This is a genomic window from Actinosynnema sp. ALI-1.44, from assembly GCF_001984155.1.
In the GTDB taxonomy this organism is placed as follows: domain Bacteria; phylum Actinomycetota; class Actinomycetes; order Mycobacteriales; family Pseudonocardiaceae; genus Kibdelosporangium.
Map to the genome: position 1 here is coordinate 171,891 of NZ_MTQO01000034.1, position 43,810 is coordinate 215,700.

The 43,810-nt window shown below is 69.6% G+C and carries 15 protein-coding genes (1 of these 15 running past the window's edge); 9 read left to right on the forward strand and 6 right to left on the reverse strand.

Annotation, left to right across the window (positions count from 1 at the left end; genetic code table 11):
* From ALI144C_RS08340 to ALI144C_RS08360, 5 genes are all read right to left on the reverse strand, one after another.
* Positions 1 to 293 carry the beginning of a GMC family oxidoreductase gene (locus ALI144C_RS08340; RefSeq protein ID WP_076986426.1) on the reverse strand. It extends 1,336 nt beyond the left edge of the window, so only the first 293 of its 1,629 coding nucleotides appear in the window; it begins with the start codon at positions 291 to 293; the stop codon falls past the left edge of the window.
* 205 nt (positions 294 to 498) lie between these two features.
* Entirely contained in the window at positions 499 to 1,383 is an 885-nt protein-coding gene (locus tag ALI144C_RS08345) for a serine hydrolase (RefSeq protein WP_076986427.1), read from the reverse strand.
* Between the two features lie 278 nt (positions 1,384 to 1,661).
* Positions 1,662 to 2,018, reverse strand: coding sequence for an HPF/RaiA family ribosome-associated protein (locus ALI144C_RS08350; RefSeq protein ID WP_076986458.1), 357 nt, complete (start codon positions 2,016 to 2,018; stop codon positions 1,662 to 1,664).
* Positions 2,019 to 2,055: 37 nt separating this feature from the next.
* Entirely contained in the window at positions 2,056 to 2,994 is a 939-nt protein-coding gene (locus ALI144C_RS08355) for a helix-turn-helix domain-containing protein (protein WP_076986428.1), read from the reverse strand.
* Between the two features lie 47 nt (positions 2,995 to 3,041).
* Positions 3,042 to 3,641, reverse strand: coding sequence for a TetR/AcrR family transcriptional regulator (locus ALI144C_RS08360; protein WP_076986429.1), 600 nt, complete (start codon positions 3,639 to 3,641; stop codon positions 3,042 to 3,044).
* A 103-nt stretch (positions 3,642 to 3,744) separates the two neighbouring features.
* On the opposite strand from ALI144C_RS08360, the gene ALI144C_RS08365 reads away from it, so the two are divergent.
* On the forward strand, positions 3,745 to 4,725 hold the full coding sequence (locus ALI144C_RS08365; protein ID WP_076986430.1) for an ATP-binding cassette domain-containing protein: 981 nt from the start codon (positions 3,745 to 3,747) through the stop codon (positions 4,723 to 4,725).
* On the forward strand, positions 4,722 to 5,543 hold the full coding sequence (locus tag ALI144C_RS08370; RefSeq protein WP_076986431.1) for an ABC transporter permease: 822 nt from the start codon (positions 4,722 to 4,724) through the stop codon (positions 5,541 to 5,543). The genes ALI144C_RS08365 and ALI144C_RS08370 overlap by 4 nt, the downstream gene beginning before the upstream one ends.
* An 84-nt stretch (positions 5,544 to 5,627) precedes the next feature.
* On the opposite strand, the gene ALI144C_RS08375 is transcribed toward ALI144C_RS08370, so the two are convergent.
* On the reverse strand, positions 5,628 to 7,190 hold the full coding sequence (locus ALI144C_RS08375; protein ID WP_076986432.1) for a PucR family transcriptional regulator: 1,563 nt from the start codon (positions 7,188 to 7,190) through the stop codon (positions 5,628 to 5,630).
* A gap of 950 nt (positions 7,191 to 8,140) precedes the next feature.
* Between ALI144C_RS08375 and ALI144C_RS08380 the strand changes: the two genes are divergently transcribed.
* The 7 genes from ALI144C_RS08380 to ALI144C_RS08410 form a co-directional block, all read left to right on the forward strand.
* Positions 8,141 to 9,181 (forward strand): transcriptional regulator, encoded by a 1,041-nt coding sequence (locus ALI144C_RS08380; protein WP_237774043.1) that lies wholly within the window; start codon positions 8,141 to 8,143, stop codon positions 9,179 to 9,181.
* Positions 9,182 to 9,533: 352 nt separating this feature from the next.
* A complete protein-coding gene (locus ALI144C_RS08385; protein WP_076986434.1) occupies positions 9,534 to 9,848 on the forward strand; it encodes a hypothetical protein in 315 nt (104 codons plus the stop codon).
* A 181-nt stretch (positions 9,849 to 10,029) separates the two neighbouring features.
* A complete protein-coding gene (locus ALI144C_RS08390) occupies positions 10,030 to 10,254 on the forward strand; it encodes a DUF5988 family protein (RefSeq protein ID WP_083752851.1) in 225 nt (74 codons plus the stop codon).
* A gap of 123 nt (positions 10,255 to 10,377) precedes the next feature.
* Positions 10,378 to 24,120, forward strand: coding sequence for a type I polyketide synthase (locus ALI144C_RS08395; protein ID WP_076986435.1), 13,743 nt, complete (start codon positions 10,378 to 10,380; stop codon positions 24,118 to 24,120).
* A 106-nt stretch (positions 24,121 to 24,226) separates the two neighbouring features.
* Entirely contained in the window at positions 24,227 to 33,466 is a 9,240-nt protein-coding gene (locus ALI144C_RS08400; protein WP_076986436.1) for a type I polyketide synthase, read from the forward strand.
* A complete protein-coding gene (locus tag ALI144C_RS08405; protein ID WP_076986437.1) occupies positions 33,466 to 42,714 on the forward strand; it encodes a type I polyketide synthase in 9,249 nt (3,082 codons plus the stop codon). The genes ALI144C_RS08400 and ALI144C_RS08405 overlap by 1 nt, the downstream gene beginning before the upstream one ends.
* Before the next feature lie 9 nt (positions 42,715 to 42,723).
* Positions 42,724 to 43,810, forward strand: a 1,087-nt coding sequence (locus ALI144C_RS08410; RefSeq protein WP_441297543.1) for a beta-ketoacyl synthase N-terminal-like domain-containing protein, incomplete at its 3' end; no start/stop codon positions are given.

Genomic DNA, 43,810 nt, shown 5'->3' on the forward strand with positions numbered 1-43,810 from the left:
CTGGAACCGCCGACCACCTTGCCACGCGGCACCGGCATCCTGCGGTCGAGCAGGTGTTTCTGCGGCACCGAGTAGTAGCCCCAGTCGAAAAGCTTCTTCAGCTGGGGCACCGCGTGCATCGGACCGACCAGCCCCGGTTTGCGGATCAGCAGCTTCTCGTCGGTCTTGCCCGCGTCGAGCACGATCACGCTCGCGCCCGACTGCGCCAGCCTGCCCGCGATCGCGGCCCCCGAGCTGCCCGACCCTACGACCACGTAGTCGGCCTGGTCGCTCCGCGCCGCCCTTTTCGCCACTGTCCGCTCCTCGGTCCGGCCCGCCGCCCGAAACTGCAACCTGTTCTACTTCGGTGCCACGGTATAGCGTTCCCACCCGGTTTCGCAACGGTGGTGCCTGGTCGAGGCAGCGGGGCCTACGGCAAGAACGAGTTACAACCCGCAGGAGGAGCGGGTCGCGGCCAGCGAGTGCGGGCGCGGAGTGGGGTGACCGGCTGAGCATCGGTCAGCCGCCGCTGGCGGCGAGGGTACCCTTCAGCGCGCTGGTGGCGGTCGTGAGCGCCTCGGTCGCGGTGGTCCAGTCGACGGTTTCGTCCCAGGAGCCCATCACCGCGATGGCGAAGGCCCGGGACGCGGTTCGGACCAGGCCTGTCGTGTTGAGCACCCGTCGGCCGTCGGACCGGCCCCAGCCCTGCTTCACCGCCCAGTTCGCGCCGGGGAACGCGCGTGGGATCCCGAAGTGCTGGCCGAAACCGTCGGCGGCGGTGGCCGGGGCGCCGTGCATCGCCTCGGTGAGGAAGGCGCGTTCCTCCTCGGGCAGGCTTGCGGTGATGTGCCGGTAGACCGAGATGACGTCGGTGGGCGACATCCGGGTGGAGCCCCACTGGCCGGCGTCGGTGGGAGGCGAGGTGTGCTCGAGACCCAGCTTCTTGGCCTGCCTGCGGACGATCGCAGGCCCGCCGTGCTGCTGCCACAGTCGGCTGGCGACACGGTCGTCGCTGACCATGAGCATGTCACGGACGGCATCCGCTTCGCTGCCAGAGGGCAACCCGGACCTGTCGATCAGGTCGAGCGCGATGAGCAGCTTCACCACGGAGGCGGTGGGCTGCGCCTGATCGGCCTTCCAGCTCAGTTCCACCGCGCACGTGCCGAGATCGACGACCTCGATCCCGAGCTGAGGGTCTTTCCCGTTGCTCAGTAACGCTTTCCGGGCGTCGGCGATGACGCTCGTGTGCCTGCCCGCAGCCTTGGCCGGAGCCGAGCCGCACGCGGTGTGCCAGTCGTCGCTTCCGGAGTCGCTGTTCACGGCGATCGCGGTGGCCAGACCTCCCGCCACGACGAGCACGGCGATCCCGACGAGCACCTTGACCTGTCCGACCTGCTTGAGCACGGCCCACCTCCGGCTGGAAACGCGAACACCCGAAAGCTATGCAGATCGGGAATCGCGGGCCTCGTCCGAAGAGCCGGTCCATTCGGGCCAACCGGTGGACAACCCAGCCGCGACCTGGCGCGCGGATCGGCCGAATGGCCGATGTGCCCGTGCCGGGTCTGATGTTCGGGAACGCCTCTTGACCAGCGAAGTCGACGACCTCGTCACCGCCGCCGAGGTGGTGTCAGCCAGCGATCTGTTCGTTCACCGGCAGCTCAAGGCGAGTCCTTGCCAGACGGTCAGTCCGCGTCGTCGACGGGCTCCATGTGGCGGATCGTGTCGCCGCCTTTGTGGTCGTGCGCACGGGAGTACTTGGTGTCCAACACTTTTTCCAGCTTCTGCGCGGCCCCGGTGTACGCGTCGTCCACCGAGCCCGCGTGGTGGGTGACGGCGACGGGCTGGGCACCGGCGGGCCTGGCTTCGATCACGCAGCGCTTGTCGTCGATTCGCCCCGCGGCGTCCACAGTGAGATGCACCTCCACGCGGGTCAACCACCGGTCGAACCGCGACAGGCTGGCGGCCAGTTCGGTTGTCACGTAGGTGGCCAGCTTCTCGCCACCGTCGATGTTGTGGTCGGTGTTGACCTGGATCTGCACGTGCACCCTCCTGATGAACTACGACATGCGGATCACGTCACACTAAGGGACCGTGGGCCACCTTGCAGATTGGCGAGGACGGCGTCGGCGAGGGCATGTGGTCGCCACGTCGGCGGAACGCGCCGGGGCTCAGCGACGTCTCACGTCGGAAGAAGCGGCAGAAGTACGCGGGGTCGGCGAAGCCGGTTCGCCGCGCGACCTGCCGGACGGACAGGCTGGTACGGGCGAGCAACCGTTTGGCCTCGATCACCCGTGCCTCGCGGATGACCTCCGCCGGACTCCGGCCGGTCGCGGCGCGGACCGCCGCCGCCAGGTGCTGCGGGGTCACACCGATCCGCCGGGCGTAGTCCCGGACAGTCCACAGTGCCAGGTCGGCGCGATTCGTCAGCGCAGCGAACTCGTTCGCCACGTCCTTGCTCCGAGCGGGAGCGCTTGACCGCGTGGTCCCGGCTGTGCGGGCGAGCCGCACGATCAACACGTGCAGCAGTGCTCGCAGCGTTGTCTCGCAACCGGATCGGAACTCGTACTCCAGTTCGTCGATGATTCCGGCGAGCATCGCGTGATCCTCGCCGCGCGGGGTGAGCCATGGCCGGTTTCCCATGTCGCGCAGCAGGTCGCGGTCATCGCGGTGGTCGATCAGGAAGTCCTCGGTGAACAGGACGAGTGTTCCTTCGAGGCCCGTCACGTCGTCCCAGTGGTGCAGTTGGCCGGAGCGCACGACTGCCAGGTTCGGCGGGTCCAGACCGTAGGCGGTCATGTCCACCACGTGTGCCCCTGTGCCGCCGGTGATGTGGATGATCTCGTGGTACGTGTGCCGGTGGGCGAAGGAGGCACGGGCGTCGGGCCCGAAGAAGTCGAATCCGCCGATCACGAACGGTGCCGCGGCCGGGCCGGGAACCACGAGCGGGTGCATCGGTGGCTCGCCGCGGCGCGTCACTGGATCGGGGGTTCCCGGCAGCACGGTGGTTCGGCGCATGCGGACCACCGTGGCACAGCGCCGCCGCAGGCAAAAGATCCCGGACGTCAGGGGGTGGCGGGGACGACGGCCTGGTAGATGCCGTCGACCGCTCGCAGGACGCGGTCGACCGCCTCGTCCTCGTCGGGGCGGCCCGCGTCGAGCCACGCCATGATCGCCTCGATCACCGTGGTGGTGGCGAGGTTCGCCGCCCAGGCGGCCCATTGCTCGCTGACGGCGACCTTTTCCATGTGGGGCAGCAACGCGGCGACCATGGCTTCGCGGACACCGTCGACGTCGTCGCGGAAGTCGGCTTCCCGTGCCGCGTGGTGGAACAGCAGCCGGAAGGCGTCCGGGTCGTCCGATGCCCACCGCAGCATGCCTGCCACGCTGTGGTCGCCCAGTTCGCCACCGCTGGTCGCCGCCGCGTGCAGCCGCAGCGCCGCGCGATCGAGAACCGCTCGGTAGAGATCGGTCTTCGAGTCGAAGTGGCGGTACAGGATCATCCGCGTCACGCCGGACTCGGCCGCGACGTCGTCGAGGTTGGTCGGGGTGAAGCCACCTGCCTTGGCGAAGGCGCGAGTGGCCGCGTCGAGGATCTGCTCCCGGCGTTCCTGGCGGCGCAGCCGACGCGGGCGCGCCTCGGTGCCTTCCGGGTTCGAAGACATGGACAGCGGCTCCCACCGATCGACTGCCCCAGGAGTGTACTCATGTGCAAGTATACGGTGATGAGTATATTCAGACGTATACTTAATGAGGGAGGGGAGCTGGATGACCACATCAACCGAGTTCGCGATCCGCACCAGAGGCCTGGTCAAGGTGTACGGCGACACCCGCGCGCTGGACGGGTTCGATCTCGCTGTGCGGCCAGGCACCGTCTGCGGGCTGCTGGGACCCAACGGCGCGGGCAAATCCACCGCGGTGCGGATCCTGTGCTCGTTACTGCGGCCAACGGCGGGCCACGCGGAGGTCGCGGGGTTCGACGTGGTGCGCCGCCCGTGGGAAGTCCGCTACCGCATCGGGCTGACCGGGCAGAACGCGGCGGTCGACGACGTGCTCACCGGCCGGGGCAACCTCGAGATGTTCGGCAAGCTCTACCACCTCAGCGCCAAGCAGGCCCGGCGCCGGGCCGACGAACTGCTGGAGCAGTTCGGCCTCGCGGACGCGGCGAACAAGCAGCCGAAGAAGTACTCGGGTGGCATGCGCAGGCGGCTGGACCTGGCGATCAGCTTCATCATGGCGCCACCGGTGCTGTTCTTGGACGAACCGACCACAGGCATGGATCCCCGGCACCGCATGGAAGTGTGGCGCGCAGTCCGGCAGCTCGTCAGTCAGGGCACCACGGTCCTGCTCACCACGCACTACCTCGACGAGGCGGACCAGTTGGCGGACAGCATCTCCGTGGTCGACCACGGCACGGTGATCGCGGCGGGGACTCCGGTCGAGCTGAAGTCCGAGATCGGCAGCGACCAGCTCGACGTCGTGCTGGCGAACCCCGGGGACATCGCCAGGGCGACGGCGGTCCTGACCGCGATCACCGGGGCGGCGGCGTCGGCGCACGAGGACGTCCCACGGGTCAGCGTGCCCGCGGCCGACCGGGTGGGGACGTTGACCGAGGTGATCCGGATCTTCGATGCCGAGGAGATCGTGGTGAGCGACATCGGTATCCGGAAGTCCACTTTGGATGAGGTGTTCGTCCGGCTGACCGGCCGCCCGGCGGAGTCCGCTGAGCCACTGGAGGAACTGGCATGACGACCGTTCCGGTCCCGCGCGGCCCCGCCGCGCGGTTGAAGTGGGCGATCCACGACGGACTGACTGTCTCCCGGCGGGATCTGACGCACTGGATCCGTTCGCCGGAGGAGGTCTTCGGGGGCCTGCTGTTCCCTGTCCTGTCGGTGCTGCTGTTCGGCTACGTCTTCGGCAGCGCGGTGGTGGTGCCCGGTGGCGGGGACTACCGGGAGTTCCTGCTTCCCGGGTTGTTCGGGATGACGATGGTCTTCGGGCTCGTGATCACCGCGAGCGCGGTCGTCACGGACACCTCCCGCGGTGTCACCGACCGGTTCCGGTCGATGCCCATGGCCGGTTCGGCCGTGGTCGCCGGGCGGAGCGTCGCCGACATGGTGCGCGCGGCACTCGACCTCGCCGCGCTGATCCTGTGCGGGCTCGCGGTCGGCTGGAGTCCGAACGGGAGCTTCGGGGCGACACTCGCCGCGATCGGGCTGTTGTTGCTGTTGCGGTTCGCGCTGATCTGGGTCGGGATCTACATCGGGCTGCTGCTGCGGACGCCGGAGAGCGCGACCGCGCTGTTCCCGTTGGTCCTGCCGTTCGCGATGATCGCGAACACGTTCGTCGCGCCCGGTTTGATGCCGACTTGGCTGGGTCACGCTGCCGAGTGGAATCCGATGTCGGCGACGGTGGCGGCCACGAGGGACCTGTTCGGCAACCCGGGGGTCGGTGGTTCGACGTGGGCGGCCGACAATCCACTGGTGATGGCCATCCTGTGGCCGACCGTGCTGATCCTGGTCTTCTTCCCGCTCGCGGTCAGGCGGTTCCAGACCATGAGCCGCTGAGGCGCGGGGATCACTCCGTTCTGTACCACGTTTGTCGCGGCCCTGTGCGGCGCGTCGAGATGCACGTGACGCACCAGAAAACGGTCAGTCGTCACTGAGTCTGGCCACCTGGGTGGCCAGGTGGGTGGCGAGCCGTTCGTCCGGCCGGGACAGGTCGACGTCCAGCAGTGCCTTGATCCGCTCGAGCCGGTGCAGCACGGTGTTGCGGTGCACACCCAGCACGATCGCGGTCGTGGTTGCCGAGGACTCATGGTCGAGGTAGCAGCCGAGGGTTCGTACCAGTTCTCCGCTGGGGTCCGCCGTGGTCAACGGTTCGAGCAGTCCGGTCGCTGCCTCGCGGAGCGGTCTTGAGCCGTACCACCCGGCCAGCAGGCGTTTCACGCTCATGGCGTCGATGTGCTCCACCGCACCGGCGACGTCTTGGGTACGGGCGAGCACGCATGCCTGCTGTGCTTCGTGCAGCGAGGTCTTCAGGCCGACGGTGCCGATGTAGGGCTGTCCGATTCCCGCGCACAGGCGACGTTCGCCGCGTTCCTCTGCCAGAAGCGCCCGGCGGATGGTGCGGGTGAGGGCAGGGCCGTCGGCCGGGTCGGGTTCCGTGTCGGACGTGTGCCAGAATGCCCATCCTTCTGGTCGTTCGACCAGGTTCGCGTGGATTCCGTGGTGCGCGAGCGCCTGTTCGATCCGCTGCGGCAGGTCGTGGGGATGGGCGCGGCCCGTGGGTTGGATGGATGCGATGTGCACCGCTGTGTGCCAGCCGGACAGACGCCAGCCCGCCGCGGTCGCGCGCTCGACTGTGCGGCGTGGGGGCGCGTCGGCGTGTTCGAGGATCTCGGTGAGCAGCAGTGCGCGCTGACTGCTTGCTCGTTCCGCGGTGAGTGCTTCCGTTGCCAGGTAGGCGGTGAACGCCCACGCTGCTATTCCCAACGCGTTCCGTGTCGAGTCGGTCAGCGGCGATCCGGCAGGCAGCCGGGCCACCAGCCAGAGGTTGGCCGGCCCGTCCGGGGTGAGGACCAACGGCTGCAACAGCAGGCGTTGCCGTTCCGTGGTGTCGAGGTGGAACGGCGTTGGCCTGTGCCGCAGTTGTTCCAGCGACGTGAGCGCTTCGCCGGTCGCCGCGTCGCCGCCGACCACGCGGCCTTCGCCGTCGACCAGCGCCACCGGGCATTTCAGTGTCGCGGCGAGGACACGGACCAGGTCGTCCGGATGCCCGCGGGCGGTGCGCAGGCGGTTCGCCACCTCGTTGAGCTGCCTCGCGCCGGCCACTTCCGGGCGTTGGACGTGGGGGTCCAACGCAGCGATGACCGCCGCGGTGTCGACCCGGTCCAGCAGGATGACCGGTACGCCTAGCTTGTCCGAGAGGCGTTGGGTGGCCGGCGGGACCGGTGTCGGCGGGCGTTGCAGCACCACCCCCGCGATCCCGGCGCGGTGCCCGAACCGGATCGCCAGGTCGGTTCCCGGATCGGCGGCGTCGAGGCGGCCAGGTTCGAAGACCACCAGGGTGCCGCGGCCGAGATCGCCGACCTCGCGGGCCGACGTGCCGGGCAGCACCGCCCGCAGCGGGGTGTCCAGGCCCGCCGCGCCGCCGAGCAGTTCGTGGCCGGGCAGCAGGCCCAGGGCAAGCAACTGCCCGAGACTGATCCACATTCGTCCATTCTGCCCGGTTCAGCGCGGGTTCAGTGCTTGTGCGGGATGTGCCCGGACACCGTCCCAGTGCACCAGGCACCCTCGCTGGAACAGACCACCGGCGCGGGAGCGGTAGTCGGTGGCGGCATTGACTCGCCTCCGATGTGGTGTGAGCGAACCAGCGGCGGGAGGCCGGGGTCATTGGGCGAAACGCCCTGTGACGCCACACCTGTTTGGCGGTTCGCACATTGTCCACGTCACACCGGTCAGCGGGCTGAGGCGACTGTCGCCATGGCAGGGTCTCCGCCGCGCCGCGCACGCCGACTTCACCGACCACGCCACCACGTCACAACCGCCGCGGGCGGCGATCGCGGGCGGCCCCCGGTGGGTCGCTGAACAGTGGATTTTATGTTTTCCCAAACTTTTTTCACAGGTGGCCGGGCATCGTGGTCAGGGGAGCGGCGAACCGCCGTACGGCCTTCCCGCCGCCATTGTCGATCGGCTGTACGGATCATGTCCGTGGGATGAATCAATGACAGGGCGGACGTTTAACTGACGATCCGGTGCGGTTGAACGCCGTCGGATGGCGCCGGAAATCCGGCTGCCGAATGCGGCTCGGCCACCGGTGCCCGCAGGCGGCTGAGCAGGCGGAGCCGACGGTCTGTGACGTGCCGGTTGCGCTGGGAATTCGGTGTACACCGTGTTTGACGTGGGCATCCGACTACGCGAAGGTAACCCTCACCGGGGACGGTTGATCGTCTGTGCAAGGGGGTGTGCGATGACGGCTCGTCAAGCCTGGACGTAGGCGGTAGGCCGGGCGCGGGAGTCGGACTGGGCTCAATGGGGTAGCCCAGCGGTGTGACCGGGCGGGGTGGGTCCGGTTGGACCTTTGCGGATTGCTGTCGACAGGTAGTTTCGTGCGTTATGCCGGCGTGTCGCAGGCATGCACAAGAAAGTAGCTCCGCATCTGGGTGGCGAAAAAACTGCGGGGCGATAAAAACTGGGGGATTACAATGACGGGTGGCTTATACTCCGACGCGATATCGACTGAGGTGAGCGAGTATGGGCTTGGAATCGCAGCTGTTCCGATTATGGAGGTGTTGGTAGGGGAATCACCACGTCTGGAAGGCGAGGACAAGGACCACGTGCTGCGGCTGGCGGCGCTGGAGGGTCCGCTCCCGCCGATCCTGGTCGACCGGACCACCATGCGCGTGATCGACGGGATCCACCGCCTGATGGCCGCGTCGCTCAAGGGGCAGCGCCTGATCGACGTCGAGTTCTTCGACGGCAGCAGTGAGGACGCGTTCCTCAAGGCGGTCGAGTCCAACGTCGAGCACGGCCTCCCGCTCACCCACGCCGACCGCGCCGCGGCGGCGGGGCGGATCCTCAAGTCGCATCCGGCGATGTCGGACCGGGCGATCGCGAAGTCCACCGGCCTCAGTGCCCGTGCGGTCGCTCAACTGCGGCTTTCGTCCCATTCGGTGCCGAAGTCGACTGTCCGGATCGGCCGGGACGGCAAGGTCCGCCCGCTCAACGGTGCGAAGGGACGGCTGCGTGCGGCGGAACTGATGAAGGAGAACCCGGAGGCCTCCGTGCGTCAGGTGGCCCGGATGGCGGGGGTCTCGCCCGCGACGGCGCTCGATGTGCGGCGGCGGCTCGAGCGCGGTGAGGATCCTGTTCGCAACCAAGGGAGCGCGGTCGCCGCGCCGGAGGAGGAAACGCCAAGCGGGTCCCGATCGACCGACGGATCTTCGGTGATCAGGTTACCGGCACTCGCCACACTCGAGAAGCTCATGCGTGATCCTTCGCTGCGGCAAAGCGAACTGGGGCGGCGCTTGCTGAGGTTGTTCAAGGAGAACGAGTTGGGCGCGAAGGATATGGAGGACATTGTCGCGTCGGTGCCACCGCACTGTATCGAGTTGATCGTCGGACTGTCCCGTCGCAACTCTCAGATCTGGACCGAGTTCGCCCAGTTGCTCGACCGGCGGGCCCGGGCCGTGAATCCCGAATAGGTTCTTCTGTCTCGTGTGTCCGAAAACGCCGCGCCACGTCGGGCGGTTTTCACTGGGGTAGAACATTTCTGGGGCATTGTTCTTGATGTGCGAAACGGTTGGGGGCCGTTCGCGGAGTGCATGTGACGGCGGCGTTCAACTGCGGGGGGATCGCAGTTGAACGCCGCTTCGCCGTTCGAGGGTGATTCGGTGATTCGAGGGTCCGGCCGAACACTTCCACCGCTGCTCGAAAAGTGCGTCGAGCCGGTGTTCAGCGACTCTTGAGTGCGTGTCGACGCCGCTGTTAGGGTCGCAATTAAGTCGGCGGATCCTGAGGAACCCCTTTCGTATCCATTCAAGGAGTAGTCAAGCCATGACGTACAGATTCTCGCTTGTCCTGAACCGGGAAGTGACCGACCAGGAAACTGTCACGCTCAAGGAGACGAGCCAGGCGAACATGTCCTTCGTCGGCGACACCCTGCCGACGAACGCGGAAATCGCGGTGACCCGAATCGACTTCGAGAACGATGTCGCGCCGACGCTCGCCGAGGCGATCGAGGCTGGTTTCACGGCCATCAAGGCGATCCCGGACCTGTCCATTCCCGGCCTGAGCGTCCCGGCGCAGCCCGCCACGGCCGACGACAGCGAGGAGGGGCAGACCAAGGACAAGGCCGAAGTCGCGTCGTGACCCCATGGGCGCACGCGAGAGGGCGACCTGCCTTCCGCTGACATGCGGACCAGGGCCGGGTGCGTCCCCCGGCATCCGGCCCTACCTGTGCCGCGGCGAACCGGCGCGAAAACGCACCGGAACCCCGATTCGGGGTTTCGAGCAAGTGATGGAACCGCAAGTCCAGATGGTGAGGATGAACATGGACGACAAACTCGCTCCGAACGTGTTCCTCAGCGGAGGCTCTGCCCAGACGATCGCCGACGCGGACCGGCTGCGTTATGTGCCGGATCTCGACGTGCCGAAGGTCAGCCTCCTGTTCGGCAATCGTTACGAGCACTTCGAGGCCAGTTCCGAGACCACGCTCGTCGATGGTCGTGAAGTCAAAGTCTTTGTGTGGAGTCTCCGCACCTACGTTGCCGAGTGATACCAAAAACGACGTCGTGGTCGTGCTGGTTTCGCCGTGTCGAACGATGTGTTTCCGGGATTGTTGCCCGGCCTGGCCATTCGAATTCGCTTGATGTGTGATTACTGGGGGAACGGGGCCTGAATGGCTGACGAACAGCAGCTTCGCGACTACCTCAAGGTCGTGACTGCGAAATTGCGCAGTGCTCGTGGCGAACTGCACAGGCTCTCGACGCTCAGGCAGGAGCCCGTCGCCGTCGTGGGCATGGGGTGCCAGTACCCCGGTGGTGTGGACGGTCCGGAGGCGCTGTGGCAGCTGGTCGCGGACGGCACCGACGCGGTCGCCGGCTTCCCGGCTGATCGCGGCTGGGACCCGGCCGACGCTCCCGGCCTGTCCGGTTCCATCACTCGCGCGGGCGGGTTCCTGTACGAGGCCGCCGAGTTCGACGCCGACTTCTTCGGCATCAGCCCGCGCGAGGCACTGGCCATGGACCCGCAGCAGCGCCTGCTGCTGGAAACCGCGTGGGAGGCCGTCGAGCGCGCCAGGATCGACCCGGCGGCGCTGCGCGGCTCGCGGACCGGGGTGTTCGCGGGCGTCTACTCCTCCGCCGAGGCGTACGGCAACGATCCCGGCCTGGATTTCGCGGAGGCCGCCAGCCATCTGCTGACCGGCACGGCCAACAGCGTTCTGTCCGGCCGGATCTCCTTCACCCTCGGTCTCGTCGGCCCGGCCGTGACGGTGGACACGGCATGTTCCTCCTCATTGGTCGCGCTCCACCTGGCAGTACAGGCACTGCGCGCGGACGAGTGCGAGCTCGCCCTCGCGGGCGGCGTGACGGTGATGCCGTCGCCCGGTCTGTTCCACGAGTTCTCGCGCCAGCAAGGCCTGGCCGCGGACGGCCGGTGCAAGCCCTTCGCCGCGGACGCGGACGGCACGGGCTGGGGTGAAGGCGCGGGCATGGTGCTCCTCGAGCGCCTGTCGGACGCCCGGCGCAACGGTCATCAGGTGCTGGCGGTGATCCGGGGCAGCGCGGTCAACCAGGACGGCGCCTCCAACGGCCTGACCGCACCGAACGGGCCATCACAGCGCAGCGTCATCCGTGCCGCCTTGGCGAACGCGCGACTCACAGCGGCCGACGTGGACGTGGTCGAGGCACACGGCACCGGCACCACGCTCGGCGACCCGATCGAGGCACGGGCCCTGCTGGACACCTACGGACAGGCCGAGGGACGGACCGCCGACCGGCCGCTGTGGCTGGGGTCGGTGAAGTCCAACATCGGGCACACGCAGGCCGCGGCCGGTGTGGCCGGTGTCATCAAGATGGTGATGGCGCTGCGCAACGGCGTACTGCCGCGCACGCTGCACGCCGGCCAGCCGTCGACGCACGTGGACTGGGCGTCAGGTCACCTGCGGCTGCTACAGGAGCCGGTGGACTGGCCACAGCGGGAAAGGCCGCGCCGGGCGGCCGTGTCCGCGTTCGGCATCAGCGGTACGAACGCGCACCTGGTGCTGGAGGAAGCCCCGCAACCGGAGGCTCCGGAGGCCGGACGCGACCAACAGCCCGTGCTGCCCGCGGCCACGGCATGGGTCCTGTCGGGCCGCACACCGGAGGCGCTGGCCGCCCAGGCGCGCAGACTCGGCGAACACCTTGGCGCACGGCCGGAGCTGCCCGCCGCCGACGTTGCCTGGTCGTTGGCCACCACCAGGTCCGCGTTCGAACACCGCGCGGTGGTCGTGGGCTCCGACGGCCTGGCCGCGCTGGCCGCGGGTGAGCCCACGGCCGAGGTCGTGACCGGCGAGGCACGGGCGGAAGGCACCGGCCGGACCGTGTTCGTGTTCCCGGGTCAGGGCAGCCAGTGGGTCGGTATGGGCCGTGAACTGGCTGAGACATCGCCGGTGTTCGCGGCGAGGTTGGCTGAGTGTGCGGCGGCTCTTGCTCCTCATGTCGAGTGGGACCTGGATGAGGTTTTGGCTGGGCGGCATGGTTTTGAGGCCGCCGATGTGGTGCAGCCCGCGTTGTGGGCGGTGATGGTGTCCTTGGCGGCTGTGTGGCAGGCGGCCGGGGTGCGGCCGGACGCTGTGGTGGGGCACTCGCAGGGCGAGATCGCGGCCGCGGTCGTCGCCGGGAGCCTCTCGCTGGCGGACGGCGCCAAGGTCGTTGCCCTGCGCAGCAAGACATTGACCGCGTTGGCCGGACGCGGCGGGATGATGGCCGTCGAGAGCACGGCCGACACCGTCCGCGGTTGGCTTGAGCCGTTCGGGAACCGCTTGTCGGTGGCGACGGTCAACGGGCCGACAGCAACGGTTGTCGCCGGTGACCCGGACGCGCTGGAGGAGTTGGCGGCGCGACACCCCGCCGTCCGGACCCGGGTGCTCCCGGTGGACTACGCCTCCCATAGCGCCCACGTGGACGAGTTGCGCGACAGCATCATCGCGGCACTGGCCGGAATCGAGCCGGGGGAAGCGCGGATCCCGATGATCTCCGCGATGAGCGGCGAATGGCTCGCCGGACCCGAGCTGACACCGGACTACTGGTACGCCAGCCTGCGCGAGACCGTCGAGTTCGCCAGGGCCGTCCGGACTCTCGGGGACGACGGCCACGACACGTTCATCGAAGTGTCCCCGCATCCCGTGCTGGCCATGGCCATCGGTGAGGAGCTGGCGGACCGGGATCCCGTGGTCGTCGGCACGCTGCGTCGTGACGACGGCGGGACCAGCAGGCTGCTGGCGTCTCTCGGTGAGGCGTACGCGCACGGCGCGTCCGTCGACTGGACCGTTGTGCTTCCCCGCGCCAACCAGGTAGACCTGCCCACGTACGCGTTCCAGCGCAACCGCTACTGGCCCAGCCGGATCGAGTTCGCGCCACGAGCGGCAGCGCCCGTGTTCACCGACGACATCTGGCGCTACCGCACAGCCTGGCAACCCCTCGGCCCCACCGCCGCCACCCTCACCGGGACGTGGCTTGTCGTCACCCGCGACGGCATCGACTCGGACTTCTGCGTGCAGGCCCTGACCGCGCACGGCGCCACCGCCGTGGTGCTGCGTACCGAGGAAGTCGACCGCACCGCCCTCGCCGCACAACTCGTCGCCGCCGTCCCAGACGGGTCCACGGTGCCCGCCGGTGTGCTGTCGTTGCTCGCACTGGACTCCCAGCCGCTCGCCGCCGCACCGGTCATCCCGCACGGCACCGCCGCCACCTTGGCGCTTGTGCAGGCACTCGGCGACGCCGCGATCACCGCACCGCTCTGGACGGTCACTCGCGCCGCCGTGTCCGTCGCCTCCGACGACGTCGCGCCCGAGCCCGCCCAGGCCCAGATCTGGGGCCTTGGCCGGGTGGCAGCGCTGGAGTACCCGAACCGCTGGGGCGGCTTGGTGGACCTGCCCGAGCAGTGCGACGACAAGATCGCTGCCCGCCTGGCCGCTGTCGTCGCAGACGGCACGGAGGACCAGGTCGCGGTGCGCCGCACCGGAGTGTTCGCCCGGCGGCTGGAACGCGCACCCCGCACCGCTCCCGACGCGCCCGGCACTTGGGCCCCGCAAGGCACCGTGCTCGTCACCGGTGGCACCGGCTCGATCGGCCCGCACCTGACCAGATGGTTGGCCGAACGCGGCGCGCCGCGTGTCGTGATCCCTACCCGCTCCGCGCCGAATGCGGCACACGCCGCTTCCCTCGCCACCGCGGGCACTGCGGTCGACGTCATCACCTGTGACATCGCCGACCGCTCAGCCGTGGCCGCGCTCCTCGACCGCGTCGCCGCCACCGGGCCGCGACTGTCCACCGTGATGCACGCGGCCAACTCCTTCCACCTCACCAGCCTGGAGGACACGGACCTCGGCGGCCTGGCCGCGTCGCTGGCCGCCAAGACCGCGGGGGCCGACCACCTTGACGAACTGGTCATCGACGCCGACGAGTTCATCCTGTTCTCGTCGATCGCCGCCGCTTGGGGCAGCGCCGAGCACGGCGCCTACGCCGCGGCCAACGCGCATCTCGACGCGCTCGCCGAGCGCCGCCGGGCCCGTGGTGGCGCCGCGCTCTCGCTCGGCTGGGGTGTGTGGGACACGCGGGACTGGGAGGCACCGGACGCCTTCGGCCCGAACGGGCCCGCCACCATCACCGGGGAAAGCCTGCGGCGTCAGGGAACAAGGTTCCTGGCACCCGGTCCGGCGCTGGACGCGCTCGGCCGTGTCCTCAGCGAGGGGCCCGGTGCGTACCTGGCCCTCGCCGACATCGACTGGGCGGAGTTCGCGCCCGTCTTCACCGCGGCCCGCCGAAGCGCACTGCTGGAACGCATCCCGGAAGCCCGCATCGCCCTGGACGACAGCGCTGCGTCCACCGGGTCGCTCGTGGAGACCGCGAACGCCGCCGACGCCCCGTCGAACGACTTCGCCCGCATACTGACCGCCGCGTCCGCCATAGCCGAACGCGAGCGCCTGGCCACGGATCTGGTACGCAGCCACGCGGCCGCTGTCCTCGGCCATCGCGACGCGGGAGGCGTCGCGGGCAGCCGGGCCTTCCGCGACCTCGGCTTCGACTCGCTGACCGCGGTCGAGCTGCGCAAGCGTTTGGCGGCGGCGACCGGCCTGCGGCTGCGGTCCTCGATCGTCTTCGACCACCCCACCCCCGCCGCGCTCGGCGCACACCTCGCCGCCGCTGTCCTCGGCACCGACACCGCAACGACGTCGACCGCTGGCACGACGTCGACGCCGGTCGCCACTGCGGCTGACCCGGGTGAACCGCTTGCCATCGTCGGCATCGGCTGCCGGTTCCCCGGCGGAGTCGCCACGCCCGAGCAGTACTGGGACCTGCTCGCCGGGGGCGCCGACGTGATCGGCGGCCTGCCGACCGACCGCGGCTGGGATCCCGCACTCCACGACCCGGACCCGGACAAGCAGGGCAAGTCAGTGACCCGCACGGGTGGCTTCCTGCACGACGCCACCGAGTTCGACGCCGCCTTCTTCGGCATCAACCCACGCGAAGCCGTCGCCATGGACCCGCAGCAGCGGCTGCTGCTGGAGACGTCGTGGGAGGCGCTGGAGCGCGCCGGGATCGCCCCGGAGTCGGTGCGCGGCACGCCGGTCGGCGTGTTCGCGGGGGCCACCCTGACCGGTTACGGCGCCGGGCTCGCCGACGGCGACCCTGCGGCAGAGGGCTACCTGGTCACGGGCCACTCCAGCAGCATCATCTCCGGTCGCGTCGCGTACGCCCTCGGCCTGGAAGGGCCCGCGGTCACCATCGACACCGCGTGCTCCTCCGGACTGGTCGCCCTGCACCTGGCCGGACAGGCACTTCGCGCGGGCGAGTGCGAACTCGCACTGGTCGGCGGGGTCATGGTGATGTCCACTCCCAGTCAGCTCGTCGGTTTCTCCCGGCAGCGGGGCCTCGCACCGGACGGCCGCTGCAAGCCGTTCGCGGCAGGCGCTGACGGCATGGGCCTGTCGGAGGGCGCCGCCACCATCGCCGTGGAGCGTCTTTCCGACGCGCGCCGCCTTGGTCATCGTGTGCTGGCGGTCGTGCGGGGGTCGGCGGTCAACCAGGACGGCGCCTCCAACGGGCTCACCGCCCCCAACGGCCTGTCACAGCAGCGAGTCATCCGCGCGGCACTGGACGCGGCCGGTCTGACGCCGGACCAGGTGGACGCCGTCGAGGCGCACGGCACCGGAACACCGCTCGGCGACCCGGTCGAGGCACACGCACTGCTGGCCACGTACGGGCAGGACCGGCAGGCGGACCGGCCGGTGTGGCTCGGCTCGGCCAAGTCCAACATCGGGCACACCCAGATCGCCGCGGGCCTCGCCGGTCTGATCAAGATGGTCCTCGCGATCCGGCACGGCGTGCTCCCGCGCACCTTGCACGCCGACGAGCCGTCCCAGGAGATCGACTGGGAGTCCGGCGGCGTCCGGTTGCTGACCGAACAGCGGCCGTGGACCACCCGGGGCGATGCGCCCCGCCGTGCGGGCGTCTCCGCGTTCGGTATGAGCGGCACCAACGTGCACGTCCTCATCGAGCAGGCCACCGAACAGCAGGACCCGCCGCTCGATGACGCGACCGCGCCCACCGGGCCGTCGTTGCTGGCGCCGCTCACCGACGTCACCGCGTGGCCGGTCACCGCCCGGGGCCGGCAGGCCCTGGCCGCGCAGGCCGGTCGCCTGCGTGAGTTCGCCCTCGCGCCGGATTCGCCGATCCACACCGACACGGCATGGTCGCTCGCCACGACCCGCAGCCACTTCGAGCACCGCGCGGTGGCCGTCGGTGCCGACAACGCCGAACTCGGCCAGGCACTGGCCGCCGTGATGACCGGCCAGTCCACTGAGGACGCCCCAACCGGCGAAAGCGCCGCCCGCGACGACCGGACGGCGTTCGTGTTCCCCGGTCAAGGTAGTCAGTGGGTGGGGATGGGCCGTCGGCTGTTGGCGGAGTCGCCGGTGTTCGCGGCTCGGTTCGCCGAGTGTGTCGAGGCGTTGCGTCCCTTTGTCCAATGGGATCCCTACGCGGTGTTGGCGGGGGACGAGGGCGCTCCTGGTCTGGATGGGGCCGCGGTGATGCAGCCGGTGCTGTGGGCTGTGATGGTGTCGCTTGCCGAGGTCTGGCGTGTGGCTGGTGTTGTGCCGGACGTCGTGGTGGGGCACTCCCAGGGGGAGATCGCCGCGGCGACGGTGGCTGGGATCTTGTCACTGGGTGACGGCGCACGGGTTGTGGCTGTGCGTGCGGAAGCGTTGGCGGGGTTGGGTGTTGAGGGCGGGATGTTGTCGGTCGTCATGCCGGTGGCTCCCGTTCGGGAATTGCTGGAACCGTTCGGTGATCGGTTGTCGGTTGCGGCGGTGAACTCCCCGGCGGCGACCGTGGTGTCGGGTGAACCGGCTGCGATGGTCGAGTTCGAGCGGGTTTTGCGTAAGCGCAAGGTGATGCGTTGGCGGGTTCCGGTGACGGATTTCGTGGCGCACTCGCGGTTGTGTGAGCCGCTTGAGGCGACGTTGCCGGGTTTGCTGGCCGGTATCGAGCCGCGGTCTGGTCAGATTCCGTTCTTCTCGACGGTCCACGGCCGTGTCGTGGACGGTGTGGAGTTGGGCCCCGAGTACTGGTACGCCAACGTGCGCCGCATGGTCCGGTTCGGTGAGGCGGTGGAGGCGCTTGTCCAATCCGGACACCGTGCCTTCGTGGAGGTCTCGGCTCACCCGGTCCTGCTCACCTCGATCGAGGAGGTGCTGGTCGAACGGCCCGACCTGCCCAGGCCCGCGCTGGTCGACACCCTTCGCCAGGACGACGACGGCGCGGACCGGCTGCTGCGGTCGTTCGCAACCGCGTTCGTCCACGGCTTGCCGGTCGACTGGGCGACTGTCCTGCCCGCCTCCCCAGCGGCCCGGCGGGTCGAATTGCCGACGTACGCCTTCCAACACCGCCGCTACTGGCCGGAGCCGAAAGCGGTCGTCGTCGACCGCGGACCCGGTGAGATCACCGACGACTGGCGGTTCGTGATCGAGTGGGCACACGCCCCCGAACCCGCGCCCACACTCCTGTCCGGCACATGGCTCGTCCTCGCCCCGGCCGGGTACCCGACGCACCCGTGCGTCGCCGCTCTCGTCTCCCGCGGTGCCGAGATCGTCACCGTCGAACTGGACACCGCCGAGGCGAATCGCGCCGACTACGCGGCCCGGATCGTCGCCGCACTCGACGGCACCGAAGCCGCGGGCGTGCTGTCCCTCGTCGCTCTCGACACCGGACCGGTCGCCGCGCACCCGTCGGTCGCCCGCGGTCTGGCCGCTACTTTGGCCGTGGTCCAAGCCCTCGGCGACACCGGAACCGCCGCACCGCTGTGGGTGGTGACCTCCGGCGCCGTCAGCACCGAACCCGGCAGCACTGAATTCTTCAGGGCGGCTGACCCGCGACAGGCCCCAGTCTGGGCACTCGGCCGTACGGTCGCCGCCGAACACCCCGACCGCTGGGGTGGGCTGATCGACCTGCCCGGGGACCACTTCGACAACCGGACCGCCGTCCACCTGGCCGCCGTTCTCGCCGCCCGTGACGAGAACGAGATCGCGCTGCGCCAAGGCGGCCTGCGGCTGCGTCGCCTCGCACACGCCCCCAAGCCGCCCCGACCGGCCGACCGGCAGCGGTTGACTCCACGCGGAACTGTTCTCGTCACCGGCGGCACCGGGCACATCGGTGGCCACGCCGCGCGTTGGCTGGCAACGGAACGCGGCGTCCGCCGTCTCGTCCTCACCAGCCGCTCGGGTCCGTCCGCCGAGGACACCGCGGCGCTGGCCGCGGAACTGGCCGTCGCCGGTGCCGACGTGGACGTCTTCGCCTGCGACACCGCGGCACGCCCCGCGCTGGCCGCTGTGCTCGACCGCATCGCCGCCACCGGGCCGGAACTGTCCACTGTGCTGCATGCGGCCGGTGCGCTCGACGACGGCGTGCTGGACCGCCTGGACACTGCCCGGTTGGCGAGCACGTTCGACGGCAAGGCAGGTGGCGCGGCGGCCCTCGACGAACTGACGGCCGAGTTGGATCTCGACGCCTTCATCCTGTGCTCGTCGATCTCCGCCACCTTCGGCAACGGCGGTCAGGGCAACTACGCCGCCGCCAACGCCTATCTCGACGCGCTCGCCGAACAGCGCCGGGCTCGTGGCCTGCCCGCCAGTTCGCTGGCTTGGGGTCCGTGGGCGGGCGGGGGCGTCGGCCAGGCCAGTGCGGGCGCCCGGCAGAGGCTTGCCCGCAACAAGTGGGAAGTCCTGATGGCCCCCGAGGACGCCGTCCGCGCCCTCTTCGCCGCCGTCGAGGACCCGGACCCGCGGCTCGCCGTGCTGTCGCTCATGGCCGTCGACTTCGCCGCGATGGCCACGGCTCGTGGCCCCGAGCAGCTGCGCCGGGCACCGCTGATGCGGGACATGCCGGAGATCCGCGCCGCGAACGCCGTGGACGCGGCGAACCAGGCGCCGCAGTCCGCTGACACGGCACGTCCGCTGGCTGCCCGGCTGTCCGGGTTGTCCTCGAAGGACGCCCAGGAACGTCTGCTGTGCGACCTGGTCAGGGACGAAGCCGCCACCGTCATGGGGTACGCGTCGGCCGCGGACATCGAACCGGGCCGTGCTTTCAGTGAACTCGGCTTGGACTCCCTGACGTCGGTCGAACTGCGCAACCGGCTCAGTGTCGCGACCGCCCTGCCGCTGCCCGCCACACTGCTGTACGACTACCCCGACCCGGTCGTGCTCGCCGCTCACCTGCGTGCGCAACTCGTCGGCGCCACAACGGAAACAGACACGACCACGCGGGTTACCGCAACGGATCCGCAGGCCGACCCGATCGCGATCGTCGCCATGGGATGCCGTCTGCCCGGCGACATCCACACTCCCGAGCAGTTGTGGCAGTTGCTCGCCGCGGGCGAGGACGCCATCACCGGGCTGCCCACCGACCGCGGCTGGGACCTCGCCGCCCTCTACGACCCGGACCCCGACCGGCCCGGCACCCTCTACGTCCGTGCGGGCGGCTTCCTCCACGACGCCGCGGAGTTCGACGCCGCCTTCTTCGGCATCAGCCCGCGTGAGGCACTCGCCATGGACCCGCAGCAGCGGATGTTGCTGGAAGTGGTGTGGGAGACCCTGGAACGCGGCGGTATCGACCCGGTTCGCCTGCGGGGCACACGAACCGGCGTGTTCGTCGGTGGCTTCGGCTCCGGGTACGACCACCTCACCGGCGCCGGGGACCACCTGGAAGGCCAGGCGATGATCGGCAACGCGACCAGCGTGCTGTCCGGTCGCGTCTCCTACCTCCTCGGTCTGGAAGGCCCCGCCTTCACCGTCGACACCGCCTGTTCGTCGTCTCTCGTCGCCCTGCACTCCGCCTGTCAGGCGCTGCGCGCCGACGAATGCGACCTCGCCGTGGTCGGTGGCGTCACCGTGATGCCGACCCCGCGTGACCTGATCGGTTTCTCCCGGCAGCGCGGACTGGCGGCCGACGGCCGTTGCAAAGCGTTCGGGACCGGTGCCGACGGCATGGGCATGGCGGAGGGCGTCGGTGTCCTCGCGGTCGAGCGGCTTTCCGACGCGCGCCGCCACGGCCACCAGGTGCTGGCGTTGGTGCGGGGCAGCGCGGTCAACCAGGACGGCGCCTCGAACGGGCTCACCGCGCCCAGCGGCCCGTCGCAACAGCGGGTCATCCGCGCCGCGCTGGCCAACGCCCAGCTGGAAGCGTCCGATGTGGACGTGGTCGAGGCGCACGGAACCGGCACCGAGCTCGGCGACCCGATCGAGGCGCAGGCGCTGCTGGCGACGTACGGCCAAGGGCGCCCCGGCGACCGGCCGCTGTGGCTGGGGTCGGTGAAGTCCAACATCGGGCACACCCAGGCCGCCGCGGGCATCGCCGGGATCATGAAGACGGTTCTGGCACTGCGCCACGAGCAGCTCCCGAGGACCCTGCACGCGGACACCCCGTCCCCGCACGTCGACTGGACCGCGGGGAACATCGCACTGCTGCACCAGCTCACCGACTGGGCCGCCAGTGCCGAGCGGACGCGCCGCGCGGGCGTCTCCAGTTTCGGCGTGAGCGGCACCAACGCCCACGTCATCATCGAGGAACCGCCTGCCGCGCCGGACGTCGTGCCGACGCCGGCAGCGCCGGTCCTCACCGGCGGGCCGGTCGCATGGCCGGTCACCGCACGAGGGGGCCGCGCTCTGGCAGCGCAGGCAGGTCGGTTGCGGGAGTTCGCACTCGCCCGGCCGGAGCTGGCGGTCGGTGACGTGGCGTGGTCGCTGGCCACGACCCGCTCGGCTTTCGAGAACCGCGCGGTGGTGCTGAGCACCGACCGGGCTGAGCTGGCGGCGGGTCTGGCGGCGGTGGCCACCGGGCAGTCCGCGACCGGTGTGGTGACCGGTTCGGTGGCCGCGGGCGGTGTGGGCCGGACGGTGTTCGTCTTCCCCGGTCACGGCAGCCAATGGGTCGGGATGGGACGTGAACTGGCTGACGTGTCGCCGGTGTTCCGCGAGCGGCTGGCGGAGTGCGCGGCCGCATTGGCGCCCCACGTGGACTGGGAACTGGCGGACGTGCTGGACGGCAGGCACGACTTCACGGCAGCGGACGTCCTGCAGCCCGCGGTCTGGGCGGTTTCGGTGTCGTTGGCGGCGGTGTGGGAGGCGGCCGGTGTCCGGCCGGACGCGGTCGTCGGGCATTCGCTCGGTGAGATCGCCGCGGCGACAGTCGCCGGTGCGCTGTCGCTCGAGGACGGTGCGAAGGTCGCCGCGCTGCGCAGCCGCGCCCTGCGCACGCTGGACGGGCTCGGCGGGATGCTGTCGGTCGCCGAGTCGGCCGACGTGGTGCGGGAGTGGCTGATCCCGTTCGAAGGGCGCCTGTCGCTGGCGACGGTGAACGGTCCCAAGTCCTGCGTGGTGTCCGGTGACCCGGACGCGTTGACGGAGTTCGCCGCCGCGTGCACCTGCCGGACCTCGCGTGTGCCGATCGATTACGCGTCGCACAGCGTCCAGGTGGAGCAACTGCGTGACGAGATCCTGTCCGCGCTCGCGGGGATCGAGCCACGCGCGGCGCGGGTTCCGATGATCTCGGCGTTCAGCGGGCAATGGCTGACCGGTCCGGACATGGACGCGGACTTCTGGTACGCGAGCCTGCGCGGCACGGTCGATTTCGAGAAGGCCGTGCGGGCTCTGGGGGAGACGGGGCACGGCGTGTTCGTGGAAGTGTCCGGGCATCCGGTGCTGATCGGCGCGGTCGGCGACACCCTTGGCGACACGGCTGTCGTCACGGGAACCCTGCGGCGCCAGGACGGCAGCGCCCAGCGGCTGCTCACGTCGCTGGCCACCGCGTATGTGTCCGGTGTGCCCGTGGACTGGGAGGCTGTGCGCGGCACAGGCGTGGCTGTCGACCTGCCGACGTACGCCTTCCAACGCACCCGCTACTGGCCTGAACCGGCTCGCCGGGTGGTTCCCGACGACCAGTTGACGGGTCTGCGGTACCGGATCACCTGGAACCGCGTGCCCGATGATCCCGCTGGGCTGTCCGGGCTGTCCGGAACCTGGCTCCTGGTCGGCGGTTCCACCGATCCGGCCACGGCCGAACAGGTCTCGCGCGCCCTGACCGAGCACGGCGCCGCCGACGTGATCAGCGTGACCGGCCCCGGACGCCTCCCGGTCGACGGATCCATTGCCGGGGTGGTGTCACTGCTGGCGATGGACGAGTCGCCCGACCAGGGGCACCCGACCATGACCCGGGGCGTGTCAGCCACTCTCGACCTGATCCAGGCCCTCGGCGCGCACGTGCCCGAAGCCCCGCTGTGGGTGCTGACGGCAGGCGCCATGGCCACTGGCCCCGGCGAGATCGGCAGTCCGGCGCAGGCGCAGGTGTGGGGACTTGGCCGGGTCGCGGGGCTCGAACACCCCGAGCGCTGGGGTGGCTTGGTCGACCTGCCGGTCACCTGGGACGAGCGCACCGGCTCGCGGCTCGCCGCCCTGCTGTCCGGTGCACTCGCGGAAGACCAGTCGGCGCTGCGGCCACAGGGTGTGCTGGCTCGCCGTCTCGTCCGGGCCGCCGCGCCCGCCGAGAAGGACGCGCCAGGCACACGTTCCGGCACTGTGCTTGTCACCGGGGGCACGGGCGCGATCGGTGCTGAGGTCGGTCGTTGGCTCGCTGGGCGTGGCGTCGAACGCGTCGTGCTCGCGGCGGTCGAACCGCTGACAGCCGATGTTGCGCGACTGGCCGCCGACGTGGCCGCGTTCGGCGCGGAGCTGTCGATCGCCGCCTGCGACACCACGCAACGCGCCGAAGTCGACGGGCTGTTGCAGCAGATCGCCGCCGACGGTGGACCCGCGCTGCGCAGCGTCGTGCACGCTGTCGGCGTCGGCCAGGCCACAGCGGTCGCCGACACCACCGCCGAGGAACTCGCGGCTGTCGCGGGTGCCCGTGCGGCAGGCGCGCGCTGGCTCGACGAGCTGACCGCGGATCTGGACCTGGACGACTTCGTGCTGTTCTCGTCCGTCGCGGCGACGTGGGGCGGTGCGATGGTTCCGGGGTACGCCACCGGAAGCGCCTTCGTCGACGCTCTCGCCGAACAGCGCAGGGCTCGTGGCCAGGTCGCCACTTCCGTCGCGTGGGGACCGTGGGCCAACGGCGCTCCGGCCCAGTCATCAGCCCAGTCATCAGCACAGTCGTCGGTACGGCACGGGCTGGGTGTCCTCGACCCGCGGATCGCGGTCCGGGCGCTGGGCCAGGCCATCGACGGCGGCGACGCACTGGTCACGATCGCGGACGTGGACTGGCGGACCTTCGCACCCGCGTTCACGCTGCACCGCCCGAGTCCGCTCCTGGCCGACCTGCCCGAAGCGGCGACCCGGCCCGTCACAGCGGCCGAGGCCGACACGGCACCCGAGTTCGCCCGCACGCTCGCCGCCCTTCCCGCGCCTCGTCGGCTGGCCGCCGCGACGGACCTGGTGCGCCGGGAAGCCGCGCGGGTGCTGTCCCACGAAGGCGCCGCCGACATCGACGGGGAACGCGCCTTCAAGGATCTCGGCTTCGACTCCATGACAGCGATCGAACTGCGCAACCGGCTGACCGCCGCCACCGGCGCGTCCCTGCCGTCGACCGTCGTCTTCGAGTACCCGACGTCGTCGGCCCTCGCCGCGCACCTGCTGCGGGTGATCGGCATCGGCCAGGACTCCGTGGGCGACGAGCTCGACCGGCTGGAGGCCTCGTTGTCCGGCCTGCTGGAACGGTTCGAGCACGGCAACGAGGACGGGGACACCGTCGCGGCGCGTCTGGCCGTGCTCGCCGAGAAGTGGCAACGACTGCGGCACCGCACGACCGGGTCGGACGTCGCCGACCGGCTGGCGGGAGCCGACGACGACGAGGTCTTCGACCTACTCGGCAAGGAGTTCGGCATCGAATGACCGGACCGACCGCCCACGCACATTCAACCCGCGTGACCGTGCGCCCAGCCGCACGAACGCTGCCAAGACCGAGCACCCACAGCCTGAGTACCCCGAGGTGGAACGCGTGAGCGAGGACAAGCTCCGGTACTTCCTGAAGCGCGTCACGGCCGAGCTGCACGAGAGCCGCGAGCGTGTCCGTGAGTTGGAAGCCGTGACCGGCGAACCGATCGCTGTCGTCGGCATGAGCTGCCGCTACCCGGGCGGTGTGCGCACGCCGGAGGAGTTGTGGAACCTGGTCGCCACCGGCACGGACGCCATCGGCGACTTCCCAGCCGACCGAGGCTGGGACCCGGGTGACGCGGCGGTGCACGGCTACGAGAGCCGCGGTGGCTTCCTGCCGGAGGCGGCCGAGTTCGACGCCGGGTTCTTCGGGATCAGCCCGCGTGAAGCGGTGGCGATGGACCCGCAGCAGCGCATGGTGATGGAGATCGCCTGGGAGGCGCTGGAGCGTGCCGGGTTCGACCCAAGGACGCTGCGCGGTTCGCACACCGGGGTCTTCGTCGGCGCGAGTGCCTCCGGCTACGACTGGTACGCGCGGGAGAACGGGCACGGCGAGGGGCACCTCGTGACGGGCAGCGCGATCAGCGTGCTGTCCGGCCGGGTCTCCTACACGCTGGGACTCAACGGACCTGCGGTGACCGTGGACACGGCCTGCTCGTCGTCGCTGGCGGCGGTCCACTTGGCGGCCCGTGCGCTGCGTTCCGGTGAGTGCACGCTGGCGCTCGCCGGTGGTGTGATGGTGATGTCCACCCCGGTGATGTTCGCCGACTTCGCCCGGCAGCAAGGACTCGCGTCCGACGGACGCTGCAAGGCATTCGCGGACGGCGCCGACGGCACGGGCTGGGGCGAAGGCGCGGGAATGGTGCTCCTTGAGCGCCTGTCGGACGCACAGCGCAACGGGCACCGTGTGCTGGCGGTGATCCGTGGCAGTGCGATGAACCAGGACGGCGCGTCGAACGGTCTGACGGCACCGAGCGCTCCCGCGCAGCGGCGCGTCATCCGGGCCGCGCTGGCTGACGCCCGCCTCTCGGCGTCCGATGTGGACGCCGTGGAGGCGCACGGTACGGGTACTGAACTGGGTGACCCGATCGAGGCCGGTGCTCTGCTGGCGACGTACGGCCAGGGCCGCGCCGAGGATCGGCCGCTGTGGCTGGGGTCGCTGAAGTCGAACATCGGGCACGCACAGCAGGCCGCTGGTGTCGCCGGTGTGATCAAGATGGTGCTGGCTTTGCAGCACGGTGTGCTGCCGAAGACGTTGCACGCCGATGAGCCGTCGGCGCATGTGGACTGGACCGCAGGCAACGTGCGGCTGTTGCAGGAGCCCAGGGACTGGCTGCCTGGTGAGCGGTCGCGTCGGGCCGGGGTTTCGGCGTTCGGCGCGAGCGGCACGAACGTGCACGTGATCCTGGAGGAAGCACCGGCACAATCGCAGGACAAGCAGGCATCGGACGACAGCAGGGTGCCGGTCCTGGCGTCCCCGGCTCCGGCCTGGGTGCTCTCCGGCCGCAACCCTGCCGCTCTCGCCGATCAAGCCGGTCGGTTGCGTGAGTACGTGCTGGCCCGGCCGGAACTCGCGCCCGGCGATGTGGCGTGGTCGTTGGCGACGACGCGGTCGGCGTTCGAGCAGCGCGCGGTGGTGCTCGGCGCGGATCGTGTCGAACTGGCGGCGGGTCTCGCCGCGATAGCCACAGGACAGCCCGGACCTGGTGTGGTCACGGGGGAAGCTCGTGCTCTTGGTCGTTCGGTGTTCGTGTTCCCGGGTCAGGGCAGTCAGTGGGTTGGGATGGGTCGTGAGCTGGCTTCGGTTTCGCCGGTGTTCGCGGCGAGGTTGGCGGAGTGTGCGGCGGCTTTGTCGCCGTATGTGGACTGGGATTTGGATGATGTTCTTGCTGGGCGGCATGGGTTTGAGGCTGCGGATGTGGTGCAGCCCGCGTTGTGGGCTGTGATGGTGTCGTTGGCTGCGGTGTGGCAGGCGGCTGGTGTTGAGCCGGATGCTGTGGTGGGTCATTCGCAGGGTGAGATCGCGGCTGCGGCTGTTGCGGGGATCTTGTCGTTGGAGGATGCGGCGAAGGTTGTGGCTCTGCGGAGCAAGACATTGACCGCGTTGGCTGGTCGCGGCGGGATGCTTTCCGTTGCCGAGCCGGTGGGTGGGGTTCGTGAGCGGATTGCTTCGTATGGGGATCGGTTGTCGGTTGCGGCGGTGAACGGTCCGTCAGCGACTGTGGTGTCGGGTGATGCGGATGCGTTGCGGGAGTTGGCGGGTTCGTGTGGTGAGTCGCCTCGGGCGCGGATGATCCCGGTGGATTACGCCTCGCACAGTGCTCATGTGGACGAGTTGCGTGAGGAGATCCTCGAAGTTCTGCAAGGGATTGAGCCGCGCGAGGCACGAATCCCGATGGTGTCGGCGTTGACCGGGGAGTGGTTGTCCGGTCCGGAGATGGATCCGTCCTATTGGTACTCGTCGCTGCGCGAAACGGTCGAATTCGACCGGGCGGTTCGGGTACTCGGTGCCGAGCACAGCGTTTTCGTGGAAGTCTCGCCGCATCCCGTGCTGACTCCGTCGATCGCGGAAAGCCTGGACGAGCCGGTGGTGGTCGGCACGCTGCGCCGGGACGACGGCGGTGTGGACCGCCTGCTGGCGTCGCTCGCGGACGCCTACGTGGGCGGCGCCCCCGTCGACTGGTCGGCGGTACTCGCCGACGGAACAGCCGTTGAACTTCCCACCTACGCCTTCCAGCGTCAGCGGTACTGGCCCGTGGTCCCGGTGCACGCGCCCGCCGCGCCGGGAGTCGAGGACTGGCGCTACCGCATCCGGTGGGAACCGGTCGACGCTACGACAAGTACGCCCGTTCTGCGGGGCACTTGGCTGCTGGTGGGCGAAGGAGTCGTCGCCGACGCGTGCGCACGAGCGCTTGCGGACCGTGGTGCGCAAGTCGTGCGTACCACGGTCGAGAACGTGGGGGAAGCGGCCGGTGTGGCCGGTGTTGTGTCGTTGCTGGCGTTGGCGGAGGGCCGGGACGAGACGTATCCCTGGATCCCACGGGGAACAGCCGCGACGGTCGACCTGGTGCAAGCGCTTGCGCAAGCCGGAATCGCCGCTCCGCTGTGGCTGTTGACCCAGGGCGCTGTGCAGACCGGTTCAGGCGAGGTGACGACCAACCCCGAGCAGACCCAACTGTGGGGCATGGGACGGGTCATCGGCATGGAACTCCCGGACCGCTGGGGCGGCCTGATCGACCTGCCGCCCGTGGTCGACGCCGACACCGCGGCCCGCCTCGTCGCGGTTCTCGCGGATGGCGGGGAAGATCAGGTCGCGTTGCGTGACTCGGGCACGCTCGCGCGCCGCCTTGTCCGTGCCGAGCCGAGGCGAACGGATCGCGGGCCTTGGCGGGCCCGCGGAACCGTGCTGCTGACCGGCGGCACCGGATCGATCGGCGCGTGCGTCGCGAGCTGGTTGTCCGAACGGGACACGAAACGTGTCGTGCTGACGAGTCGTTCCGGCCCGTTCGCGGAGGGAGCGGTGGAGCTCGCGGCCGCCATGGCGACCGCGGGGTCGGCCGTCGACGTCGTGAGCTGTGACACCGGGGTTCGGTCCGAGGTCACCGACCTGGTGGCGTGGATCCAGGAGACCGGGCCCGGACTGTCCACTGTGCTGCACTCCGCCAACACCGGCTACCTCGCGCGGGTGGAGGACACCAGCCGGGAGGGCCTGGCGAAGGCGCTCAGCGCGAAGGCGGCGGGTGCCACCTATCTCGACGAGGCGACCGCCGACCTCGATGTGGACGAGTTCGTGCTGTTCTCGTCGATCTCGGCGACCTGGGGCAGCAACGACCACGGCCCGTACGCGGCGGGCAACTCGTTCCTCGACGGGCTGGCCGAGGACCGCCGCGCCCGCGGCCTGCCGGGGACGTCGATCGCCTGGGGCGTGTGGGATTCCCGGGACTGGGACGCCGTCGACGACCTGATGGACCACAGCCCAGGCCGGGTGACGCCGAAGCGGCTGCGCAGGCAGGGCATGAACTTCCTGGAGACCCGACGCGCGCTGACCGCGCTCGACCAGGTCCTCGCCGACGACGAGACGTTCATCGCGCTCGCCGACGTGACTTGGGAGAAGTTCGCGCCCGTGTTCCGGGCGGCGCGCTCGCGTCCGCTTCTGGACGCGATCCCCGAGGCGCAGGAAGTGGCGGCCTCCCAGGACATGGAGGCGTCGCCGGAGCCTGTGAGCGCGTTGTCCCGTGAACTGGCGGGATTGACGGCCGGGGAACGGCGTCGCGTGACCGTCGAGTTGGTGCGCGCGCACGCGGCGGCAGTCCTCGGCCACGGTTCGGCCACCGACGTGCCGCCCGCACGTGCCTTCCGTGAACTGGGCTTCGATTCGCTGACCGCTGTGGAACTGCGCAACCGGCTGAACGCGGCCGCCGGCATCCGGCTCCCGGCCACGGTGGTGTTCGACCACCCGAACCCCGCCGCCCTGGCCGAGGAGATCCTGTCGTCGCTGTTCGGGGCCGTGACCACACAGGTGTCCACGGCGACGACAGCGGCGGCCCCGGCGGAACCGATCGCGATCGTCGGCATGGCCTGCCGTTACCCCGGCGGCATCCGCACCCCGGAGGAACTCTGGAAACTGCTGGCCGAGCACGGGGACGCGATCGGCGGGTTCCCGGCCGACCGGGGCTGGAACGCCGAAGCGCTGTTCGACCCGGACCCGGACGCCGAGGGCACCACGTACGTCGTGGAAGGCGGATTCCTCACCGGGGTCGCGGAGTTCGACGCCGGGTTCTTCGGGATCAGCCCCCGTGAAGCGGTGGCGATGGACCCGCAGCAACGGTTGTTGCTGGAGACGTCGTGGGAGGCGATCGAACGCGCGGGGATGGATCCTCAGTCCCTGCACGGTTCCGCGACCGGTGTGTTCGTCGGCGCCGCCCGTTCCGCGTATCTCGGCGTCGGACCCGAGACACCCGGGTCTGAGGGCCATCGCATGACCGGAACCGCGATGAGCGTGTTGTCCGGGCGGATCGCCTACGCGCTGGGGTTGACGGGTCCGGCGATGACTGTGGACACGGCGTGTTCGTCGTCGCTTGTCGCGTTGCACCAGGCCGTTCAGGCGCTGCGATCCGGTGAGTGTTCGGTGGCGTTGGCCGGTGGCGTCACGATCATGGCGGACCCGAGCGAGTTCGTCGGGTTCTCGCGTCTTCGTGCGTTGTCGCCGGACGGCCGGTGCAAGGCGTTCGCGGACGGTGCTGACGGCATGGGCATGGGCGAAGGCGTCGGCATCGTCGTACTGGAGCGGTTGTCTGAAGCACAGCGCAACGGTCACAAGGTCCTGGGTGTGGTTCGTGGCAGTGCGATCAACCAGGACGGCGCGTCGAACGGTCTGACAGCACCGAACGGTCCTTCGCAGCAGCGAGTGATCATGTCCGCGTTGGCGAACGCTCAGGTGTCGGCGTCCGATGTGGATGTTGTGGAGGCGCATGGCACAGGCACTGAGTTGGGTGATCCGATTGAGGCTGGTGCGTTGTTGGCGACGTATGGGCAGGGTCGTGATCGGCCGTTGTGGCTTGGCTCGGTGAAGTCGAATATCGGTCACTCGCAGCAGGCTGCTGGTGTGGCTGGTGTGATCAAGATGGTGATGGCACTCCAGAACGGTGTGCTGCCGAGGACGTTGCACGCCGATGAACCGTCGTCGCATGTGGACTGGGCGTCGGGGGATGTTCGGTTGTTGCAGGAGCCGGTCGAGTGGTTGCCGGGTGCGCGTCCGCGCCGCGCTGGGGTTTCGGCGTTCGGGATCAGCGGAACGAACGCGCACGTGATCTTGGAAGAGGCTCCGGTCGCGGCGGAGCCTCCGACCGAGCGCATCGCTGTGCCGGTGTTGTCGCCGCAAGTTCCCGCGTGGGTTGTGTCCGGCCGTGATGCCGACACGCTTGCTGTTCAGGCGGGCCGCCTGCGTGAGTACGTCGTGGCACGGCCCGAGCTTCCGGTGGGTGACGTGGCTTGGTCGTTGGCCACGTCCAGGTCGGCGTTCGAGCAGCGCGCGGTGGTCCTTGGTGCGGACCGTGTCGAGCAGATGGCAGGCCTGGCCGCGGTGGCCACGGGGCAGCCCGCACCGGGCGTGATCACCGGAAGCGTTGTTCCCGGTGGGCTTGGTCGTTCGGTGTTCGTGTTCCCGGGTCAGGGCAGTCAGTGGGTCGGTATGGGTCGTGAGCTGGCTTCGGTTTCGCCGGTGTTCGCGGCGAGGTTGGCTGAGTGTGCTGCGGCTCTTGCTCCTTATGTGGACTGGGATCTGGATGACGTTCTGGCTGGGCGGCATGGATTTGAGGCTGCGGATGTGGTGCAGCCCGCGTTGTGGGCTGTGATGGTGTCCCTCGCTGCTGTCTGGCAGGCGGCCGGTGTTGAGCCGGATGCTGTGGTCGGTCATTCGCAGGGTGAGATCGCAGCCGCGGCAGTTGCCGGGATCTTGTCGTTGGAGGACGCGGCGAAGGTTGTGGCTCTGCGGAGCAAGACACTGACGGCGTTGGCTGGTCGTGGCGGGATGCTGTCGATCGCGGAGTCCGTGAGTGCTGTTCGCGAGCGGATCGAGCCGTTCGGTGCGAGGTTGTCGGTCGCGGCGGTGAACGGTCCGGCGGCGACGGTGGTGTCCGGTGACGCGGAGGCGTTGCGGGAGTTGGCGGAGTCGTATCCGGAGTCGGTGCGCACCCGGATGATCCCGGTGGATTACGCGTCGCACAGCGCGCACGTGGACGAGTTGCGTGACGAGATCGTCGACGTTCTGCAAGGGATCCGGCCGGGTGAAGCCCAGGTGCCGATGGTGTCGGCGTTGACAGGGGAATGGCTGGCGGGTCCGGAGATGGATCCGTCGTACTGGTACGCGTCGCTGCGCGAGACGGTGGAGTTCGACCGGGCGGTCCGGATCCTCGGCGACGCGGGACACGGCGTCTTCGTCGAGGTGTCCCCGCATCCGGTGCTGACGCCGTCGGTCGCGGAAAGCCTGGACGAGCCGGTCGTGGTCGGCACGCTGCGACGCGATGACGGCGACGCGCGGCGTCTCCTGGTGTCGTTCGCCGAGGCCTACGTGCGGGGCGTTGCCGTCGACTGGACAGCCATCCTGGGCAGTGGTTCCACTGTGGACCTCCCAACGTATGCCTTCCGGCGTGACCGGTTCTGGCCCGAACCTGTCGAGCCACCGGCCGAGCCGGTCACCGCAGTCGAAGCAGGCTTCTGGACAGCCGTCGAAAACGGCGACACCACTGCTCTCGCCGAACTGCTCGGTGTGCACCCGGCCGACGAGGCGCTGGGTGCGCTGACCGACTGGCGACGCCGTGAACGCGCGGAGTCGGCGGTCGCCGACTGGCGGTACCGCATCGCGTGGACGGAACTGCCGCACAGCGCCGCCGTGTTGACCGGTACCTGGCTGCTGGTCGGATACGCGCCCGACGTCGCAGGTGCGCTGTCGGACGCCGGGGCGCAGGTGCACATCGTGGACGTCGACGGCATCGACACCACCGACCGGCAGGCGCTGGCCGCCGCGCTGCCCACCGGCATCAAAGACTTGTCGGGCATCGTCTCCGCTCTCGCCCTCGAAGACGAGGCAGCCGCTCCGCTCGACGCGTACCCCGGGGTGCCCCGCGGTCTGGCGGCGACGTTGGCCTTGGTCCAGGTTCTGGCTGGCCGGGATGACGCGCCGCTGTGGGTCCTGACGCGTGGAGCGGTTGCCGCCACGCGCGACGAAACCGCAGGCCAACCCGTCCAAGCCCAGATCTGGGCCATGGGTCGCACCGTGGCCCTGGCGCATCCGACCCTCTGGGGCGGCCTGGTCGACCTGCCGCCACGGCTCGAAGGCGCGGTGGCCGGACGTCTCCCGGCGGTGCTCAGCGGCGGCGAGGGCGAGGACCAGGTGGCGTTGCGCCGGTCCGGCACGTACGGGCGACGGCTGGTCCGTGCCACCCAGCCGAGCACGCGCTCGGTCAACTGGGCTCCACGCGGAACAGTGCTGGTGACCGGTGGGACCGGCGCCATCGGCGAGCACGTCGGACGCTGGCTGGCCACACGCGGTGCACGCCGCGTCGTGCTGACCGGCAGGCGTGGACCGGCCAGCGAAGGCGTGTCCACGCGGGCCGCCGAACTGGCCAACGCGGGCACCAGCGTCGAGGTCGTCGCGTGCGACGTGGCCGAGCGCGCGGACGTCGTCGGCCTGCTGGACCGGATCAACACCACGGGCGGCCCGGCGCTGTCCACAGTGCTGCACACCGCAGGCGTCGGGCAGGGCGGCTCTGTCGGTGACACCACCGTCGCCGATCTGGCTGACGTGTGCGCCGCCAAGGCAGGCGGGGCCCGCTGGCTCGACGAGTTGACGGGTGACCTGGACGACTTCGTGCTGTTCTCCTCCGGTGCGGCCATCTGGGGCGGCAGCGAGCAAACCGGATACGCCGCCGCCAACGGCTACCTCGACGGTCTCGCCGCCGCGCGCCGCGCGGCCGGTCGCCCGGCCACGACCCTCTCGTGGGGCCTGTGGGACGGCGGCGGAATGGGCGGTGGTGACGTCGGCAACCTGCTGAACCGCTACGGGGTCCGCGCCATGGACCCGGCACTCGCCGTACTGGCTCTTGGCCAAGCGCTGGACGCGGGCGAGGACGCCGTCACCGTCGCGGACATCGACTGGTCCGTGTTCGGCCCCACGTTCACCCTGCACCGCCCGAGCCCGCTGCTGGCCGAGCTCCCCCAGGCCGGGACCGGTCCGGCGGCAACAGAATCCGAAGTGGACAGCAGCCTGGCCGGACGGCTCACCGGCCGCCCGCACGCCGAGCAGTTGCGCCAGCTGACCGACATGGTGTGCGACCAGGCCGCGGCCGTGCTCGGCCACACCGGAACCAGCGCCCTGCCGAAGGGCAAGCCGTTCCGCGAACTCGGCTTCGACTCCGTCATGGCCATCGACCTGCGCAACAGGATGACCGCGTCGACCGGGTTGAAACTGCCCGCCACGCTCGTGTTCGACCAACCGACTCCCGTCGAACTGGCCGAGTACCTGCACGGCGAACTCGGCCTCGCAGGCACGCACGAGCCCGCCGACGTTGACTCGGTGCTCGACCAGCTTGACCGGCTGGAGGCCGCGCTCGCGGCCGTGCCCGGTGGCAGCGGCGCCCGCCGGGACGTGACCGCGCGACTGAGGACAGTGCTGTCCCGCTGGCTGGGTGACACCGAGCAACCACAGCAGGACGAAGGCGAGCGGCAGACGCTGGACGGGCGACTGGAGGGCGCCGACGCCAGCGAGGTCCTGGACTTCATCAACAAGGAATTGGGGCTTTCGTGATGACCGGTGAAGCGCAGGCGGGCGGGGACAAGCAGCTGCTCGACACCCTGAAGAAGCTTGCCGCCGACCTGTATCGGACCCGCGAGCGCGTCAAGGAGCTCGAAGCGGGCGAGCGGGAGCCGATCGCGGTCGTCGGCCTCGGCTGCCGGTACGCGGGCGGCATCACCGGCCCGGAGCAGTTCTGGGACCTGCTCACCGCCGGGACCGACGCCATGGGCGGCTTCCCGGCCGACCGCGGCTGGGCGGAATGGGAACGCGCCTACGGGACCTCGGCGGCGCAGACCGGCGAGGCGTACACCCGGCTGGGCGGATTCCTCTACGACGTGGCCGACTTCGACGCCGGGTTCTTCGGGATCAGCCCGCGTGAGGCGTTGGCGATGGACCCCCAGCAGCGTGTGCTGCTGGAAGTGGCGTGGGAAGCGGTCGAGCGGGCGGGCATCGACCCGTCCTCCCTCAAGGGCTCGGACACGGGCGTGTTCGTCGGCGCCAGCAGCACCGCCTACGGCTCAGGCGTGGCCGGGGCCGACCGCAGCAGCGAGGGCTACATGATGACCGGCGGCCTGACCGCCGTCGTCTCCGGTCGTATCTCCTACACCCTGGGACTGACGGGTCCCGCTGTCACAGTCGACACCGCGTGTTCGTCGTCGTTGGTGGCGCTGCACCTCGCCGTTCAGTCGCTGCGTTCGGGTGAGTGCTCCCTGGCGCTGGCCGGTGGCGTCGAGGTCCTGGTCATGCCGGACGCCTTCCTCGAGTTCTCCCAGCAGGGCGGCATGGCCGCGGACGGACGCTGCAAGTCCTTCGCGGCCGAGGCCGACGGAATCGGCTGGGGCGAGGGCGCGGGCATCATCGCGCTCGAACGGCTCTCCGACGCGCGTCGCAACGGACACAAGGTGCTTGGCGTGATCCGGGGCAGCGCGGTCAACCAGGACGGCGCGTCCAACGGCCTGACTGCCCCGAACGGCCCGTCCCAGCGCCGCGTGATCCAGACGGCACTGTCCGACGCGGGTCTGAAAGCGTCCGATGTGGACGCTGTGGAGGCGCACGGCACCGGTACGACCCTCGGTGACCCCATCGAGGCACAGGCGCTGCTGGCGACCTACGGGCAAGCCGAGGAGCGCGCCGCCGACCACCCGCTGTGGCTGGGCTCGGTGAAGTCGAACATCGGGCACTCCGGCTGCGCGAGCGGTGTGGCCGGTGTGATCAAGATGGTGCTGGCGCTGCAACACGGGGTGTTGCCGAAGACACTGCACGCCGAGCACCCGTCGCCGCACGTGGACTGGGCGTCGGGGAACGTGCGCCTGCTGCGGGAAGCGGTCGACTGGCAGCAGGGAGACCGGCCACGTCGTGCCGGTGTCTCGGCGTTCGGTGTCAGCGGGACGAACGCGCACGTGATCCTGGAGGAAGCCCCGGCGGGTACGGACCGCCCGGAACAGGTGGTGGACGGCGCTCCGCGCGTGCTGGCGAGCAGCGATCTGCCGGTGTGGGTGGTGTCCGGCAGCAGCGCTGCGGCACTGGCCGGTCAGGCGGACAAGGTGCGTGAGCACCTGCTGACTCGGCCCGAGTTGCCAGTGGGTGACGTGGCCTGGTCGTTGGCCACGACACGAGCTGCCTTGGAACACCGCGCGGTGGTGCTCGGTGCGGACCACGTGGCCGGTCTCGCGGCGGTGGCCACGGGTCAGCCCGCGCCTGGTGTCGTGACCGGCTCCGTTGCTCCCGGTGGGCTTGGCCGTTCGGTGTTCGTGTTCCCGGGTCAGGGCAGTCAGTGGGTCGGTATGGGTCGTGAGCTGGCTTCGGCTTCGCCGGTGTTCGAGGCTCGACTTGCTGAGTGTGCGGCGGCTCTTGCTCCCTATGTCGACTGGGAGCTGGATGACGTTCTTGCTGGGCGGCACGGGTTCGAGGCTGCGGATGTGGTGCAGCCCGCGTTGTGGGCGGTGATGGTGTCGCTCGCCGCCGTCTGGCAGGCCGCTGGTGTCGAGCCTGATGCTGTGGTGGGTCATTCGCAGGGTGAGATCGCGGCTGCGGCTGTTGCGGGGATTTTGTCGTTGGAAGACGCGGCCAAGGTTGTCGCCCTGCGGAGCAAGACCCTGACTGCACTGGCTGGTCGTGGCGGGATGCTGTCGATCGCCGAGTCTGTTGACGGGGTTCGAAAGAGGATCACCGCATACGGCGACCGGTTGTCGATCGCGGCGGTGAACGGTCCTGCATCGACAGTGGTGTCCGGCGATGCGGACGCGTTGCGGGAGTTGGCTGACTCTTGTGGTGAGTCCCCCAGGGCCCGGATGATCCCGGTGGACTACGCCTCCCACAGCGTGCATGTCGATGAGTTGCGTGACGAGATCCTTGACGTGCTGCAGGGGATTGAGCCGCGTGCGGCTCGCATTCCGATGGTGTCGGCGCTGACCGGGGAATGGTTGGCCGGTCCGGAGATGGATTCGGCGTACTGGTACTCGTCGCTGCGCGAAACGGTCGAGTTCGAGCGGGCGGTGAGGATCCTGGCCGAGGCCGGGCACGGCGTGTTCGTGGAAGTCTCGCCGCACGCGGTGCTCACCGGCGCGGTTGGCGACGCCGTCGACGGCGTCGAGGACTCGGTGGTTGTCGGCACGCTGAGGCGGGACGACGGTGGTGCCCGGCGCCTGCTTGCTTCGCTGGCCGAGGCGTACGTGCGGGGTGTCCCTGTCGACTGGAAGGGCATCTTGGGCGGCGGTACGACCGTCGACCTGCCCACCTACGCCTTCCAGCGGCGCCGTTACTGGCTCGGCGCGGTGGCACCGGTGCAGGCCGCCGCCACGTCGGTGGACGACTGGCGGTACCGGATCACCTGGCAGCCAGCCGGTGAGACCGCCGCCGCCCTGTCCGGGACCTGGCTGGTGGTCGGCGAAGGATCCGAAACCGTTGCGAACGCCCTGATCGATCGTGGTGCACAGGTGGTCACGGCCGCCGGTCCCGAGGACATCGACACGACAGCGGAGTTCGCTGGTGTCGTGTCGATGCTGGCCCTGGACGAGGAGCCGCTGGCCGACCACCCGTGGGTGCCGAGTGGTCTGGCCGGGACAGTCGACCTGGTCAGCGTGCTTGTCCGCGCCGGGGTCACCGCTCCGCTGTGGGTACTGACCCGTGGTGCGATGCAGGTCAGCGCGGACGAGGTGACCACGAGTCCCGTGCAGGCCCAGGTGTGGGGCCTTGGCCGGGCTGTCGGTCTGGAGCACCCGGATCGCTGGGGTGGATTGGTGGACCTGCCGCCGGTGTGGGACGCCGAGGTCGGTGCCCGGGTGGCCGGGATCCTCGCGGACGGCCGGGAGGACCAGGTCGCGGTGCGGTCGTCGGGTGTGTTCCTGCGGCGGCTCGTGCACGCTGAAGCACGCCGGGCGGAAGCGAAGCCGTGGCGCCCCAAGGGCACTGTCCTGCTCACCGGGGGAACGGGTTCGATCGGTGCCTGCGTCGGTCCGTGGCTCGCCGAGCACGGGGCGCCGCGTGTTGTGTTGACGTCACGGTCCGGCCCGTCCGCGCCGGGGGTGGCGGAACTCGCCTCGGCTGTGGCCGACGGCGGCACCGCCGTCGAGATCGTCAGCTGTGACTTGGCCGTCCGGGACGAGGTGACGCACCTGGTCGAGTGGATCGAGGCGTCCGGGCCCGGACTGTCCACCGTGCTGCATTCGGCGAACGCCCCGTACCTGGCCCGCGTGGAGGACACGAGCCAGGACGGCTTGGCGACGGCGCTCGGCGCGAAGGCCGCCGGAGCCGTGTACCTTGACCAGGCGACCGCCGGTCTCGACGTGGACGAGTTCGTGCTGTTCTCGTCGATCTCGGCGACGTGGGGCAGCAACGACCACGGCGCCTACGCGGCGGGCAACTCGTTCCTGGACGCGTTGGCCGAGGATCGCCGGGCGCGTGGCCTGCCGGGGACGTCGATCGCCTGGGGCGTCTGGAACACGCGTGACTGGGACGCCGTGGACGCGGTGATGGATCAGGCACCCGGTCGCGTCACGCCGAACCGCCTCCTGCGGCAGGGGATGAACTTCCTGGACACCGACCGGGCACTGAAGGCGCTCGGCGAGGTCCTGGCCGATGACGAGACGTTCATCGCGTTGGCGGACGTGGAGTGGGAGAAGTTCGCCCCGGTGTTCCGTGCCGCGCGGCCGCGTCCGTTGTTGGAGACGATCCCGGAAGCCCACGAGGAGACCGAGGTCGCGGACGAGCGCGGGGAGTTCGCTTCCCGGTTGGCGGGCTTGTCGGTGGCTGAGCGGCGGCGGACGGTTGTGGAGTTGGTGCGTTCGCAGGCGGCTGCGGTTCTTGGTCATGATTCGGCTGAGGAGATCGTGGCGACGAGGGCGTTTCGTGAGTTGGGTTTCGATTCGTTGACGGCTGTGGAGTTGCGTAACCGGTTGAACACCGCTGTCGGTATCCGGTTGCCCGCGACGGTGATTTTCGATCATCCGAGTGCGTCGGCGTTGGCTGACGAGATCCTTTCCGAGCTGTTCGGGAATGCCTCGGATGACAGTGCGCCGGTGGTGGTCCACGCGGTGTCGACTGAGCCGATCGCGATTGTCGGTCTGGCGTGTCGCTATCCCGGTGGTGTGCGTACTCCTGAGGAGTTGTGGGAGCTTCTGGTTTCCGGCGGGGACGCGATCAGCGGATTCCCAACCGACCGCGGCTGGAATGCCGACGCCTTGTTCGACCCGGACCCGGACGCTGAAGGTTCGACTTACGTGGTGCAGGGCGGCTTCCTGGCCGGAGCCGCGGACTTCGACGCCGGGTTCTTCGGAATCAGCCCGCGTGAAGCGATGGCGATGGACCCGCAACAACGGCTGCTCCTCGAAACCTCTTGGGAAGCCATTGAACGCGCCGGGATCGACCCGAAATCACTGCGCGGCTCGGCCGCCGGTGTGTTCGTCGGCGCCGCGTCCTCCGGCTACATCGGCGCTGCGGCAGGGGAAGAGGGAACGCAGGCGCACCTGATCACAGGTAACGCGTTGAGTGTGTTGTCCGGGCGGATCGCCTATACACTGGGGTTGACGGGTCCGGCTGTCACAGTGGACACTGCCTGCTCGTCTTCGTTGGTGGCGTTGCACCAGGCAGTTCAAGCGTTGCGGTCGGGGGAATGCACGGTCGCGCTTGCCGGTGGAGTGACGGTGATGGCGGATCCGGGGGAGTTCGTGGGGTTCTCACGCCTGCGGGCGTTGGCTTCTGACGGTCGGTGCAAGGCGTTCGGTGACGGCGCGGACGGCATGGGCATGGCCGAAGGTGCGGGCATGCTGATGCTGGAGCGCCTGTCGGACGCGCACCGCAACGGGCACAAGGTGTTGGGCGTGGTGCGAGGTATCGCGGTCAACCAGGACGGCGCGTCGAACGGCTTGTCCGCGCCGAATGGTCCGGCGCAGCGTCGGGTGATTCGGGCTGCGTTGGCGAGTGCGCAGTTGTCGACGTCTGATGTGGACGTTGTTGAGGCGCACGGCACAGGCACTGAACTGGGCGATCCGATCGAGGCCGGTGCGTTGTTGGCCACGTACGGCCAGGATCGCGATCGGCCGTTGTGGTTGGGTTCGATCAAGTCGAACATCGGTCATTCCCAGCAGGCTGCCGGTGTCGCCGGTGTGATCAAGATGGTGATGGCACTCCAGAAGGGTGTGCTGCCGAGGACGTTGCACGCCGACGAGCCATCGTCGCATGTGGATTGGTCCTCGGGGGACGTTCGGTTGTTGCAGGAGCCAGTCGAATGGCTGGCTGGTGGGCGTCCGCGCAGGGCTGGGGTTTCGGCGTTCGGGATCAGCGGCACGAACGCACACGTGATCGTGGAGGAAGCACCGGCCGAGCCTGCGGACCCGACTCACGAGGAGAGCGACGCGCCGGTGCTTGAAGGTGCGATGCCGGTGTGGGCGATCTCCGGTCGTAGCGCTGCGGCTCTCGTCGATCAGGCGGGCCGGTTGCGTGAGCACGTCCTGGCCCGGCCGGAGTTCACGGCCGGTGACGTGGCGTGGTCGTTGGCCACGACTCGTGCCGCCTTGGAACATCGTGCGGTGGTGGCGGGTGAGGACCGGATGGAGCTCGCGGCGGGCCTCGCCGCGGTTGCCACGGGCCAGCCAGCGCCTGGCGTGATCGTCGGCGAGGTCGCTCCGGGCGGCGTCGGCCGTTCGGTGTTTGTCTTCCCGGGGCAGGGCAGTCAGTGGGTCGGCATGGGTCGTGAGCTCGCCGAGGCTTCGCCGGTGTTCAAGGCGAAGTTGGCGGAGTGTGCGGCGGCTCTTGCTCCGCATGTCGAGTGGGAACTGGACGACGTTCTGGCCGGACGGCACGGTTTCGAGGCCGCGAATGTGGTCCAGCCCGCGTTGTGGGCTGTGATGGTCTCGTTGGCTGCGGTGTGGCAGGCGGCTGGTGTTGAGCCGGATGCTGTGGTCGGGCACTCGCAGGGCGAGATCGCGGCCGCGGCTGTCGCAGGGATCTTGTCACTGGAAGACGCGGCCAAGGTCGTTGCTTTGCGGAGCAGGACGTTGAAGGCGTTGGCTGGCCGTGGTGGGATGTTGTCGATCGCCGAGTCGGTTGACGGGGTTCGTGAGCGGATCGCTTCGTACAACGGACGGCTGTCGATCGCGGCCGTGAACGGGCAAGCGTCGACCGTTGTTTCCGGTGACGCGGACGCACTGCGGGAACTGGCTGACTCGTGTGGTGACTCACCGCGAGCGCGGATGATCCCAGTGGACTACGCCTCCCACAGCGCTCACGTCGACGAGTTGCGTGCGGAAATCCTGACGGCCCTGCAAGGAATCCAGCCGCGTGAAGCGCAGGTGCCGATGGTGTCGGCGTTGACCGGGGAGTGGCTGGCAGGTCCGGAGATGGATCCGTCGTACTGGTACGCGTCGCTGCGTGAAACGGTCGAGTTCGACCGGGCTGTGCGGATCCTGGCTGAGACCGGACATGGCGTGTTCGTGGAAACCTCTCCGCATCCTGTGTTGACGGGTGCGATCGAGGGTGCGGTTGTGGTGGGGACGTTGCGGCGTGAGGACGGTGGTGCTGAGCGGTTGCTTGCTTCGTTCGCTGAGGCGTACGTGCGTGGTCTGCCTGTCGACTGGCCCGCTGTCTTGGGTCGTGGCTCGACCGTGGACCTGCCGACCTACGCTTTCCAACACCGGCACTACTGGCCGGAAACCGCCGGAACGTGGTCCTCGGGTGCCGTCGACACCGAGTTCTGGGCTGCTGTCGAAGGCGGCGACGTCCGTGGTCTCGCCGCGACCCTGAACGTGGACGATGGCCAGTTGGGCGAGGTGTTGCCCGCACTGGCGGACTACCGGCGGCGCAGCCAAGCGGGTGCTTCGGTCGCCGACTGGCGCTATCGGGTTTCGTGGGTTCCGGTGCGCGAATCCGATGCGACCCTCACCGGTACCTGGCTGGTGGTCGGCGACGGCGCCGACACCGATGTGGTTGCCGGGACGTTGGACTCACATGGGGCCGTAGCGACTCTCACAACCCTGGGCCGTCTGCACGAGGCCGTAGCGAGGTCGTGGGACCTACGCGGGGTGGTCTCGCTGCTGGCCTTGGATAATTCGTCCACTGTGGATCCTCCTTGGGTGTCGCGCGGTGGTGCCGACACCCTCGCCCTGATCCAGGCGTTGGGACGGCTGGGAGTTACCGCTCCGCTGTGGGTGTTGACGCGTGGCGCTGTGCGGACCGATGGTGCGTCGGCGGTGAACCCCGTACAGGCCCAGATGTGGGGCTTGGGTGTGGTGGCTGGCCTTGAGCTTGCCGACCGGTGGGGCGGTCTGATCGACCTGCCGCCAGTGGTGGACGCGCAGGCTGGTGATCGTCTGGTGTCGGTGTTGGCGGATGCGGCCGAGGATCAGGTTGCGGTGCGTTCGGGTGGTGTGGTGGCTCGGCGGTTGGTGCGTGCTGGTCGTCCGGTGGTTCAGGAGGCATGGCGGCCCCGCGGTTCGGTGTTGGTGACGGGGGGTACGAGTGGTGTTGGTGCGATCACGGCGCGTTGGGTTGCTGGTCGTGGTGCGTCTCGTGTGGTGTTGACCAGTCGGTCTGGTCCGGTTGCCGGGGGTGTTGCCGAGCTTGCGGGTTCGATCGCGGCCGGTGGTACAGCTGTGGACGTGGTGGCGTGTGACGTCGCCAATCGTGCTTCGGTCGCGGCTCTGATGGAGCGTCTCGACGGGTCCGGACCAGCGCTGTCGTCCGTGGTGCACTCGGCGGGCGTAGGCGGAAACACCCCGGTGGCGGACCTGGAGACCGCGGAACTGTCGAGGTTGTTGTCGGCGAAGGCCGGTGGTGCGGCGGTTCTGGACGAGTTGACTGCGGATCGTGAGTTGGACGCGTTCGTGTTGTTCTCCTCGGGTGCTGGTGTTTGGGGCAGCGGCGGCCTGAGTGGCTACGCGGCGGCAAACGCTTACCTGGACGCGTTGTGCGACAGCCGCCGCAGTAGGGGTCTTGTGGCTTCTTCGGTGGCGTGGGGCCTGTGGGCTGGCGTGGGGATGGCCGCGGGTACCGGTGGTGAGCGGTTGCGTGAGTTCGGGATGGAGGGCATCGACGAGCAGCGTGGGATGTTGGCGTTGGGTCAGGTGCTCGATGCCGATGAGGGTGCGATGGTGGTGGCTGGGTTTGACTGGCCGCAGTTCATTCCGACGTACACGTTGCACCGGCCGAGTCCACTGCTGTCGGACTTGCCTGAGGTGCGCGCGACCCTGACGGTCGAAACCGTCGGCACAGGTACTGGCGAGTGGGCCGATCGGTTGTCCGGCATGCCGGTCGCGGAACAGCAGCAGGTGCTGACAGACCTGGTGCGCGGTCACGCCGCCGCGGTACTCCGGTACGAGTCTGCCGAGGATGTGTTGCCGCAGCGCGCGTTCAAGGATCTGGGCTTCGACTCGGCCGGCGCGGTGGATCTGTGCAACCGCCTGTCCGAGGTGGTGGGCGTTCGGTTGGCGTCCACGATGGTGTTCGACTACCCGAACGCCACCGCCCTCGCGGAACACATCCGGGGCGAAGTGGTCGGCGCCGACTCGGCGGACACCGGAGACCCGGTGCTGGCCACACTGGAGCGGTTGGCGGGCGAGCTGGAGTCCGTCGAAGGCGGAGCGGACACGCGCCAGGACATCACCGAACGCATGCAGACCATGCTGTCCCGGTGGCTGCGCCGCAGCGGACCCGCGCAGGAGAACGACGGCACCGCCACAGGTCGGCAGGCGGTGGCCGGGCAGCTCGACGAGGCCTCAGCCGACGAGGTCCTGGACTTCATCAACAAGGAACTGGGGGCGTCGTGATGATCATTGGTGCTCGGATCACCGCGGCGTCGAGGAGGACCCACCATGGCCGATGAGAAGCAGCTGCTCGACGCCTTGAAGAAGTTGGCAGCCGACCACTACGAGGCCCGTGAGCGGGTCAGGGAACTCGAGTCCGGTGCCCGCGAGCCGATCGCGATCGTCGGGATGGGCTGTCGTTTCCCCGGCGGGGTGACCGGGCCCGAGCAGTTCTGGGACCTGCTGGTCGCCGAGACCGACGCGATGGGCGGCTTCCCGACGGATCGCGGCTGGGAGGTGTTCGAAGAGGAGTTCGGCCAGCGTCAGGCCTACCGGCGCCAGGGCGGGTTCCTGTACGACGTGGCTGATTTCGATGCGGGGTTCTTCGGGATCAGTCCGCGTGAGGCGTTGGCGATGGATCCGCAGCAGCGGTTGTTGCTGGAGACGTCGTGGGAGGCGATCGAGCGGGCCGGGATCGACCCGAAGTCGTTGCACGGATCGACGACGGGCGTGTTCGTGGGGGCGAGTCACGCCGGTTACGACGCCAGCCTGCCGGTCGATGACCGCAGCCTGGACGGGTATCGCCTGATCGGCACGGTGTCGGCGGTCGCGTCCGGTCGGATCTCGTATTGCCTGGGACTGACTGGCCCTGCCGTGACGGTCGACACCGCGTGTTCGTCGTCGTTGGTGGCGTTGCATCAGGCGATGTTGGCGTTGCGGTCGAGCGAGTGTTCGATGGCGCTTGCTGGTGGTGTGGCGGTAATGGTGTCACCTGGTGCGTTCATGGAGTTCGCGCAGCAGGGTGGTATGGCGTCCAGTGGGCGGTGCAAGGCGTTCTCTGATGAGGCCGATGGGATCGGTTGGGGCGAGGGCGCGGGCATGGTGCTTCTTGAGCGTTTGTCGGACGCTCAGCGCAATGGTCATCAGGTGTTGGCGGTGATTCGGGGTAGTGCGGCAAACCAGGATGGTGCTTCGAATGGGCTTGCGGCGCCGAATGGGCCGTCGCAGCGGCGGGTGATTAGGGCTGCGTTGGCGAATGCGCAGTTGTCGCCGTCTGATGTGGACGCGGTGGAGGCGCACGGCACTGGTACCACGCTGGGTGACCCGATCGAGGCTGGCG

What these genes read in the sequence shown, in the direction of transcription:
- ALI144C_RS08355 (WP_076986428.1), bottom strand. Translation starts at nt 2,994, where the DNA reads ATGCGCCGAACCACCGTGCTGCCGGGAACCCCCGATCCAGTGACGCGC.
- ALI144C_RS08360 (WP_076986429.1), bottom strand. Translation starts at nt 3,641, where the DNA reads ATGTCTTCGAACCCGGAAGGCACCGAGGCGCGCCCGCGTCGGCTGCGC.
- ALI144C_RS08365 (WP_076986430.1), top strand. Translation starts at nt 3,745, where the DNA reads ATGACCACATCAACCGAGTTCGCGATCCGCACCAGAGGCCTGGTCAAG.
- ALI144C_RS08370 (WP_076986431.1), top strand. Translation starts at nt 4,722, where the DNA reads ATGACGACCGTTCCGGTCCCGCGCGGCCCCGCCGCGCGGTTGAAGTGG.
- ALI144C_RS08375 (WP_076986432.1), bottom strand. Translation starts at nt 7,190, where the DNA reads ATGTGGATCAGTCTCGGGCAGTTGCTTGCCCTGGGCCTGCTGCCCGGC.
- ALI144C_RS08385 (WP_076986434.1), top strand. Translation starts at nt 9,534, where the DNA reads ATGACGTACAGATTCTCGCTTGTCCTGAACCGGGAAGTGACCGACCAG.
- ALI144C_RS08390 (WP_083752851.1), top strand. Translation starts at nt 10,030, where the DNA reads ATGGACGACAAACTCGCTCCGAACGTGTTCCTCAGCGGAGGCTCTGCC.
- ALI144C_RS08395 (WP_076986435.1), top strand. Translation starts at nt 10,378, where the DNA reads ATGGCTGACGAACAGCAGCTTCGCGACTACCTCAAGGTCGTGACTGCG.
- ALI144C_RS08405 (WP_076986437.1), top strand. Translation starts at nt 33,466, where the DNA reads ATGACCGGTGAAGCGCAGGCGGGCGGGGACAAGCAGCTGCTCGACACC.